At 55.7% G+C, this 57,671-nt stretch carries 46 protein-coding genes, 4 tRNA genes and 1 pseudogene (2 of these 51 cut by a window edge); 39 read left to right on the top strand and 12 right to left on the bottom strand.

Annotated elements, in window-relative coordinates; all coding sequences use genetic code 11:
* Both ilvA and DZE2538_RS18480 read left to right on the top strand, forming a co-directional pair.
* Positions 1–1,189: the 3' portion of a threonine ammonia-lyase, biosynthetic gene (gene ilvA / locus DZE2538_RS18485; protein WP_012886514.1), read on the top strand. 356 nt of this gene lie to the left of the window's left edge; only the last 1,189 of its 1,545 coding nucleotides appear in the window; the start codon falls outside the window, past its left edge; its stop codon occupies positions 1,187–1,189.
* Between the two features lie 110 nt (positions 1,190–1,299).
* Complete coding sequence (locus DZE2538_RS18480) at positions 1,300–2,040, top strand: DUF2461 domain-containing protein (protein WP_038916953.1); 741 nt, start codon at positions 1,300–1,302, stop codon at positions 2,038–2,040.
* A gap of 3 nt (positions 2,041–2,043) precedes the next feature.
* Here the strand turns inward: DZE2538_RS18480 and DZE2538_RS18475 are convergent, their stop codons facing one another.
* Positions 2,044–2,808: a lysozyme inhibitor LprI family protein gene (locus DZE2538_RS18475; RefSeq protein ID WP_050568711.1), complete on the bottom strand. Its 765-nt coding sequence runs from the start codon at positions 2,806–2,808 to the stop codon at positions 2,044–2,046.
* Positions 2,808–3,695: an HTH-type transcriptional activator IlvY gene (gene ilvY / locus DZE2538_RS18470; RefSeq protein WP_038916952.1), complete on the bottom strand. Its 888-nt coding sequence runs from the start codon at positions 3,693–3,695 to the stop codon at positions 2,808–2,810. The genes DZE2538_RS18475 and ilvY overlap by 1 nt, the downstream gene beginning before the upstream one ends.
* Before the next feature lie 163 nt (positions 3,696–3,858).
* On the opposite strand from ilvY, the gene ilvC reads away from it, so the two are divergent.
* Together ilvC and DZE2538_RS18460 are read left to right on the top strand one after the other, a co-directional pair.
* On the top strand, positions 3,859–5,337 hold the full coding sequence (ilvC, locus tag DZE2538_RS18465; protein WP_019845877.1) for a ketol-acid reductoisomerase: 1,479 nt from the start codon (positions 3,859–3,861) through the stop codon (positions 5,335–5,337).
* 107 nt (positions 5,338–5,444) lie between these two features.
* Entirely contained in the window at positions 5,445–5,831 is a 387-nt protein-coding gene (locus DZE2538_RS18460) for a hypothetical protein (protein WP_236616978.1), read from the top strand.
* A 38-nt stretch (positions 5,832–5,869) separates the two neighbouring features.
* On the opposite strand, the gene putP is transcribed toward DZE2538_RS18460, so the two are convergent.
* A complete protein-coding gene (gene putP / locus DZE2538_RS18455) occupies positions 5,870–7,369 on the bottom strand; it encodes a sodium/proline symporter PutP (protein ID WP_038916951.1) in 1,500 nt (499 codons plus the stop codon).
* Between the two features lie 393 nt (positions 7,370–7,762).
* Here putP and putA point away from each other — a divergent pair, with 393 nt between their 5' ends.
* Positions 7,763–11,740 (top strand): trifunctional transcriptional regulator/proline dehydrogenase/L-glutamate gamma-semialdehyde dehydrogenase, encoded by a 3,978-nt coding sequence (gene putA, locus DZE2538_RS18450; protein WP_038916950.1) that lies wholly within the window; start codon positions 7,763–7,765, stop codon positions 11,738–11,740.
* Positions 11,741–12,169: 429 nt separating this feature from the next.
* Here putA and ppiC read toward each other — a convergent pair whose 3' ends face one another.
* Positions 12,170–12,748: a peptidylprolyl isomerase PpiC gene (gene ppiC / locus DZE2538_RS21380; protein WP_268906945.1), complete on the bottom strand. Its 579-nt coding sequence runs from the start codon at positions 12,746–12,748 to the stop codon at positions 12,170–12,172.
* Here ppiC and rep point away from each other — a divergent pair.
* Positions 12,635–14,659 (top strand): DNA helicase Rep, encoded by a 2,025-nt coding sequence (gene rep / locus DZE2538_RS18440; protein ID WP_038917224.1) that lies wholly within the window; start codon positions 12,635–12,637, stop codon positions 14,657–14,659. The two genes, ppiC and rep, sit on opposite strands and share 114 nt — an antisense overlap.
* 86 nt (positions 14,660–14,745) lie before the next feature.
* Here the strand turns inward: rep and DZE2538_RS18435 are convergent, their stop codons facing one another.
* The 3 genes from DZE2538_RS18435 to rhlB all read right to left on the bottom strand — a co-directional run bounded on the left by DZE2538_RS18435 (position 14,746) and on the right by rhlB (position 19,579).
* Positions 14,746–16,560 (bottom strand): glycosyl hydrolase family 28 protein, encoded by a 1,815-nt coding sequence (locus DZE2538_RS18435; protein WP_023640978.1) that lies wholly within the window; start codon positions 16,558–16,560, stop codon positions 14,746–14,748.
* Positions 16,561–16,788: 228 nt separating this feature from the next.
* Positions 16,789–18,285, bottom strand: coding sequence for an exopolyphosphatase (gene ppx / locus DZE2538_RS18430; protein ID WP_019845871.1), 1,497 nt, complete (start codon positions 18,283–18,285; stop codon positions 16,789–16,791).
* Between the two features lie 7 nt (positions 18,286–18,292).
* Entirely contained in the window at positions 18,293–19,579 is a 1,287-nt protein-coding gene (rhlB, locus tag DZE2538_RS18425) for an ATP-dependent RNA helicase RhlB (protein ID WP_038916949.1), read from the bottom strand.
* A gap of 119 nt (positions 19,580–19,698) precedes the next feature.
* Between rhlB and trxA the strand changes: the two genes are divergently transcribed.
* The 24 genes and pseudogenes from trxA (at position 19,699) to DZE2538_RS18305 (ending at position 41,414) form a co-directional block, all read left to right on the top strand.
* Positions 19,699–20,025, top strand: coding sequence for a thioredoxin TrxA (gene trxA, locus DZE2538_RS18420; protein WP_012886502.1), 327 nt, complete (start codon positions 19,699–19,701; stop codon positions 20,023–20,025).
* A gap of 412 nt (positions 20,026–20,437) precedes the next feature.
* Positions 20,438–21,697 (top strand): transcription termination factor Rho, encoded by a 1,260-nt coding sequence (rho, locus tag DZE2538_RS18415; protein ID WP_012886501.1) that lies wholly within the window; start codon positions 20,438–20,440, stop codon positions 21,695–21,697.
* Positions 21,698–21,931: 234 nt separating this feature from the next.
* Complete coding sequence (gene wecA / locus DZE2538_RS18410) at positions 21,932–23,005, top strand: UDP-N-acetylglucosamine--undecaprenyl-phosphate N-acetylglucosaminephosphotransferase (RefSeq protein WP_080638997.1); 1,074 nt, start codon at positions 21,932–21,934, stop codon at positions 23,003–23,005.
* 36 nt (positions 23,006–23,041) lie between these two features.
* Positions 23,042–24,069 (top strand): annotated as a pseudogene (wzzE, locus tag DZE2538_RS18405) (ECA polysaccharide chain length modulation protein).
* A gap of 92 nt (positions 24,070–24,161) precedes the next feature.
* Positions 24,162–25,292, top strand: coding sequence for a non-hydrolyzing UDP-N-acetylglucosamine 2-epimerase (wecB, locus tag DZE2538_RS18400; RefSeq protein WP_038916948.1), 1,131 nt, complete (start codon positions 24,162–24,164; stop codon positions 25,290–25,292).
* Entirely contained in the window at positions 25,289–26,551 is a 1,263-nt protein-coding gene (gene wecC, locus DZE2538_RS18395; RefSeq protein WP_038916947.1) for a UDP-N-acetyl-D-mannosamine dehydrogenase, read from the top strand. Before wecB ends, wecC begins: the two co-directional genes overlap by 4 nt.
* Positions 26,552–26,598: 47 nt before the next feature.
* Positions 26,599–27,303, top strand: coding sequence for a dTDP-4-amino-4,6-dideoxy-D-galactose acyltransferase (rffC, locus tag DZE2538_RS18390; protein ID WP_038916946.1), 705 nt, complete (start codon positions 26,599–26,601; stop codon positions 27,301–27,303).
* 34 nt (positions 27,304–27,337) lie between these two features.
* On the top strand, positions 27,338–28,468 hold the full coding sequence (gene rffA, locus DZE2538_RS18385; RefSeq protein WP_038916945.1) for a dTDP-4-amino-4,6-dideoxygalactose transaminase: 1,131 nt from the start codon (positions 27,338–27,340) through the stop codon (positions 28,466–28,468).
* A complete protein-coding gene (gene wzxE / locus DZE2538_RS18380; RefSeq protein WP_038916944.1) occupies positions 28,468–29,718 on the top strand; it encodes a lipid III flippase WzxE in 1,251 nt (416 codons plus the stop codon). Before rffA ends, wzxE begins: the two co-directional genes overlap by 1 nt.
* Positions 29,715–30,800, top strand: a complete 1,086-nt coding sequence (locus DZE2538_RS18375; protein ID WP_038916943.1) for a TDP-N-acetylfucosamine:lipid II N-acetylfucosaminyltransferase — start codon at positions 29,715–29,717, stop codon at positions 30,798–30,800. The genes wzxE and DZE2538_RS18375 overlap by 4 nt, the downstream gene beginning before the upstream one ends.
* Complete coding sequence (wzyE, locus tag DZE2538_RS18370; protein WP_038916942.1) at positions 30,793–32,115, top strand: ECA oligosaccharide polymerase; 1,323 nt, start codon at positions 30,793–30,795, stop codon at positions 32,113–32,115. Before DZE2538_RS18375 ends, wzyE begins: the two co-directional genes overlap by 8 nt.
* Positions 32,116–32,127: 12 nt before the next feature.
* A complete protein-coding gene (wecG, locus tag DZE2538_RS18365) occupies positions 32,128–32,862 on the top strand; it encodes a lipopolysaccharide N-acetylmannosaminouronosyltransferase (RefSeq protein WP_038916941.1) in 735 nt (244 codons plus the stop codon).
* 289 nt (positions 32,863–33,151) lie between these two features.
* Entirely contained in the window at positions 33,152–34,546 is a 1,395-nt protein-coding gene (gene thrP, locus DZE2538_RS18360) for a bifunctional threonine/serine APC transporter ThrP (protein WP_019845859.1), read from the top strand.
* 147 nt (positions 34,547–34,693) lie between these two features.
* Positions 34,694–34,770 (top strand) — tRNA-Arg (locus tag DZE2538_RS18355).
* A gap of 82 nt (positions 34,771–34,852) precedes the next feature.
* A tRNA-His gene (locus tag DZE2538_RS18350) sits at positions 34,853–34,928 on the top strand.
* 19 nt (positions 34,929–34,947) lie between these two features.
* Positions 34,948–35,033: transfer RNA gene (locus tag DZE2538_RS18345), tRNA-Leu, on the top strand.
* 37 nt (positions 35,034–35,070) lie between these two features.
* A tRNA-Pro gene (locus tag DZE2538_RS18340) sits at positions 35,071–35,147 on the top strand.
* A gap of 151 nt (positions 35,148–35,298) precedes the next feature.
* Positions 35,299–35,637 carry a nuclear transport factor 2 family protein gene (locus DZE2538_RS18335; protein WP_038916940.1) on the top strand — a complete coding sequence of 113 codons (339 nt, stop codon included), beginning with the start codon at positions 35,299–35,301 and terminating at the stop codon, positions 35,635–35,637.
* 341 nt (positions 35,638–35,978) lie between these two features.
* Positions 35,979–37,343: an adenylosuccinate lyase gene (gene purB / locus DZE2538_RS18330; RefSeq protein ID WP_019845857.1), complete on the top strand. Its 1,365-nt coding sequence runs from the start codon at positions 35,979–35,981 to the stop codon at positions 37,341–37,343.
* Between the two features lie 11 nt (positions 37,344–37,354).
* Positions 37,355–37,879, top strand: coding sequence for a GNAT family N-acetyltransferase (locus tag DZE2538_RS18325; protein ID WP_038916939.1), 525 nt, complete (start codon positions 37,355–37,357; stop codon positions 37,877–37,879).
* Positions 37,880–37,892: 13 nt separating this feature from the next.
* The gene (locus DZE2538_RS18320; protein WP_012886484.1) at positions 37,893–38,672 is read left to right on the top strand and encodes an amino acid ABC transporter substrate-binding protein; all 780 of its coding nucleotides are present in this window, start codon (positions 37,893–37,895) and stop codon (positions 38,670–38,672) included.
* A 72-nt stretch (positions 38,673–38,744) separates the two neighbouring features.
* Positions 38,745–39,416, top strand: coding sequence for an amino acid ABC transporter permease (locus DZE2538_RS18315; RefSeq protein WP_019845855.1), 672 nt, complete (start codon positions 38,745–38,747; stop codon positions 39,414–39,416).
* 9 nt (positions 39,417–39,425) lie between these two features.
* Entirely contained in the window at positions 39,426–40,187 is a 762-nt protein-coding gene (locus DZE2538_RS18310; protein WP_016942879.1) for an amino acid ABC transporter ATP-binding protein, read from the top strand.
* Positions 40,188–40,253: 66 nt separating this feature from the next.
* Positions 40,254–41,414, top strand: a complete 1,161-nt coding sequence (locus DZE2538_RS18305) for a M20 peptidase aminoacylase family protein (protein WP_038916938.1) — start codon at positions 40,254–40,256, stop codon at positions 41,412–41,414.
* Positions 41,415–42,123: 709 nt separating this feature from the next.
* Here DZE2538_RS18305 and hemY read toward each other — a convergent pair.
* The 4 genes from hemY to hemC all read right to left on the bottom strand — a co-directional run bounded on the left by hemY (position 42,124) and on the right by hemC (position 46,233).
* Entirely contained in the window at positions 42,124–43,320 is a 1,197-nt protein-coding gene (gene hemY / locus DZE2538_RS18295) for a protoheme IX biogenesis protein HemY (protein WP_019845852.1), read from the bottom strand.
* 2 nt (positions 43,321–43,322) lie between these two features.
* On the bottom strand, positions 43,323–44,450 hold the full coding sequence (hemX, locus tag DZE2538_RS18290) for a uroporphyrinogen-III C-methyltransferase (RefSeq protein ID WP_038916937.1): 1,128 nt from the start codon (positions 44,448–44,450) through the stop codon (positions 43,323–43,325).
* Positions 44,451–44,557: 107 nt separating this feature from the next.
* The gene (hemD, locus tag DZE2538_RS18285) at positions 44,558–45,298 is read right to left on the bottom strand and encodes a uroporphyrinogen-III synthase (protein ID WP_038916936.1); all 741 of its coding nucleotides are present in this window, start codon (positions 45,296–45,298) and stop codon (positions 44,558–44,560) included.
* Positions 45,295–46,233, bottom strand: a complete 939-nt coding sequence (gene hemC / locus DZE2538_RS18280) for a hydroxymethylbilane synthase (protein ID WP_038916935.1) — start codon at positions 46,231–46,233, stop codon at positions 45,295–45,297. The genes hemD and hemC overlap by 4 nt, the downstream gene beginning before the upstream one ends.
* Positions 46,234–46,561: 328 nt before the next feature.
* Between hemC and DZE2538_RS18275 the strand changes: the two genes are divergently transcribed.
* A complete protein-coding gene (locus tag DZE2538_RS18275; protein ID WP_038916934.1) occupies positions 46,562–49,120 on the top strand; it encodes a class I adenylate cyclase in 2,559 nt (852 codons plus the stop codon).
* 105 nt (positions 49,121–49,225) lie between these two features.
* Here the strand turns inward: DZE2538_RS18275 and cyaY are convergent, their stop codons facing one another.
* Positions 49,226–49,546: an iron donor protein CyaY gene (cyaY, locus tag DZE2538_RS18270; protein ID WP_016942886.1), complete on the bottom strand. Its 321-nt coding sequence runs from the start codon at positions 49,544–49,546 to the stop codon at positions 49,226–49,228.
* A gap of 77 nt (positions 49,547–49,623) precedes the next feature.
* Between cyaY and lptM the strand changes: the two genes are divergently transcribed.
* From lptM to DZE2538_RS18230, 8 genes are all read left to right on the top strand, one after another.
* Positions 49,624–49,791 carry an LPS translocon maturation chaperone LptM gene (gene lptM, locus DZE2538_RS18265; protein ID WP_020477063.1) on the top strand — a complete coding sequence of 56 codons (168 nt, stop codon included), beginning with the start codon at positions 49,624–49,626 and terminating at the stop codon, positions 49,789–49,791.
* 88 nt (positions 49,792–49,879) lie between these two features.
* On the top strand, positions 49,880–50,704 hold the full coding sequence (gene dapF / locus DZE2538_RS18260; RefSeq protein WP_016942887.1) for a diaminopimelate epimerase: 825 nt from the start codon (positions 49,880–49,882) through the stop codon (positions 50,702–50,704).
* Positions 50,701–51,402 (top strand): DUF484 domain-containing protein, encoded by a 702-nt coding sequence (locus DZE2538_RS18255; protein WP_019845847.1) that lies wholly within the window; start codon positions 50,701–50,703, stop codon positions 51,400–51,402. Before dapF ends, DZE2538_RS18255 begins: the two co-directional genes overlap by 4 nt.
* Positions 51,399–52,307 carry a tyrosine recombinase XerC gene (xerC, locus tag DZE2538_RS18250; RefSeq protein ID WP_038916933.1) on the top strand — a complete coding sequence of 303 codons (909 nt, stop codon included), beginning with the start codon at positions 51,399–51,401 and terminating at the stop codon, positions 52,305–52,307. Before DZE2538_RS18255 ends, xerC begins: the two co-directional genes overlap by 4 nt.
* Positions 52,307–53,023 (top strand): 5-amino-6-(5-phospho-D-ribitylamino)uracil phosphatase YigB, encoded by a 717-nt coding sequence (yigB, locus tag DZE2538_RS18245; protein WP_038916932.1) that lies wholly within the window; start codon positions 52,307–52,309, stop codon positions 53,021–53,023. The genes xerC and yigB overlap by 1 nt, the downstream gene beginning before the upstream one ends.
* 86 nt (positions 53,024–53,109) lie before the next feature.
* On the top strand, positions 53,110–55,272 hold the full coding sequence (gene uvrD, locus DZE2538_RS18240; RefSeq protein WP_023640959.1) for a DNA helicase II: 2,163 nt from the start codon (positions 53,110–53,112) through the stop codon (positions 55,270–55,272).
* Positions 55,273–55,644: 372 nt separating this feature from the next.
* Entirely contained in the window at positions 55,645–56,595 is a 951-nt protein-coding gene (corA, locus tag DZE2538_RS18235; RefSeq protein WP_019845843.1) for a magnesium/cobalt transporter CorA, read from the top strand.
* Positions 56,596–56,774: 179 nt separating this feature from the next.
* Positions 56,775–57,671: the 5' portion of an AbrB family transcriptional regulator gene (locus DZE2538_RS18230; RefSeq protein WP_038916931.1), read on the top strand. Its footprint extends 162 nt past the window's final position; 897 of the gene's 1,059 nt are visible here — the first part of the coding sequence; the start codon lies at positions 56,775–56,777; its stop codon lies off the right edge, out of view.

The following is a 57,671-nucleotide window of genomic DNA, read 5'->3' as shown; positions in this document are numbered from 1 at the left end:
TGCGGTGCGCGATTTTGGCGGCGAGGTGTTATTGCATGGTGCCAACTTTGATGAGGCCAAAGCCAAAGCCATTGAACTGTCGCAACAGCAGCACATGACCTTTGTGCCGCCGTTTGACCACCCGGCGGTGATTGCCGGGCAGGGAACGCTGGCGATGGAGCTGTTGCAGCAGGATGCCCATCTCGATCGCGTTTTCGTGCCGGTCGGTGGTGGTGGTCTGGCGGCAGGGGTGGCGGTATTGATCAAACAGTTGATGCCGCAGATCCAGGTCATCGGCGTTGAAGCAGAAGATTCCGCCTGCCTGCGGGCGGCGTTGGATGCCGGTCAGCCGGTGGATTTGCCGCGTGTCGGGCTGTTCGCCGAAGGGGTGGCGGTAAAACGCATCGGTAACGAAACCTTCCGCTTGTGCCGGGAGTATCTGGACGATGTAATTACCGTCGACAGCGACGCCATCTGCGCGGCGGTCAAAGACTTGTTCGAGGATGTGCGGGCGATTGCCGAGCCGTCTGGAGCGCTGGCGCTGGCCGGGATGAAAAAATACATCCAGCAGCACAACATCCAGGGCGAACGGCTGGCGCACATTCTGTCCGGCGCTAACGTCAACTTTCACGGGTTGCGTTACGTTTCCGAGCGTTGTGAGCTGGGTGAACAGCGTGAAGCGTTGATGGCGGTGACGATTCCGGAACAGAAAGGCAGCTTCCTGAAGTTCTGTCAGTTGCTTGGCGGGCGCTCTGTCACCGAGTTCAACTACCGTTACGCGGATGCCGACAACGCCTGTATTTTTGTCGGTGTACGGCTGACGCGCGGCAATGCGGAACGTCATGAAATTCTGACGGAATTGCAGGCGGGTGGGTATCAGGTGGTGGATCTGTCTGACGACGAGATGGCGAAGCTGCATGTGCGTTATATGGTCGGTGGCAGGCCATCCAAACCCTTGAAGGAGCGGTTGTACAGCTTCGAATTCCCGGAGTCACCAGGGGCGTTGCTGAAGTTCCTCAATACGCTGGGTACGCACTGGAATATCTCGCTGTTCCATTACCGCAGCCACGGCACCGATTTTGGTCGGGTGCTGGCAGCGTTTGAACGCACGGAACACGACCCGGCATTCGAACAACATCTGCAGGCACTGGGGTATGAGTGCCATGATGAAACGCAGAACCCGGCGTTTCGTTTCTTCCTGCAAGGTTAACACCGGTTAGCCTGATGTCATGCGCCCGACGGTGTTATGCCGCCGGGCGCATTTTATTTTATGACCTGTTGCGGTAGGCTTGACCCTCTATCTGTCAGGGACATCACATCATGGCTACGGGATTCAACGGCTTCTCACCGCAGACGCTGACGTTTTTGCAGCAGGTACGCCAGCAGGACAGCAAAGAATGGTTTGAAGAACACAGGCAGGAGTATAACGATCAGTTGCTGACGCTGTTTCGCGCGCTGGTAGACTCGCTGTCGATCCCTATGTTGCAGATTGACGATCATTTCGAAACCAAACCGGCGGTAGGCAAAACGTTATCCCGCATTCATCGCGACACCCGCTTTTCCCATGATAAATCGCGCTATCGTGACAAGATGTGGTTCACCTTTAAACGCACCCATAAAGATTGGACGGATGCGCCGGTCTATTTTTTCGAGCTAACACCGACCGACTGGAGTTACGGACTGGGGTATTACAGCGCCAGCCGCACCACGATGGAGCTGTTTCGGCAAACGCTGCGTGATAATCCGCAGGGTTTTCTGGAGGTGGCGGCGTGTCTGGGGCGCGAGTTTGAGCTGGTGGGGGAGAGTTATAAACGACCGTTGGTTAAGGAACAGCCCGCAGAACTGGCACACTGGTACAATCGTAAATCGTTTGCGGTGATGACCACTCGCCAGGATCAGGAACCGTTGTTTAGTGGTGAACTGGTGCCGCTGCTGGCGAAAGGCTTTACCCGGCTGGAGCCGCTGTACCATTACCTGATGAAAATTGAGGCGATGAAGAAAGCGGCGGAGCCTGAAAAGGTCAGCCCCGCCTTTTTGGATGAGAAGTGGTTTAGCCGCTGAGGGTTATTTCCCCCGGCCCATCAAATAATCAAACAGGTAGCTTTCACCGGCGGCGTCAAACACGGTGATTTGCAACTGCCGGTTATCCACGCAGGTCAACAGCAGTTTTTTCTGTCCGCCGAAGCTGCTTTCCGTCTGGCCTATGGCCTGAGTATCGGTCATCTGGCGGGCGCTGAGCGTGATGTCATCGAGTTTGGTTGCATAGCGAAAGGCCACCGAGCCATTGCCGGTAATATCACCGTCTTCGGTATTCAGCGTGACGTTGACCAGATGGTATGGCGCTTTCTGGTCATACATCTCTTTGAAGTAATCGCTCAGCTCGTCGTACTCCTGCGCCGGGAGTTGCAGGTAATACTCGTAGCTGTAGTCGCCTTCAAAGCAGCTGTTGTGGCGCGGCCGGGCGATCGGGTCCGGCAGGGTGTGCAGCGTGACGTCGTTGAGGTAGCGCAGGCGACTAAGTTGCTGTTGGTAGCTCTGACGCAGGCACTCTTCATCCCGACAGGTATTCCGGCTGGACAGCCAACTGCGCTGGAACTGCGTCAGGATTTTATCCTGTGCGACACGCTCCGCGTTACCGGTGAGAAATGCGCGCGATTTCTGCCACTCTTTCGCCAGTTCGTCGTCCAACTGACTGAGCGCAGGCGTCTGGCAAATCAACTTCTCCTGCGCCGAACTGGCCTGTTGGCAGGGAAAGCTGGCGGCCAGCGACGGCAGCGCAACGCACCCCACAGCCAGAGGCAGCAGCCATGTAGCGAGCAATCGTTTCATTATTTTTCCTGTAAGGTTTCCCAAAATGCGGCAATCAACGGGGTGCCAAGATGTGTTCTCTGTACGCAGACACCCAGTTCGAATGGTTCCATCGCTTGTGCTTCTAATACGGATACCCGATTACGCACCGGTTCCGGGCTGTTTTCAAGTACCACATCAGGGATCAAGGCGATACCACAGCCTAGAGCCACCATCGACACCATCGCTTCATGGCCGGAGACGGTCGCATAAATAGGTGGATTGGTAATGTGTTGACGACGGAACCAGACATCGATTCTTTTCCTCACCGGGCCGTGCTCTGGCAGGATAAACGGGATTTGCGACCAGTCCGGGTGTGGCTGCAACGCCTGTGTTTGCACCGGGCACGGTAACGCTGGAATGATCAATACCAGCGGCACCTTGCCGATGGGCATGAAATCCACACTGGCTGGCAGCGTTTCTGGCCGGCCGGCAATACCGAGGTCCGCTTCGTTGGAGTGCACTTTATCCAGCGCGTCAGCGGCATCCCCCGTGGTCAGTTTGATTTCCACCAATGGGTGCCTGGCCCGGAAACGGTCGAGGATTGGCGGCAAGTGGCTATACGCAGCGGTGACGGAGCAAAACAGCCGTAGCTCACCGCTGAGCGACTGGCCTTGCTGTTGTAAAATCAGGCGCAGTTGCTGGTATTGCAACAGGGTTTGCTGGGCGAAGGTTTTCAGGTGTTCACCGGCATCGGTCAGGCGCACGGTGCGGTTATCGCGCAGAAACAGCGCCTGACCAATGTCCTCTTCCAGTCGCTGAATCTGGCGCGACAGCGTGGAGGGGCTGATATGCATCGCCTTGGCGGTGCGGCCGAAGTGGCGGCTTTCCACCAGGTGCAAAAAGAGTTTCAGGTCCCGTAAGTCCATGCGCGCTGTGTCTCGTTTTAGTGTTGCAAATCTTGCAATATGACGTTGTTAATATATCAATTTAAGCAATGTATTTCCTGTCATATGATAATGACATTCTGATGGCGGTAGTTATCGCTGTCCCGCACATAAAGCAAACACAATATCAAATGGAGCACGCCTCATGGCCAATTACTTCAATACACTGAACCTGCGTCAGCAGCTGGCGCAATTAGGCAAATGCCGTTTCATGGGCCGTGACGAATTCGCGGATGAAGCCAGCTACCTGAAAGGCAAGAAAGTGGTCATCGTGGGGTGTGGCGCGCAGGGGCTGAACCAAGGGTTGAACATGCGCGATTCCGGTCTGGATATCGCCTATGCACTGCGTGCTGAAGCCATCGCTGAAAAACGTGCTTCATGGCGCAAAGCGACCGAAAACGGCTTTAAAGTCGGCACCTATGAAGAACTGATCCCGCAGGCGGACCTGGTGGTTAACCTGACGCCGGACAAACAGCATTCTGCTGTGGTACAAGCGGTACAGCCGTTGATGAAACAAGGTGCTGCGCTGGGTTATTCCCACGGTTTCAACATCGTTGAAGTGGGCGAGCAGGTTCGTAAAGACCTGACCGTGGTGATGGTGGCACCGAAGTGCCCGGGTACCGAAGTACGCGAAGAGTACAAACGTGGTTTCGGTGTGCCGACGCTTATCGCCGTTCACCCGGAAAATGACCCGAAAGGCGAAGGCATGGCGATCGCCAAGGCGTGGGCGGCTGCGACCGGCGGTCACCGTGCGGGCGTGCTGGAGTCGTCTTTCGTAGCGGAAGTTAAATCTGACCTGATGGGCGAGCAGACGATTCTGTGCGGCATGTTGCAGGCGGGTTCTCTGCTGAGCTTCGACAAGCTGGTTGCTGACGGCGTTGACCCGGCTTACGCGGAAAAACTGATCCAGTTCGGTTGGGAAACCATCACCGAAGCGCTGAAGCAGGGCGGTATTACCCTGATGATGGATCGTCTGTCCAACCCGGCCAAGCTGCGTGCGTTCGCGCTGTCTGAGCAGTTGAAAGGCATTATGGCGCCGTTGTTCCAGAAACACATGGACGACATCATCTCCGGCGCATTCTCCAGCGGCATGATGGCTGACTGGGCTAACGACGATGTGAAACTGCTGACCTGGCGTGAAGAAACCGGTAAAACGGCGTTTGAAAACGCACCGCAGTTTGAAGGTAAAATCGCAGAGCAGGAATACTTCGACAACGGCGTGTTGATGATCGCGATGGTAAAAGCGGGTGTAGAACTGGCATTCGAAACCATGGTCAGCTCGGGTATCATCGAAGAATCTGCTTACTACGAATCACTGCACGAACTGCCGTTGATTGCCAACACCATCGCCCGTAAGCGTCTGTATGAAATGAACGTGGTGATTTCCGATACCGCTGAGTACGGTAACTACCTGTTTGCTAATGCGGCGGTGCCGTTGCTGAAAGGCGCATTCATGGACAGCCTGCAGCCGGGCGATCTGGGCAAACCGGTCGCAGCGACCAGCGTGGACAACGCGCAACTGCGTGACGTGAACGAAGCTATCCGCCACCACCCGATCGAGGTTGTGGGTAAGAAACTGCGTGGCTACATGACCGATATGAAACGTATTGCGGTCGCTGGCTAAGGTCATCGGGACCTTTCCTCCTGAGAGCGGGGCGCAGATTGCGCCCCGTTTTTTTTTTGCACTCAATTCACAACGTAGGGCAGGGATGAGCGATGCAGGACATAAAAATGGCGAAGACGTTCTCTTTATCCTCAAGGGGAGTCGGTATTGCTGTGGTCGGCGTGGCCGTGATGCTGGTGGCCTTTCTCTATGGGGCAGGCGACGATTACACGTTGATACGGCAATACCGGCTTGAAAACAACGTGACGGTGAATTTGCTGGAGCTGGGGAGCGGTGGTGCCATGGCAGGGGATGTCTATCGGTATACCGTCAGCGTGAATGGTGGGGAGGCCAAAGAGGTCCTGAAGACCAATAGCCGTGACGCCGATATCCGTATGCAGGATGGTGTACTGGTGATTAACCTGACTGGCGATGTGTACCGGTTGGATAACCGTGTTCGTCTTCATGACGGCTATGACACACTAAAAACCCGCATTACCGTGACCCACCCGTAATACGGCCCGATGCGCTGGGCCGTATCGTTATCTTAAGGTCAGGCGTCCGCCGGTGCAGACTTAAATACCTGTTCGGCCTTTTGGAAGCGCTCGGTGACGACAGAAGAAGGTGCCCTGCCCAGCAGGCTCACAACCATAATCGCCGCACTGGACAGCAGAAAACCGGGGATGATTTCATACAGATTCAGCCAGCCGTACTGTTTCCAGACGATCACGGTCACGGCACCGACCAGCATGCCTGCCAGCGCACCATTGCGAGTCATGCGCGGCCACAGCAGGGAAATCAGAATGACAGGACCGAAGGCCGCGCCGAAACCGGCCCAGGCGTAGCTGACCAACCCCAGCACGCGGTTTTCCGGGTTCACCGCCAGTGCAATCGCGATGACCGAGACCAGCAGCACCATGGCACGACCGACCCACACCAATTCTCTCTGACTGGCGTTTTTACGCAAAAACGGCTTGTACAAATCTTCGGTGATGGAGCTGGAGCACACCAGCAACTGGCAACTGAGCGTACTCATCACCGCCGCCAGAATCGCGGACAGCAATATGCCAGCAATCCACGGGTTAAACAGCAGACGCGCCAGTTCGATGAAGACGCGCTCACCGTTTTGAGCAACGTTGCCCGCCTGATCAGGGTTACCCGTGAAGTAGGCAATACCGAAGAACCCGACGGTGACGGCACCGGCCAGACAGAGCACCATCCAGGTCATACTGATACGACGGGCATTGCGGATAGTGTGGTGTGAATCGGCGGCCATAAAGCGCGCCAGAATATGTGGCTGGCCGAAATACCCCAGCCCCCACCCCAGCAACGACAGAATCGCGACGGTGTTCAACCCCTTGAACATGTCCAGATTCGCCGGGTTTTTGCTTTCAATGACCGCCAGTGAGGGGGAGATACCGCCAACCGACAGAATGACGATTACCGGCGTCAGGATCAGCGCGAAAATCATCAGGCTGGCCTGCACGGTGTCAGTCCAGCTAACGGCCAGATAGCCGCCGATAAAGGTATAGGCAATGGTCGCCGCCGCACCGGCCCACAACGCGGTGTCGTAGCTCATGCCGAAGGTACTTTCGAACAGACGGGCACCTGCCACAATGCCGGAAGCGCAATAAATGGTGAAAAACACCAGGATCACCAGCGCGGAAATGACCCGCAGCAGTTTGCTTTTATCTTCAAAGCGGTGGCTGAAGTAATCCGGCAGCGTCAGCGCGTTATGGTTAACCTCGGTATGTACCCGCAGGCGTCCGGCGACCCAGGTCCAGTTCAGGTAAGCACCGATGGTCAGGCCAATCGCTATCCAGCTTTCCGAGATACCTGACAAAAAGACGGCCCCCGGCAACCCCATCAGCAGCCAGCCGCTCATGTCGGAGGCCCCGGCAGATAACGCCGTGACCACACTCCCCATACGACGTCCACCCAGAATATAGTCGCCAAAATTGTGGGTGGCGCGATAGGCCATCAGGCCGATCAACACCATCCCGAAGATGTACACCAGAAAGGTCACCAGCAATGGTGTGCTCATCGTCGTCATTAGTTTCTCCATTGTGATGCGAACCGTCAGTCCTGCGCTCCGGTAGGTCGGGCACTGTCCGGCTTGCCGGAACGGATTCGCGATAATAGTTGCTACAGGTTGCACCTTTCAACTGATGGCTGGCTAAAGCGACATGCCAACGTGGCTGGCATTCCCAATACAGCCTGCGATCATTCAGAAGAATGGGCGGCAATAGGGTGAAAAGCGTAGTTTATTAACAAGGTTGCACAAAGTTGCAACATGCCGGATAGTAGCTTTGCTTTCCAACATCACTTTCTTATACCCGTCATACGTTCGGTTGCAGGTACGTTGGCTTTCTTCCTCGCCTTTGGGGCCAACGCGCGCGTTTTGTTCTGCAACTCGATGTATTGAGGGCGCACAACAGGAGCGGATATGGGCACCACGACTATGGGCGTCAAGCTCGATGAGGCCACGCGTGAGCGTCTTAAAGCCGCGGCGCAGCGCATTGATCGCACGCCGCACTGGCTGATTAAACAGGCCATTTTCAGCTATCTCGAACGCCTTGAAAGTGGTGCCGACACGCCTGAAATTCCTCAGCCGGTCGGGCAAGACCCGAGTGAGGCGGCAGAGATTATGCCGCAATCGCCACAAGAAGAAACCCACCAGCCGTTTTTGGACTTCGCCGAGCAGGTGTTGCCGCAGTCGGTACTACGTTCCGCGATCACGGCGGCGTACCGTCGGCCGGAAACAGAGATGATACCGATGTTGCTGGAACAAGCGCGTATGCCAGAGGCGCTGTCGCACGCTGCCAGCACGCTGGCGGCCCGTCTGGCGGCGACGTTACGCCAGCAGAAAAACAGCGGCGGCCGGGCGGGTATGGTACAGAGCCTGTTGCAGGAATTTTCGCTGTCATCGCAGGAAGGCGTGGCGTTGATGTGTCTGGCGGAGGCGCTGTTGCGTATTCCGGATAAACCGACTCGGGACGCACTGATTCGCGACAAAATCAGTACCGGTAACTGGCAGTCACACGTTGGGCGTAGTACCTCGCTGTTCGTCAATGCCGCGGCCTGGGGGCTACTGGTGACCGGCAAACTGGTATCGACCCACAATGAATCTCATCTCTCCGGTGCGTTGAACCGTATCATCGCCAAAAGTGGTGAGCCGCTGGTGCGTAAAGGCGTGGACATGGCGATGCGGTTGATGGGCGAGCAGTTCGTCACCGGGGAAACCATCGCCGAAGCGCTGGCGAATGCCCGCAAGCTGGAGGCGCGAGGTTTCCGCTATTCCTATGACATGCTGGGCGAAGCGGCGATGACCGGTGATGACGCCACGGCGTATCAGGCATCCTATCAGCAGGCTATTCACGCCATTGGTAAAGCCGCCTGCGGGCGTGGTATTTACGAAGGGCCGGGGATTTCCATCAAACTTTCGGCGTTGCACCCGCGCTATAGCCGGGCACAGTACGAGCGCGTGATGGACGAGTTGTACCCGCGCCTGCTGTCGTTAACGCTGTTGGCCCGGCACTACGATATCGGCATTAACATTGATGCCGAAGAAGCGGACAGGCTGGAACTGTCTCTCGACCTGCTCGAACGGTTGTGTTTTGAACCTCAACTGGCGGGGTGGAACGGCATCGGTTTCGTGATTCAGGCTTACCAGAAGCGCTGTCCCTTTGTGATTGATGCGATTATCGACCTGGCGCGTCGTAGCCAGCGACGACTGATGGTGCGGCTGGTGAAAGGCGCTTACTGGGATAGCGAAGTCAAGCGCGCTCAGGTGGATGGGCTGGAAGGCTACCCGGTCTATACCCGCAAGCTGTACACCGATATCTCCTATCTGGCGTGTGCCCGTCGTCTGTTGGCGGTGCCGAACCTGATTTACCCGCAGTTTGCCACCCACAACGCCCATACGCTCAGCGCCATCTACCATCTGGCAGGCAACAATTACTACCCCGGCCAATATGAATTCCAGTGCTTGCACGGCATGGGAGAACCGTTGTATGAGCAGGTGGTGGGTAAGGTGGCGGACGGAAAACTGAATCGCCCATGTCGGATTTACGCCCCGGTTGGCACCCATGAAACCCTGCTGGCCTATCTGGTGCGCCGTTTGCTGGAAAATGGTGCCAATACCTCGTTTGTTAACCGGATTGCCGACCCGTCAGTGGCACTGGAAACACTGGTAGCTGACCCGGTCAGGGAAGCGGAAGTTCTGGCGGTGCGGGATGGGCAGGTTGGGCTGCCGCATCCGCGTATTCCGTTGCCGCGTGCGCTATATGGTAATGGGCGACGTAATGCCAGCGGGCTGGATTTATCCAGCGAGCATCGGCTGGCGTCGCTATCCAGCGCGCTGTTAAGCAGTGCTGCCAGACCCTGGCAGGCGCAGCCGGTGTTGGCTGTCGACGGCGATGTCGGCGGTGAGGCCAGAGCGGTCGTTAACCCGGCTGAACCGCGTGATGTGGTGGGCTACGTGCGTGAGGCGCAGCCCCAGGAGGTCATGCTGGCGCTGGAACAGGCGGCCAGCGCCGGCGATATCTGGTTCGCTACGCCCGCCACCGAACGAGCGGCTATCTTGTCGCGGGCGGCCGACCTGCTGGAAAACCAGCAACAACAGCTGCTGGGATTGCTGGTACGGGAGGCAGGCAAAACGCTGGCGAATGCGGTGGCGGAAGTCCGCGAAGCCGTGGATTTCTTGCGTTATTACGCCGCATTGGTGCGTGAGACATTCAACAATCATGATTACCGCCCACTGGGGCCGGTGGTGTGCATCAGCCCGTGGAATTTTCCGCTCGCTATTTTTACCGGACAGGTGGCAGCGGCGCTGGCGGCGGGTAACAGCGTACTGGCTAAACCGGCGGAGCAGACACCGCTGATTGCGGCACAGGCGGTGCAGATACTGCATGAGGCTGGGGTGCCGGTCGGGGCGCTGCAATTGTTGCCGGGGAATGGCGAAACAGTGGGGGCCGCACTGGTGCGCGACGAGCGGGTGCGCGGGGTCATGTTTACCGGTTCTACTGCTGTCGCTACTCAGTTGCAACGTGTGCTGGCCGGACGGCTCGACCCGCAAGGGCGTACCACGCCGCTCATCGCTGAAACCGGCGGTATCAACGCGATGATTGTTGATTCGTCGGCGCTGACCGAACAGGTGGTTGCGGATGTGATGACATCGGCCTTTGATAGCGCCGGTCAACGTTGTTCGGCGTTGCGACTGCTGTGTGTGCAGGAAGACGTGGCGGAGAAAACGCTGACGATGCTACGCGGGGCGATGGCGGAGTACCGAATGGGGAATCCGGAGCGGTTTTCCACCGATGTCGGGCCACTGATCGATGGCGATGCGAAGCAGCGGATTGGTCACCATATTCATACGATGAGGGCCAAAGGGCGACCAGTGTTTCAGGCTGCCCGGCCGAATAGCCGGGATGAGGCGGAATGGGGACACGGGCATTTCATTGCCCCGACGCTGATTGAGCTGGACAGTGTGGAGGAGTTGCAACAGGAAGTGTTCGGGCCGGTGCTGCATGTTGTGCGCTATTCCCGTCATCAACTGGAGACACTGATTCGGCACATCAACGCGGCCGGTTACGGCCTCACGCTGGGTCTGCATACCCGTATCGATGAAACCATCGCGCGGGTGACGGGGCTGGCGAAGGTGGGCAATCTGTATGTGAACCGCAATATGGTTGGTGCGGTGGTGGGTGTACAGCCGTTTGGCGGCGAGGGATTATCCGGTACCGGACCTAAAGCGGGTGGGCCGCTTTATCTGCACCGGTTGCTGTCGCATCGCCCGGATGATGCCGCGACACAGGTGTTTACCCATCAGGACAACGAGCGCCCGGCCGATTTCACCGCACGTCAGGCACTGCTGGTTGGATTACAGGCGCTCGAAACCTGGGCGCGGCAAACGCAGCGTAACGCGCTGGTGTCCTGCTGCCAGCGTTATGCCGGGCTGACACAGAGTGGCACCATTCGGGTGTTACCCGGCCCGACCGGCGAGCGTAATACCTATACGTTGTTGCCGCGAGAGCAGGTGCTGTGTGTGGCGGATAATGACGATGACGCGCTGGCGCAATTAGCGGCGGTGCTGGCGGTGGGCAGCCGGGCGTTATGGCGTGAAACGCCGGAGCGACAGGCGCTGTATCGACACCTGCCTGAACCGGTACAGGCACGGCTGGCATTTTGCCGTGATGGCATAACGGACGGTAGCCGGTTTGACGCGGTGATTTTCCACGGAGATGCCGACCAGTTGCGTCAGTTTAGCGAGCAGTTAGCGCAACGCGATGGGGCGATTGTTGGTGTGCAGGGGTTGTCCCGTGGAGAAACGGACATTGTGCTGGAACGGTTGCTGATCGAGCGCTCGCTCAGTATCAACACCGCTGCCGCAGGCGGCAACGCCAGCCTGATGACTATAGGTTAATGACACCGGAGGTTGTTATCGGTGATTTATGTCGGAACTGTGGAAGGTTTCGTGCTTGATAACATCGGTTATTCTTTTGCCGCATCATCGCACGCACGACAAGGAGAGGCTCAACGCCGCCTCTCCTTGACCTCTGGCTAATGGCTAAACTATGAACCCTGACGGGTTCACCCTTGCGGGCCAGCGCAAGCGCTGTTCCATTTTGCGTTGCAAAATGGTGCGCCGCTACCGCGGTCCCTTCGGCGTTCGCCTTCGCTGTTCGGACCGCCTGTGACGTGCTCCCAGCACGGCACAGGCTTTCGCGGCATCCATGCCGCTCATCCGGCGAAGTCGCCCACCTCAGCACAGTTTTAATGCCAGAAAGCACTCACCTGTAATGTAAGAGGGGTGTTAACAGCCTAAAAACGAATATCGCCGCCTCTACTCCCGTTAGTTACGGTACAACACCTTGATAATGTGGTAGCCGAACTGGGTTTTGACCGGGCCGAAGGGTTTGAGCAGCTCGCAGGAAAACACCGCCTTGTCGAAGTCCGGAACCATGTCGCCTTTACGGAATTCGCCTAAATCGCCGCCGTTACGCTTTGACGGGCAGGTCGAGTGTTTTTTTGCTAACTGCTGAAAGTCTGCTCCCTTCTCGAGTTGAGCCAGAATGTCGGTGGCCTGTTGTTCGGTATCCACCAGAATGTGCAGTGCTGCCGCGGTATTTGCCATAGTACGCTCCTTGAGCAAAGGGAAAGCCGATGTTACCAGCCACAGCCTAGCACCCCCTTGTGACGAAAGGAAATGCGGCGCGTGTTCCTGTTTGGGGAAGGAGGCCTCGCGCCGGTCCGGACTTTTGCTACAATCCTGTTCTGTTACAATCCCCTTCCGTTTGAACGTCGAGCTCGAAACATCATGCGCATGAATCCCAGCCAACAACACGCCGTTGAATTTGTGACCGGTCCCTGTCTGGTCCTGGCCGGGGCGGGATCCGGCAAAACGCGAGTGATTACCCAAAAAATCGCCCATCTTATCCGGGGTTGCGGCTATCAGGCGCGCCATATTGCGGCGGTGACCTTCACCAATAAAGCGGCTCGGGAGATGAAAGAGCGTGTGGCGCAAACACTGGGGCGTAAGGAAACCCGTGGTTTGCTGATTGCGACCTTCCATACGTTGGGGCTTGAGATCATCAAGCGTGAGTACGCGGCGTTGGGCATGAAGTCTAACTTCTCGCTGTTTGACGATCAGGATCAGCTGGCGCTGTTAAAAGAGCTGACGGAGTTGTGGCTGCAAAACGACAAAGACTTACTGCAACAGCTCGTGTCTGCCTTGTCCAACTGGAAAAACGACCTGATTGACCCCGCACAGGCAGCGGCACTGGCGCGCTCAGAGCGGGACCGGTTGTTTGCGCATTGCTACCGGCTGTATGACGATCATCTGCGGGCCTGCAACGTGTTGGATTTTGATGACCTGATCCTGCTGCCGACGTTACTGCTTAAACGCAATGAAGAGGTGCGTGAACGCTGGCAGAACCGCCTGCGTTATTTGCTGGTGGATGAATATCAGGATACCAACACCAGCCAGTACGAACTGGTGAAGTTGCTGGTAGGCAGTCGGGCGCGCTTTACCGTGGTGGGTGACGACGACCAGTCGATTTACTCCTGGCGCGGTGCTCGCCCGCAAAACTTGTCGCTGTTGCAGCAGGACTTTCCGCAATTGCAGGTTGTCAAGCTAGAGCAGAATTACCGCTCGTCCGGGCGTATTCTCAAGGCTGCCAATATTCTTATCGCCAACAACCCGCACGTGTTCGAAAAGCGACTGTATTCCGAGCTGGGATATGGCGAAGAGCTTAAAATCATCACCGCCAATAACGAAGATCATGAAGCGGAGCGGGTCGTGGGCGAACTGATTGCCCACCACTTTATCCGCAAAACCCAGTATGGCGACTACGCCATTCTCTATCGCGGTAACCACCAGTCCCGGTTGTTCGAAAAAGTGTTGATGCAAAACCGCATCCCTTATCGCATTTCCGGCGGTACGTCGTTTTTCTCTCGCCCGGAGATCAAAGACCTGCTGGCTTACTTACGGGTGCTGACCAACCCGGAAGACGACAGCGCATTCTTGCGTATCGTGAATACCCCTAAGCGTGAAATCGGCCCGGCGACACTGCAAAAGCTCGGCGAGTGGGCCAGGCAGCGCAACCGTAGCCTGTTTAACGCCAGCTTCGATATGGGGCTGAGCCAGACCCTGAGCGGCCGCGGGCTGGAGTCATTGCAGCGTTTCACCCAGTGGATCGGTGACATTGCCCGACTGGCGGAGCAGGAGCCGGTGAAAGCGGTACGTGATTTGATCCACGGACTGGATTACGAAAGCTGGTTGTATGAAACCTCGCCCAGCCCGAAAGCAGCGGAAATGCGCATGAAAAACGTCAATACGCTGTTTACCTGGATGACGGAAATGCTGGAGGGTAGCGATCTGGACGAGCCGATGACGCTGACTCAGGTGGTCACCCGGTTTACCCTGCGCGATATGATGGAACGTAACGAAGCTGAAGAAGAGCTGGATCAGGTGCAACTGATGACGCTGCACGCCTCCAAAGGGCTGGAGTTCCCTTACGTGTATCTGGTCGGCATGGAAGAAGGGGTGTTACCGCACCAGACCAGCATTGATGAAGACAATGTCGACGAGGAACGTCGTCTGGCCTATGTGGGTATTACCCGGGCACAGAAAGAACTGACGTTTACCTTGTGCCGCGAACGCCGACAATACGGTGAGTTGATTCGCCCGGAACCAAGTCGTTTTCTGCTGGAATTGCCGCAGGATGATGTGATGTGGGAAACCGAGCGCAAAGTCGTCAGCCCACAGGAGCGGATGCAGAAAGGGCAGAACCATCTGGCCAATCTGCGCGCCCAACTGGCGAAGGCCAGAGACAAAGACTAACTCGGGAAGAAAGACTAACTCGGGAAGAAAAAACTAGCGCGGGAAGCGATGCCGGGCGCGATGGCCCGGCGTGTTGAGACTGACTATCAGGGCGTGACGGTTTTGCCGTCTACGGTCACGTTTTTCACCGTACCGAATTTCCACGGCGAAGATCCGCTACGCAGGTTGCTGAACGTCAGGTTATTGAACTGGCTATCGCTCAGGTCGCTGATTGACGTCGCGCTTACGCCGCTGAGTTTCATATTGCTGAAAGTAAACTGGCTGTGCCAGATGTCTTTGCTGCTGTCACCGCTGATTTCAATCGATGGGCTTGACCCGGTGCTGTCCTGCACGGTGATGTTTTTGACGGTGAAGTCATAAAAACGTGCAGGTACCGTGGCGGGGGTGTAATCGGTGGTGCCGTTGTTGTCAGCGTAACTTAACGTCACGATAACCACCTGTTTAGCCAGATTTTTCAGCGCACTGTTACGGAAAATAATGCCGTGCGCACCGCCACCGATGGCCGGGGCGCTCTTGGCTCGCAGGCCGATGTCGCTTTGGCTTATCACGTTGTTTTCCGCCAGGACATCGACGATGCCAGCACCGGTATGGCTACCCAGCACGACCGCACCGTGCCCGTGGCGGAAATAGTTATTGAACAACCAGGCGTTTTGCGAAGGTTCTTGCTTCTGTGCAGCCTGACCCATACCGGCGGCGAAGTTGATGCTGTCGTCTCCGGTATCAAATACGCTGTTGAACACCATGATGTTCTGGCTGTTGCCAAATTCGACACCGTCGCCATTGTTGGCATTGAATGTCTGATGGGTGACACCGTTTTCCACCACGTTTTGGCTTTCCAGGAACATCACACCGTGGTTGGCCGGGTTACGGATGGTCACATCGGCGATGTAAGTGTTTTTGACGCCACGCAGGGTGATGAGGCTTGAGCGGCGCTGGCTGTACGCGGTTTTGGTATCCATGCCGGTAGCAGTGGCCGCAGCAACCTGGTTTTTAGCCAGAATACCGTCTTTGCTCACCTTGCTGTTATCACTCTTCACGTACTGCGGCAGGCTGTTGCCCAGTTCATCTTTGGCGTCTGTGCCGCGTTTCCAGCCGTTGCCGTCGATAACACCTTTACCGACGATACGAATGTTTGTGAATGTCCCAACGGCTGAACTGTTTTTGTCGATGGCGTTGATAAGCGAGGCAGGCCGCATCTGGGATGAATAACTGTAAATCTTATAGGCATCCGGGTAATCCGCCGCGTTATCCGAGCCCAACAACGTCGCGCCCTGCAACAGATTCAGGGTCATGTTACTTTTCAACCACAATGCGCCAGTTTTGAAAACGCCAGCCGGGACGTCGATGCGACAGCCGGTTGGGCAGGCATCGATCGCCTTTTGGATAGCGCTGGTATTGAGCGTGGTGCCGTCGCCTTTCGCACCGTACTGAGTAATGTTGATGACCGTCGGCGTGGCGGTGGTGGTGGCGGTGACCGCGTTGCTGTCCGTGGATGTTGTGCCGTCGGCATACACTGCCCGAACGGTGAACTGGTAGTCGGTGTTGGCTTTCAGACCGTCGATTTTGGCGTTTTGTACCACAATGCGGTGATGAAAACTGGCCGTGTCATTTTTGTAAAACGCACTGATGTACGGTTTCGCTGGCGAATTCTTGTCGTTATTTTGGCTGGCGAGTCCAATGAGCTGGCCGTTCTGGTAAATCTGGTAATCGGTGATATTGGAGGTGTCTTCTGGCGCGTCCCACACCAGCACCACGCTGTGATCATCATAAGATAATGTCGGCACCTGTAGCTTTTGCGGGGCTTGAGTGGGACTGGCTATTGCCAGTACCGGGAGACTGAGCAGGCAGGCCGACACCATCGACGCCAGGGTATGGCGCCGGGAAAATGTGAACGTTTTCATCCTTGTTCCTTCATTATGTTTATATCAAAAATGGGTCATGACGTCAGAAGTCGCATTGACGTCAGAGTCGGAAAGTCGTCTTTATTCGATCCAGATACAGCACTGCTTCCAATAAGAAACGGTGTTTTATAAAAATACATCTCGCATTTCTTTTTTCCCCGGAAGCGATCACAAACCTAGTCGAGGGGATAAAAAAAAGGGGTAACCAATTGTTACCCCTTTTTGCTGTCAGACAGCGTGTTCTTCGATGAGAAGTGGCCAGTGCACGTAGCTTTGCCACAGGCTTTCCTGCGACAGCGTTTCGGCTCGCAGAGGATGTTGATCAAGCCAGCCCGCAGGCAGAATAACGCGCAGGCTGTCGCCTTCTACTCGCAGGCGCACTGCTGGTAGCGTATCGTCGCGTCGGCGGCTGGCAAAGATAATCGCCAATCGCAGCAGGCGGCATAACCGCTGTGCCAGCGCAACCGGCAGGGCATTTTGCTGAGTAAGGGGGATAGGGTCGATGGTGTTGCTTTGGTTTTGTAACAGTGTCGCCAGCAATTTTTTCTGTGCCGGTGTAAAACCGGGCAAATCACTGTTGCGAACCAGATAGGCCGCGTGCTGCGGTGCCTGACGGAAATCGACACTCAGGCCGATTTCGTGAATCAGGCAGGCGCTAGCCAGTAATTCCCGACATCGACCATCTAACTGCCAGTCGCGAGCAACCTGCTGCAAAAAATTATCCGCCAGCAGCCTGACCCGTTGCGCCTGTTCGCTATCCAGCAGGTAACGGCGTTGCAGGTTTTTCAGGGTACGATGGCGGATATCCTGCTCAATCGGCAGATGCAACATGCCGTAGACCAGTCCTTCGCGCAACGCACCACCAGCCAACGTCATGGAGTCGATATCCAGTTCCTGAAAGATAGCCAACAGGATAGATAGACCGCTGGGAAACACCAACGCACGCTCAAGCGTAAGGCCTTCAATTTCCAGCTCTTCCAGCTTACTGCACTGGATGGCGCGTTGTTTCAGTTGGCGCAATTTACCGAGGGTGATGTATTCATCCATCCCCTGCGCCACCATGATTTCCTGTAACGCCTGTACGGTGCCGGACGCGCCAACGCAAATTTGCCAGCCCTGCTGGCGCAGAATGTCTTTTACCGGCTGTAACATTTCACGGGCTGCCTGTTCGGCCCGTTCAAAATGCGCCAGGGTCAGATCGCGATCGGTAAAATACCGCTCCAGCCAGGTCACGCAACCCATTGGCAGGCTGAAGAGTTGGGTATGACGGGCACCGGTACCGGTCGCCAGTTCGGTACTGCCGCCGCCGATATCCACCACCAGCCGTTGTTCTGGCCCGCCGGTGGTATGGGCGACGCCCTGATAGATGAGCCGAGCTTCTTCTTCACCGCTGATAACCTGAATCGGCAGGCCCAGAATCAACTGGGCCCGTTCAAGGAATTCATCAGCGTTGGTGGCCAGTCTTAATGTGGCCGTGGCCACGACTCGCACCTGTTGCGGCGGAATGTCCTGCAAGCGTTCGGAGAATAGCGCCAGACATTGCCAGCCGCGCTGCATGGCTTCCGGCGAGAGGCGGTTATTCGCGTCCAGTCCGGCAGCCAGTCTGACTTTCCGTTTTATGCGAGCCAGCGTCTGTACACTGCCTGCCACCTCACGCACCACCAGCATATGAAAGCTGTTGGACCCTAAATCGATTGCGGCATAAAGAGAAGAAGCGCTCAGCATCGGCAACTTAACCCGGTCGTTTTCGATTGTTACGAGGCGCACCGCTACGGCGAGGTGCGCCGGGACGGCGAGGGCCACCACTGGTGCGTGGACGGCTCAGGCGCTTAGGCTCAGGTAATCCGGTCATCAGCGCTTCGCTGCGATATTTGCTCACCGGGATATGATGGCCAATATAGTCTTCAATAGCGGGCAGATTCAGCGCGTATTCTTCACAAGCCAGGCTGATGGACACACCGCTGGCACCCGCACGACCGGTACGGCCGATACGATGAACGTAATCTTCGCAATCGTCGGGCAGGTCGTAGTTGAATACATGGGTGACTGCCGGAATATGCAAGCCGCGTGCCGCCACATCGGTGGCAACCAGAATGTCCAGGTCACCCTGGGTGAATTCTTCCAGAATGCGTAGCCGTTTTTTCTGCGCTACGTCGCCGGTCAGCAGCCCAACACGGTGTCCATCTGCGGCCAAATGGCCCCAAATATCCTCACAACGGTGTTTGGTGTTAGCGAAGATGATGCAGCGATCTGGCCACTCTTCTTCGATCAACGTTTGCAGCAGACGCATCTTTTCTTCGTTGGAAGGGTAGAACAGCTCTTCCTTGATGCGATGACCGGTTTTCTGCTCCGGCTCCACTTCAACGTATTCGGCGTTATTCATCTGTTCAAACGCCAGTTCGCGCACGCGATAGGATAAGGTGGCGGAAAACAGCATGTTCAGACGCTGATTCGTCGGCGGCATGCGGCGGAATAACCAGCGGATATCCTTGATAAAGCCGAGATCGTACATGCGATCGGCTTCGTCCAGCACCACGACCTGGATGGCGCCCATGTGGATATGGTTTTGTTTGGTGTAATCGATTAAACGACCGGTGGTACCGATCAAAATATCGACGCCGTCTTCCAGTACTTTTAGCTGCTTGTCGTAGCCGTCACCACCGTAAGCCAGCCCCAACCGCAGACCTGTCGCTTTCGCCAGCGCTTCAGCATCGGCATGGATCTGCACGGCCAGCTCACGGGTCGGCGCCATAATCAAGGCGCGGGGTTGATTGGTCTGGCGTTCAGCGGGGGCGGGGTGGGTCAGCAAATAATGAAATGTAGACGCCAGAAACGCCAGCGTCTTGCCTGTTCCGGTTTGCGCTTGTCCCGCCACGTCACGGCCCGACAGCGTCAGCGGCAACGCCAGCGCCTGAATGGGCGTGCAGTTATGAAAGCCTTTATTTTCAAGAGCTTCAATAACCTGCGGATGCAGTGCGAAGTCGGAAAACTTCTGTTCGGTTAAGTGTGTTTTGCTCATAGCGTGGTAGAATATCAGTTAACTATTGCTTTACGAAAGCGTATCCAGTGAAATAAAGTCAACCTCATAGTTGGTTAATGCTACACCAACTGGGTAGAGATAATCCTGCGGAGTAAAACATGAGCGATAAAATTATTCATCTGACGGACGACAGCTTCGAGACAGACGTACTGCAGTCTGAACATGTGACACTGGTTGATTTCTGGGCTGACTGGTGTGGTCCTTGTAAAATGATTGCTCCGATTCTGGATGAGATCGCCGACGAGTATGAAGGTAAGCTGACCATCGCCAAGCTCAACATCGATGACAACCCGGCTACCGCACCGAAATACGGTATTCGTGGTATCCCGACGCTGCTGCTGTTTAAAAACGGCGAAGTGGCTGCGACCAAAGTCGGTGCGTTGTCCAAAGGTCAACTGAAAGAGTTCCTGAACGCCAATCTGTAATCCGTCCTACTGGCTTTCCTGGGCGACAGCGGGGTGATGAGATTTTCTCATTCTGACCGCTGGACGCCCACCGGGAAGCGTGCTAGATTCGTCAATACTGCATATCGTACTTACCTTAGTTTAAGCCGTTAGGCTTGAGCCTGAAGTTAGAATCTAAAGTTTTATCCCATGTCAGGTTTGGAAATCATTAATTTTCATCATGTTAGTGTCCAGTCTGGCAATCTGACAGTTTTACATTAATTAGTTTTACGGTGTCTTCGACCTCTTGCCATGTGTGTGCATAGCGTCAGTGCGGTTAAGCCTGAGCAACACAGTGTCTGGTGATTGAAGGCTGTTAAGCGGCATGGATGTTCCTGCCATACCATTCACGTTAATAGTTCGAGATTTACCCCGAGTTTAAGAACCCACCATTATGAATCTTACCGAATTAAAAAATACGCCAGTGTCTGAGTTAATTACTCTTGGCGAAAATATGGGGCTGGAGAATCTGGCTCGCATGCGTAAACAGGATATTATTTTCGCTATCCTCAAGCAGCACGCGAAAAGTGGTGAAGATATCTTTGGCGATGGCGTACTGGAAATATTGCAGGATGGTTTTGGTTTCCTCCGCTCAGCAGACAGTTCCTACCTCGCTGGCCCTGATGATATCTACGTTTCCCCCAGCCAAATCCGACGCTTCAACCTCCGCACTGGCGACACCATTTCCGGTAAGATTCGTCCCCCGAAAGAGGGTGAACGCTATTTCGCGCTGTTGAAGGTCAATGAAGTCAACTACGACAAGCCGGAAAATGCCCGCAGCAAGATCCTGTTTGAGAACCTGACGCCGCTGCACGCTAATTCGCGTCTGCGTATGGAGCGTGGTAACGGTTCTACCGAAGACCTGACCGCCCGTGTGCTGGACCTGGCCTCCCCGATCGGTCGTGGACAGCGTGGTTTGATTGTTGCGCCGCCGAAAGCCGGTAAAACCATGCTGCTGCAAAACATTGCCCAGAGCATCGCTTACAACCACCCGGATTGCGTGCTGATGGTGCTGCTGATTGACGAACGTCCGGAAGAAGTGACGGAAATGCAGCGTCTGGTGAAAGGGGAAGTGGTGGCGTCGACGTTCGACGAACCGGCTTCTCGCCACGTTCAGGTCGCCGAAATGGTGATCGAGAAAGCCAAGCGTCTGGTTGAGCATAAGAAAGACGTGATTATCCTGCTGGACTCTATCACCCGTCTGGCTCGTGCCTACAACACCGTGGTACCGGCATCCGGTAAAGTCCTGACCGGTGGTGTGGACGCTAACGCCCTGCATCGTCCGAAGCGTTTCTTCGGTGCGGCCCGTAACGTTGAAGAGGGCGGTAGCCTGACCATCATCGCTACCGCGCTGATCGACACCGGCTCGAAAATGGACGAAGTGATTTACGAAGAATTTAAGGGCACCGGTAACATGGAACTGCACCTGTCTCGTAAGATTGCGGAGAAGCGTGTGTTCCCGGCGATTGATTACAACCGCTCTGGTACCCGTAAGGAAGAATTGTTGACCACATCTGAAGAGCTGCAGAAGATGTGGATTCTGCGCAAGATTATCCACCCGATGGGGGAAATCGACGCGATGGAGTTCCTGATCAACAAACTGGCGATGACCAAAACCAACGACGAATTCTTCGATATGATGAAACGGTCGTAGTTTTCCCTGTAACGGGTTATGCCACCAAACAAAACGCCACGAATCCGTGGCGTTTTTTGTTGCTGTCTGTTCGGCCCGTCTTGCCTGCTTTCAATCCGGCGGCGCTAATGCGGGCAGAGCGCATCATGTTTTGTTACGTGAACGTGCAGGAACTTTCTGAAAAATTTGGTAAATTAGCCTCGGTTGGCATAATTCGCAGTAGTATCATCAGGCACTGATAAGCGTGAATAAATCATGATGAGTGCTCAATTAGTCGCCGTATTCCTGTGCTCTTTCTTCTCCCTGCTGCTGGCGCGCCATGTAGCGAGAAAAACCGGTCTGGTCGACAGACCAAACCACCGTAAGCGCCATCGTGGCGCGGTGCCACTGGTTGGCGGAATTTCTGTTTACGCCGGTGTCTGCCTGTTGCCGTTCTTCATTCCCGAGTTAATACCCCATTTCCTGATTTACCTGCTGTGTGCGGGGTTGCTGGTGCTGGTTGGCGCACTGGACGATCGCTTTGACATCAGCATTGGTATCCGGGCTACGGCACAGGCGGTTGTCGCCATAATAATGATGGCGCTGGCCGGGCTGATGTTGCTGCGTCTGGGGTATATTCTGGGGCCAGGCTGGGATATCGGTTTGGGGATGATGCGTTACCCCATGACGCTATTGGTGGTATGGACGGCTATCAATGCTTTTAACATGGTGGATGGCATCGATGGTTTGCTGGGCGGGTTGTCTGGCGTGCTGTTTGTCGGCTTGGGCGTTTTATTCTATCTCCATGGCAGCAACGCGCTGGCGTTTTGGAGTTTTGCCATGATTGCCGCCATCTTGCCGTATAGTCTGTTGAACCTTGAATGCCTCGGCCGACGTTATAAGGTTTTTATGGGCGATGCGGGTAGTACCCTGATGGGATTTACCGCCATCTGGTTACTGCTACAAGGGTCTCAGGAACCGGAGAGTGCTATCCGGCCGGTAACGGCATTGTGGGTTATCGCCATTCCACTGATGGATATGGTAGCGATTGTCTATCGCCGGTTGCACAACGGCTCAAATCTGTTTTCGCCGGATCGCCAGCATATCCATCATCTGCTGATGCGTGCCGGATTGACTTCCCGTCAGGCGTGTCTGTTGATTACACTGGCCGCCGCGTTACTGGCGGGTGTGGGGATTACCGGTGAATGGTTGGCGGTTCCCGAGTACATCATGTTCGTGCTGTTTTTGCTGGTATTTGGTGGCTATGGCTACGGCATTAAGCGGGCGTGGCGAGTGGCGCGCGTTGTCCGGCGTATTCAGCGTTACTGGCGCAATCACCGCTATTGTTGATAAACCAAGTATTGATAAACCGAATCGGGAAACACAATGAAACCGGAAAGCTCACCCCAGGCGGTGTCGTTGGATAATGAACTGGATATTCGCCAGCTCTGCCGGGTGTTATGGCAGGGTAAGGTCTGGATTGTCGGCTCAGCGGCGTTATTGGCACTGCTGGCGCTGGTGTATTCCTGGCTGGCTCAACCGGTGTGGCGCGCGACGGCAGTAACGGATAAACCGGCGGTTGCGATGCTATCGACGTTTTTTGAACAGCAGCAGTGGCTGCGTTCGCTGGATGCATCGTCAACAGTCGTGCCGGATGGCAGTACTATCGTGGCAGATGCCTATACCGAGTTTACTCTGCAGGCCGCCGCCTACGACACCCGGCGCGAGTTTTGGCTACAGTCGCCGTATTACCGTGAGCGTCGAAAAGACGACAGCAAGGCAGATGCCGTCCTGCTGGATACACTTATCAATGATATCCAGTTTATACCGCACGATGAGGCTAAAAAAACAACGACACCCTTAAGCTGGCGGCTGACAACCCGCAAGACGCCAGTAACCTGTTGCGGCAATATGTGCAATTTGCCAACCAGCGTGCCGTCAACCATCTGAATCAAAACCTGACGGGAAATTGGGAGGCACGTATCCGGTCTGAGCGTGCCTGGCTGCAACGCGAGGACGCGGTTGCCCAGGTGGCGTATGACCAGGAGCTACGGCGCGTGACGCAGGCACTGGCTATCGCCCGTCAGCAGGGAATCACGCAGCCGAAGCATGATGCGCCCTCCGATTCGGCGTTATTTCTACAAGGCTCGGCCTGGTTGCAGGCGCGTCTGGAGATGTTGAAGGCGAATGGCCCGGCATTCGATGCGGATTACGCACCGCGTCAGGCCGTACTGGCGATGCTGGAGAGCGGCCCGGCGCTAGCTGACAGGTTTCATACTTATCGTTATTTGCATACGCCGCAGGAGCCTGTGCATCGCGACAGTCCACGCCGTGTTCTTCTGCTGCTGATGTGGGGCAGCATTGGGCTGGTGATGGGTGCCGGACTGGCGCTGGCGCGGCGTCGGCGTGATTAAATGTTCTGCGTGTTGATAGCGCGGTGGGCCAGTCACCCCTGTTTTACTGTGGTGGCGAACCGTAACTCGGGCCGGAATAAAGAGAGTCATCAGTGAAAGTTTTGACGGTCTTTGGCACTCGCCCTGAAGCGATAAAGATGGCGCCGATAATACGGGCGATGGCTCAGGATGCCTGCTTTGAATCTTACGTCTGTGTGACGGCGCAGCATCGTGACATGCTGGATCAGGTACTGCGTCTGTTTGAGATTACGCCTGACTATGATCTCAATATTATGCAGCCGGATCAGGGGCTGGTGGAGATTTCCTCTCGTATTCTTGCAGGATTAGGGCCGGTACTGACCCAACTCCAGCCCGACCTGATGCTGGTGCACGGTGATACCACCACAACGCTGATGGCCAGTCTGGCAGGGTTTTATCACCGTATCCCGGTCGCTCATGTCGAGGCCGGGCTGCGTACCGGCACATTGTCTGCTCCATGGCCTGAAGAAGCGAATCGCCTGCTGACGGGTAGCCTGGCGACCTACCACTTTGCGCCGACGGCTAACGCACGGCAGAACCTGCGACGCGAACACGTGCCGTCTTCACGCATCTGGGTGACAGGGAACTCTGTGATTGACGCATTATTCTGGGTACGGGATCGCATCCTCCATGATGCGACGTTGTGTACTCAGTTGCAGGAGAAGTACGCTTTTCTTACGCCGGAGCGAAAAATAGTGCTGGTCACCAGCCATCGGCGAGAGAGCTTTGGTGAGGGGATGGAGCGGATTTGTCATGCGCTGGCGACGCTTGCCCACCATCATTCGGATATCCAGATTGTGTATCCGGTGCACCGTAACCCACATGTGCGGGAGCCGGTCCAGCGGATTCTGGGCGATATCGACAATGTGCATCTGATAACGCCGCAAGACTATTTGCCCTTCGTCTATTTGATGCACCGCGCCTGGCTGATCCTGACCGATTCGGGCGGGATTCAGGAAGAAGCCCCCTCGCTCGGAAAGCCGGTACTGGTAATGCGGGAAACCACGGAGAGACCGGAAGCGTTGGCGGCGGGTACGGTACGGCTGGTGGGAACCGATACCGCGACGATTGTCCGTGAAGTTTCCCGGCTGCTGACAGATGCGTCTGCGTATCAGGCGATGAGCTATGCCCATAACCCTTACGGCGATGGCTTAGCCAGCCAGCGCATTCTTTCTATTTTGAAACAACACCGGGTGACTGCATGAGCTTTAACCGTATCTGTGTGCTGGGGCTGGGATACATCGGCCTGCCGACTGCCGCCGTGTTGGCGGCGCGACAACAGTCTGTTTTTGGCGTGGATGTGAACCCGCACGTGGTGGAGACGGTCAGGCAAGGCCATACTCATATTGCGGAGCCGGGGCTGGCGCAGACGCTGCAACAGGCAGTGGCGCAAGGCTATCTACAGGTTGGCAGTCGTCCGGTGCCAGCGCAGGCGTTTATCATCGCGGTGCCGACACCGCTCAAGGCTGACCATCAACCCGATGTGTCGCTGGTGCAAGCCGCTGCGTTATCGTTGGCACCGGTATTGAAGCCGGGGGATGTGGTGATTCTGGAGTCCACCTCGCCGGTCGGCACCACGGAGCACATGGCCGAGTGGCTGGCGCAGGCACGCCCGGACCTGAGCTTTCCTCAACAGGCCGGAGTTGCGTCGGACATCCGTATTGCTTATTGCCCTGAGCGGGTATTGCCTGGCCGCATTATGGAGGAGTTGCTCAGCCACGAGCGGGTGATTGGTGGTATGACGCCGCGTTGCTCGGCACGAGCCAGCGAGCTGTATCGCCTTTTCCTTGAGGGCGAATGTGTGATGACGGACTCCCGTACCGCAGAGATGTGCAAACTGACGGAAAACAGCTTTCGTGATGTGAATATTGCCTTTGCCAATGAGTTATCGCTGATTTGCGCTGAGCAACAGATCAATGTCTGGGAGCTGATCCGACTGGCTAACCGTCACCCGCGGGTCACTATTTTGCAGCCGGGGCCGGGCGTTGGCGGCCACTGTATCGCGGTTGACCCCTGGTTTATCGTGGCGCAGCACCCACAGCAGGCCCGCCTGATTCGTACTGCGCGTGAAGTGAATGACGACAAACCGCGTTGGGTGGTGGATCAGGTCAAAATCAGGGTGGCGGATGCGCTGGTTCAGGGCGGGAAATCGGCCCGTGATCTGTGTATCGCCTGTCTGGGGCTGGCGTTTAAGCCGGATGTGGAGGACCTTCGCGAGAGCCCTGCACTGGCGATTGCGGAGCAGATTGCACAATGGCATGTCGGCCCAACCTGGGTGGTTGAGCCTTATATCCGGCAGTTACCGCCGGGTTTACAGGGAAAAGCGGCGCTGGTGGATAGCGATCGCGCGCTAAAGGAAGCGGATATGCTGGTGTTACTGGTTGATCACCGGCAGTTCAGGGCAATTGCCCCTGAGCAGGTAGCGCAACGTTGGGTGGTGGACACCAAAGGCGTCTGGCGGTAAAGCGGCGTTGGTGGCCTCTGTTGATTCTGCGTTAACCGGAGTGGCCTATGCCTGTTTGTGCTGAAATTGAACCGCTGGTTTGGGAAAGTGAGTTTTTCCAACGTATCTGTGGGCGCTTAAGTTTCACCGACATTGCACCGCCGTTAGTGCCCGCTGATCTCGATCGCTATGAGCTATGCCAGGCGAAACTGGCGGCAGGTGATTTGCCGACGGCCGATGCCCTGTCAGAACTGGGATTTCGGCTGGCAGAAGGTGAGGTAGATTTCAGTATGCCGGTCGTCCCCGCCGCCCGCGCGGTGTTTGCCGTGGGCGTGCGCGATGCCGACGTCGGTGATATCCCGGCGTTGCGGGCGGCGGCGGCAAAAAGTTTTGTGCTGAGCCGGTTTCGCTCGCCGTGGTATCGACCGGATGACTGCGGGCGTTTTTACGCCCGTTGGGTGGAAAAGGCGGTCTACGGCACCTTTGATGATGCTTGTCTGGTACTGGGGGCGCAGGGCGGGCCGTTACAAGGTTTTGTGACGTTACGCCAGACATCACCCACTGCGGCGCGCATTGGCGTGTTATCCGCCTGTCCTGGCATGACCGGGCAAGGGATTGGCCAGCGATTGATGCAGGTCGCGCGGGTCTGGTGCCAGCAGCGCGGGATTCGTCGGTTGACGGTAGCGACCCAGACCAGCAATCTGGCGGCATTACGGCTCTACCTGCGCAGTGGCGCGCGGGTGGAGAGCACCGCCTACTGGTTTTATCGATGAAGGTTCGACGGATGAAGACCCTGCGGGTGACGAGATGATTCCTTTTAACGCCCCCCCGGTGGTGGGATCGGAACTGGAGTATATGCAGGCGGCGATGCGCAGCGGCAAGCTCAGTGGCGACGGCGCGTTTACCCACCGTTGTCAGCAGTGGCTGGAAGACTACTCCGGCAGTGACAAGGTTCTGTTGACGCCTTCTTGTACCGCGTCGCTGGAAATGGCGGCGTTATTGCTGAATATCCAGCCCGGCGATGAAGTCATCATGCCGAGCTATACCTTCGTTTCCACCGCCAACGCGTTTGTGTTGCGCGGCGCGACCATTGTGTTTGTCGATATCCGACCGGATACCCTCAATCTGGATGAAAACGGCCTTGAAGCGGCGATCACAGCGAAGACACGCGCTATCGTTGTGGTGCATTATGCGGGGGTCGGTTGCGACATGAACGCTATCATGGCGCTGGCGCAGCGGTATGGATTGTTTGTGGTAGAGGATGCCGCGCAGGGCATGATGTCGCACTATCAGGACCGGCCGTTGGGGTCCATCGGCCATATCGGTTGCTTTAGTTTTCATGAAACCAAGAATTACACCGCTGGTGGTGAAGGCGGGGCGACGCTGATTAATGATCCTGAACTGTCGGCACGTGCCGAGATCATCCGTGAGAAAGGCACCAACCGCAGCCAATTCTTTCGTGGTCAGGCGGATAAGTACACCTGGCGCGATATCGGCTCCAGCTATCTGATGGCGGAGATTCAGGCGGCGTACCTGTGGGGGCAGTTGGAGGCAGCACAGCGCATCCATGAGCGGCGTGTGTTGTTATGGCAGCGCTATGCCCATGCGTTCGCGCCGCTGGCGGCATCAGGCCGTGTGACATTGCCGGTGATCCCGCCAGCGTGTCGCCACAACGGCCATCTGTTTTTCCTGCGCCTGCAGGATGAAGCGGAGCGTTCGGCGTTTATCAGCCATATGAAAGCCGCAGACATACTGACGGTATTCCATTACATTCCGTTGCACTCCAGCCCGGCAGGGCGTCAGTTTGGCCGCTTTGTCGGTGACGATCGGCATACGACGCGGGAAAGCGAACGGCTGGTGCGTTTGCCGCTGTTCTACAACTTGTCTGATGCTGATCAGCACACCGTCATTCATGCCGCGCTGAGTTTCTTTTCCTGATGTCACTGGCACGAGCATCGTTGTGGACGGCGGCTTCCACGCTGGTCAAAATCGGCACAGGGCTGGTGATTATCAAACTGCTGGCGGTGACATTTGGCCCGGAAGGTGTCGGGCTTGCCGGTAACTACCGGCAATTGATTACCGTGCTGGGGGTGATAGCGGGCGCGGGGATTGTCAACGGTGTGACCCGTGCGGTGGCTGCCGCGCCGCCAGATCCTGACCGTGCCAGCCCGCTGCTGGGAACGGCGGTATCGCTGTCGATGGGGTTCTCATTGTTGCTGGCGTTGTCGCTGTGGTTGCTGTCTGCGCCATTATCGCGCCTGCTGTTTGGTGATGACGCCTACCAGTCGGTCATTCGTGCACTGGCTTGTTTGCAACTGGGGATCGCGTTGGCCAGCCTGCTGCTGGCGATACTGAAAGGGTATCAGGATGCGCCAGGCAACGCGCTGTCGGTGATAGCGGGTAGTCTGCTGGGAGTGGTCGCCTACGGCATAAGTTTCCGGCTGGGTGCCTATACCGGGGCGTTGGTCGGACTGGCGTTGGTACCTGCATTAGCCTGTTTACCCGCATTGCTGTTGTTACTTCGGCGTACGCCATTACGTTTGCGAGCACTTACTCCATGCTGGTCGTGGCCGCTGGCCGGTCAGTTAACCCGGTTTAGTTTAATGACGCTGGTAACCGCAGTGACGATGCCGGTAGGCTATGTGATGATGCGAAACCTGCTTGCCACCCATTACACCTGGCAGGAGGTCGGGCTATGGCAGGGGATGACGACCATTTCCGATGCCTGGCTGCAGTTTATTACCGCATCCTTTAGCGTTTATCTGTTGCCGACGCTGGCGCGTTTGCAGGATAAACACGCCGTCCGGCATGAGATTCTTCGTACCTTGCGATTTGTACTGCCGGTCGCGGCGTTCGTGGCGGTGGTTATCTGGCTGATGCGTGATGTAGCGATCCACATCCTGTTCTCCGGGGCGTTTGCGACCATGCGTAGCCTGTTTGCATGGCAACTGGCGGGCGATGTTTTGAAAGTGGGTGCTTACGTCTTTGGGTATCTGGTGGTGGCCAGAGCGTCGCTGCGGTTCTATGTACTGGCGGAACTCAGCCAGTTTTTGTTGTTGACCGGATTTGCCCGCTGGCTGATTCCATTGCACGGCGCGCTGGGAGCGGCACAGGCGTATCTGGCAACCTATTCGCTCTATTTTTTGTTGTGTTGCGGCGTTTTCATGCGGTATTGCAGGCGAGCATGACCACACTTATTCATGTTCTGGGGGCGGATATTCCCCACCATAATCACACGGTGCTGCGTTTTTTTAATGATACGCTCGCGCCGTCGTTGCCGTTGCACCAGTCCCGCCGGTTTATGGTGGTGTCGACGAAGGCGCTCTCTGAGTCTGATTACCCCATGTTGCATATCACTCGGTTTTCCAGCCAGAGAGCACTGGCGCGAGCTGTGGTAGCGCAGGCGCGGGCAGATAGCTCCGTCCGTTTCTTTTTTCACGGCCAGTTTAACCCGTGGGTGTGGCTGGCGTTGCTGTTCGGCGCTATCCGCCCGGCGCAAGCCTACTGGCATATCTGGGGGGCGGATATGTATGAAGAGGCGCAGGGCTGGCGTTATCGCTGGTTTTACCGCCTGCGGCGGCTGGCGCAACGGCGGGTCGCTCAGGTGTTCGCCACACGCGGCGATATCGACTATTTTCGACAGCGTTATCCGGCTGCGGCGACGTCACAGCTCTATTTCCCTACCCGGATGGGGATGCACCTGGCGGGAGTGTATGAGAAAGCGCCGGGTACACCGCTGACCATTCTGGTCGGTAATTCTGGTGACCGCAGTAACCGTCATCTGGCGGCGCTTGATGCTATTCATCGCCAGTTTGGCTCACAGGTGCGAGTGATAGTACCGATGGGGTATCCGGCCGGAAATCACCGCTGGATTGAGCAGGTCGAACAGCATGGGGTGGCGCTGTTCGGTGCAGACCGCTGCCGGGTGCTGCGTGAATCACTGGCGTTTGATGAGTATCTGGCGCTACTGAAAACCTGCAGTCTGGGCTACTTTCTGTTTCATCGTCAGCAGGGGATCGGCACCCTGTGTTTGCTCATCCAACTGGGGGTGCCGTTCGTTATCAGCCGTCATAATCCATTTCGGCAGGATTTAGCGGAGCAGCGCCTGCCAGTATTGCTGGATGATGAACCGCTGAGCGAGGCCCGCGTGCGCGAGGCGCGCGAACAGCTAAAACGGGTGGATACCCGGCAGATTGCATTCTTCAGCCCCGGCTATAAACAAGGGTGGCGGCAGGCACTGGCGTTAGCCGCGGGGGACAGCCATGACTGAATGGGCGTTTTTCGGGTTGTGGCTGGTCTGGCTCGGAGGCGGTGGCATGGTGCTCTGGCTCTGTGGGCGAGAGTTCCGCCGCTGGCGCTTTAACTTCAATGTGTTGTTTTCGCTGCTGTACTTACTGACGTTCTATTTTGGCTTTCCGTTGACGGCCGTGCTGGCGTTTCGCTTCGGTGTGGAAACGGCGTCACCGCTGAATTTATTGCAGGCGCAACTGTCCGCGACAGCGTTTTATGCCATTTATTATGTCAGTTATAAAACCCGGTTGTGGCCGGCTTCGCCGGTATCTCGTCCTCTGCCGTTAACCATGACTCGTCTGGAGGTGGGGTTGACCAGTGGGCTGCTGGCGCTGGTCGCGCTATCGACCGCTGCCGTGTTCTTTGCCAACAATGGCCTGCTGCTGTTCAAACTCAGTTCGTATAGCCAGATTTTCTCGCGCGATGTTATCGGCGTCGCCCTGAAACGCTTCTTCTATTTTTTTATTCCCGCCATGCTGATGTGGTATTTCCTGCACCAGACCCGACTGGCCTTGCTGATTTTTCTGTTGGCGACGGTGACATTTGGCGGGCTGACCTACCTGCTGGTGGGGGGAACCCGCGCCAATATCATTATTGCCTTCGCCCTGTTTTTGTTTATCGGCCTGCAACGTGGCTGGATTACGCTGTGGATGCTGATAGCCGCAGGCGGTAGCGGGATAGTGGCGATGTTTTGGCTGGCACTGAAACGCTACGGACTGGATGTGCACGGTGACGAGGCGTTTTACACCTTCTTATATCTGACGCGTGACACCTTCTCACCCTGGGAAAATCTGGCCACATTGTGGCAGCACCTCGACGAGATTACCTTGCAGGGGCTGGCACCCATCGTGCGGGATTTTTATGTTTTTATTCCCACCTGGTTGTGGCCGGAGCGACCGGCACTGGTGTTGAACAGTGCCAACTATTTCACCTGGGAAGTGCTGAATTACCATGCCGGTCTGGCGATATCGCCGACGCTGCTCGGCTCCTTGTTGATCATGGGAGGGCCACTGCTGATCCCGCCAGGTGCCGTCGCCATTGGGCTGCTCATCAAGGGGTTTGACCGTCTTTATCATTACGGAAGGCAGGTGGAGAATCGCTATCTGTCCGCCGTATCGCAGGCATTTTGTTTTGGCGCAGTGTTTAATTTGATTGTGCTGGTGCGTGAGGGCGTTGATGCCTTTGTCTCGCGGTTGGTATTTTTCTGCCTGATTTTTGCCGCCTGCCTGTTCGTTGCCAAGTTGCTGTATTGGCTGTTGCTGCGAGCTGGTGTGGTGGTGAGTCGCCCTGTTTGAAGGAGACGTGGAATGAATGATGTGCCGCACTATGTTATTCGCGGCATCCCGGTGCATGGGTTTCGGGATAAGGCGCAGTGTGTCTCGATTCTGTTTGCGGGTGGTTCGCCGCAGGCAGGCACGCTGATTGCCATTAATGCCGAGAAGGTATTGGCGGCGGATCGTGAGGCGACATTGCGTGAGTTGATGTTGCAGGAAGGGCATTGTAACTATGCTGATGGTATCAGTGTGGTGCGTTCTATTCGCCGTAAGTATCCGCAGGCGCAGGTGGAACGTATCGCTGGTGCCGATCTCTGGGAGGCACTGATGCAGCGTGCCGGTGAGTTGGGAACGCCGGTGTTTTTGCTGGGAGGGAAGCCGTCGGTGCTGGCTGCAACCGAGCGCAAGTTGCGAGAACAGTGGCAGGTTAACATTGTGGGTACGCAGGATGGCTATTTTGCGCCGCAGCAGCGACAGATAGTACTGGAACGTGTGCGTGATAGCGGCGCCCAACTGGTGACGGTAGCACTGGGGTCTCCTCGCCAGGAATTACTGATACGCGATTGCCGCCAGTTATACCCCACAGCCCTCTATATGGGCGTCGGCGGCACTTATGATGTGTTTACCGGTCTGGTCAAACGTGCTCCGCTGGTGTGGCAACGCCATGGCGTGGAGTGGTTGTATCGTTTATTGACGCAGCCCAGTCGCTTTCGCCGTCAGCTCAAGCTGTTGCGCTATCTGGCCTGGCATATCAGCGGTAGACTGTAGACACGACTTATCGCGGTATCAGTCTGGCGTTTTTTGTGAGTCATCCCACTTTTTTCCCAGCTTTATCGTTGCGATCAAGGTCTGGCCGCGCTGTTTATTTCATCATATCTGGGTACAGGAAAGGTAGGAATCCGGTTTGCATTGCGGTATCTTCTCGGCCGTTTTTCCGGTCGGGAGACTGTCGTGCCTTGCCGGGAGCGTGTCGGTATCCCCTTTAAAGCATGGCGGGTATAAAACAATAACGCTTTTGATACCGGCGTAAAAAGGATCTATTGAAGACAGAGGTTATATGGCAAATACAGAAAAACAGGACAAGCTCCACCGTGGGCTGGAAGCGCGACATATCGAGCTTATCGCGCTGGGTGGCACCATCGGTGTGGGGTTGTTCATGGGGGCGGCAAGCGCCCTGAAATGGGCTGGGCCGTCCGTGCTGTTGGCCTATATTGTGGCGGGCGTGTTTGTATTCTTCATCATGCGCTCGATGGGCGAGATGTTGTTTCTGGAACCAGTGACCGGTTCGTTTGCGGTTTATGCGCATAATTATCTGAGTCCGTTTTTCGGCTATCTCACGGCCTGGGGATACTGGTTTATGTGGATGGCGGTGGGGATTTCAGAAATTACCGCCATCGGCGTCTACGTGCAGTACTGGTTCCCGACGTTACCGCAGTGGATACCGGCGATCGGCGCGGTGGCGCTGGTGGCAGCCGCGAATCTGGCGGCGGTGCGGCTGTACGGTGAGCTCGAGTTCTGGTTCTCGATGATCAAGATAACCACCATTGTGGTGATGATTGTGGTGGGTGTCGGGATTATTTTCTTTGGGATAGGCAACCACGGCCAGTCTATCGGATTGACTAATCTGACCGAACACGGCGGCTTCCTGGCTGGCGGCTGGAAAGGCGTGCTGTTTGCGCTCTGTCTGGTGGTGGCGTCCTATCAGGGGGTTGAACTGGTCGGGATTACCGCTGGCGAAGCGCGTAATCCGCAGGTGACGCTGAAACGGGCTATCAATAACATCCTGTGGCGTATCCTGATTTTCTATGTCGGTGCCATTTTCGTGATCGTCACGATTTTCCCGTGGAATGAAATCGGCACATCCGGTAGCCCGTTTGTTCTGACCTTCTCCAAGATTGGCATTACCGCTGCAGCGGGTATTATCAACTTTGTGGTGCTGACTGCGGCGTTGTCTGGTTGCAACAGCGGTATGTATAGCTGTGGGCGTATGCTGTATTCGCTGTCTAACAACCGTCAGCTACCGGCGGCGTTAGGGCGGGTAACCGCAGGTGGTGTGCCTGCTGTTGGGGTGCTGGTGTCGATTCTGTGTCTGGTGGCGGGGTCTGCGCTAAATTACATTATCCCTAACCCGGAAAAAGTGTTCGTGTATGTCTATAGCGCCAGCGTACTGCCGGGTATGATCCCTTGGTTTGTGGTGCTGATTAGCCAGTTGCGTTTCCGTCAGCAGCATCAGGCGGCGATCGCTGGTCACCCGTTTAAGTCTATTTTGTTCCCGTGGGTGAATTACCTGACGATGGCATTCCTTCTCTGTGTGCTGGTTGGGATGTACATTAACGAAGACACGCGGATGTCACTGGTGGTCGGTGGTATTTTCCTGGCGGCGGTCAGTGTGCTGTACGTTGTGTTGGGGCTGGGTAAAAAACAGCCGCAAATGCAGGTGGAAGCGGAGTAATCGCAGCGAACCGCGGGTGGTGACGGTGGATTGAACCGGGTTTTGACCGTAAATGAGCAAAGCATAAGCAAACGCATCATTTCTGTGAAAAAAGCACTGGACAGCCCCCTATTAAATCCGTACTATCCCCACCCGCAACGGCGCTACGCGCCCGTAGCTCAGCTGGATAGAGCGCTGCCCTCCGGAGGCAGAGGTCTCAGGTTCGAATCCTGTCGGGCGCGCCATTAAGTTGGGCGCGGGAGCTGCGGAGGTACTTATTACCCCGTAAATCGAGTACCGGAATACGTAGTAAAGCAGTGGTATATGGTGGCTATAGCTCAGTTGGTAGAGCCCTGGATTGTGATTCCAGTTGTCGTGGGTTCGAGTCCCATTAGCCACCCCAAATTTTAAGTTTGTGACGCGCGAAGGTGGCGGAATTGGTAGACGCGCTAGCTTCAGGTGTTAGTGTCCTCAGGACGTGAGGGTTCAAGTCCCTCTCTTCGCACCACACAAACGAAAATAGCAGTACCGTGTTAGACCATGATCGGCGAGTAGCGCAGCTTGGTAGCGCAACTGGTTTGGGACCAGTGGGTCGGAGGTTCGAATCCTCTCTCGCCGACCATCCTATTCTGAAGAAGCGGCAGTCCAGACGGACTGCCGTTTTTTTTTGCCTGCTGTTCATGCCTTCCTGACGACTTGTTTTTCACATCGGACTGCTGTATTTCTCTATGTGAATTTTTATTCATTAAATTTGCATTTAAATGGAGTTGAGTATGTCAGTGATAGCACCGGTCGAAAAACAGTTTGCCGCTTATAACGCCCATGATTTAACCGCCTTTTCTGCCTGTTTCCATGGGCATTTCCGGGCGTACCGCATGCCATCGGAAAGCCCATCCATGGTAGGCAAAGCGGCACTGGAGGCGTTTTATCGTGATCACCGTTTTAATAACCCCGCGCTGCGTGCTGAACTGGTCTCTCGAACTGTGCTGGGTAATCAGGTTTTTGATCATGAAAAGATTTACGGCCTCGGTCCTGATGCGCTCGAAAGTATCGCCGTGTTTGAAGTGAACGATGGTTTGATTACGACCGCATGGTTCTATTTTGCGTCGTAGCTGTTTTTGTCGTTGTTTTTGTCACCATCCCCCGCACAATCACCCTCCTGGTGTATTTGTGCGGGTGTCATGCCCAGGTTTCAAAACCCATCAATAAAGCGCGCTGAAAAATCGTTATGTCATAACGCGCGCCCGTTCTGCTATCCATTCGCTACCCATCTCGCCGATCTTTTCATTGCGAAGAAAATAATCACCAGAGAAATCATAAAACAATAAAGAATATGTTAGATCGATCACGTATATAGGCGCGAATATCGCCAGTGATATAGTCACAGACAAATAACAGCGTCGTCTCGACCCGCCTCTCTTTCCCCCATTATTACAATGTAAACGAGTGAGTTATGGCATCACATCTGATTGATTTTCTTCTTATTGGAAATAACTTTGGCACACCAGAAATGCGCGCCGTATGGTCAGAGCAAAACCGTCTGACCCGCCAGGTTGACGTGGAAATTGCGTTGGCACTGGCAGAGGGCGAGCTGGGTGTCATTCCGCAGGATGCGGCCGACACCATTGCTGCCCACGCTGACGCCAGCGCCCTGAATATTGAAGAAATAGCCCAGGATGCGGTGCGTATGAAGCACTCCCTGATGCCGACGATCACGGCTATTCAAAAGCAGTGCGGCGAGGCTGGCGAATACATTCATTACGGCGTGACCACACAGGACATCGTGGATACCGCCACCGTGCTGCAATTGCGTCAGGCATTCGACATCGTGGTGCGCGATACCCGTCTGGTCGCTATCGAATTGAAACGGCTGGCGAAGAAACACCAGCATACGTTGATGACCGGCCGTACCCACGGCATGCAGGCCATGCCAACCACCTTCGGCTTCAAGCTGGCGGTATGGCTGGACGAGTTCGTGCGTCACCTGCAGCGCCTGAATGAAATTCGCGATCGGGTACTGGTCGGCAACATTAACGGTGCCATCGGTACCTACGCCTCTTTTGGCGAACTGGGGCCGGAAATTGAGCGCCATACCCTTGCCCGTCTGGGCCTGAATACCCCCAATATTGGCTGGCAGTCTGCCCGCGACCGTTTCTCGGAATACGCGTCAGTGGCGGTACTGATCAGCGGTACGCTCGGTAAAATCGGCAACGAGCTGTACAACCTGATGCGTACCGAAATCAACGAAATCGAAGAGCCTTTCTCCGAAGGGAAGATCGGTTCTACCACCATGCCGCACAAACGCAATCCGGCCGCGCTGGAAGGGCTGGCCAGCCTGACGGCGCCACTGTTTAAGAGTGCGGCGCTGATCCACGAGTCAATGAAAGTGGAACACGAGCGCGATGCCATGAGCTGGCGTGCGGAGTGGATAGCCCTGCCGGAAATCAACATCTACCTGTCGGCACAACTGCAAAACGCGCTCGGTATCCTGCGTGGTATGTCGGTGAATGAAAAGCAGATGCGTGCCAATCTGGATTTGCAAAACGGCCTGCTGCTGTCGGAAAAGGTGATGTTTGAAATCGGCAAACTGCTCGGTAAGCAAACGGCCCATCATTTGGTGTACGAATGCTCTATGGCTGCATTTGAGCAGAACCGTGAATTTAAAGCGTTACTGCTGGAACACCCGGTACTGTCGCAGCACCTGACAGCCGAGACGATCGATATCTGGCTGGACCCGGCGAATTACGTGGGCAGCGCACCGCAGAAAGTGGATGAGGTGATCCAGTACGCCGATAACACCGGCTTGCTGGCCGAATGACGGGAGGTGCCATGAGTACCGTATTTCGTCAGGCGACGCTTGCCGATGATGACGAGTTTCTGGCGTTGGCGTTAGCCGCTTACGCGCCGGTGCGTGAGCTGGGCATCAAGTTTGACGCCGCCTATGCGGACATTGACATGGTGCGCCGCCATCTACGCAGCAACGGCGTGTATGTGATGGAAAAAGACGGTCGTCTGGCGGCGTCCGTCACCCTTCGCTATCCATGGGGGCCGAATCCCGGTCCTTATGGTTTACCGCATATCGGTTGGTTAGCGACTCACCCTGACTTCAAACAGCAAGGGCTGGGTAAACAGATGATGGACTGGCTGGAACAGGCGGTGTTGAAAGATCAGTTAAAAGCGCCTGCCGTAACGTTGGGTACCGCTAAGCAACATCCCTGGTTGCTGGATATGTACCGGAAGTATGGCTTTCAGGAAGTCGGCCAGGCGGATTTAGGGAAAGGACACCTCACGATTTATATGCGAAAAGTCCTGGATCAGGACCTTTATCACCACTGGGAAAAGAAACACTCCTAAGAGGCGTTATCCAATGACAATGAAAAAAATTATCCTCCCTGTTTTGGCCCTGTCGGCTGCTATTTTGGTAGCGGGTTGCGATTCTCAGAACAGTAACGAAAAAGTGCTGCGTATCGGTGCCACCGGGCAGAGTTACCCGAGCTCCTTCAAGCAGGACAATAAGCTGGTGGGGTTTGACGTAGAAGTCGCGGAAACCATCGCTAAAGATCTGAACTACAAAGTGGAGTGGGTGACGGCGGATTTCAGTGGCCTGATGGGGCAACTGGAAGCCAATAAGCTGGACACGATTGCTAACGTGGTGGCGATTACCCCGGCTCGTCAGGATAAGTACAACTTCTCCACGCCTTATAGCTATTACGGCAGCCAGATTGTTACGCACAAAGACAATACCAACATCAATACACTGGATGACCTGAAAGGGAAAACCGTAGCGGGCGTACTGGGCTCCAATCACGTCAACAACCTGAAAAAAGCCTTTGCCGACGGCAGCGTGACGATTCGCACCTATGAAACCCGCGATGGCGCGATGAGCGATGCGCTGGCCAAGCGTGTTGAGGGTTACATCAACTCCCGTCCGATCCTGCTGGCGGAAATCAACAAGCGTAACCTGCCGTTCAAGATGGTGGGTGAGCCGCTGGTGGTCGAGCAGGTTGGCTTCCCGTTCCATAAAGATCAGAACGGTGACGAACTGCGCAAGAAGTTCGATGACGAACTGACCAAAATGCGCAATGACGGCCGCCTGAAAGCCCTGTCGGTTAAATACTTCGGTGAGGACATCACGGCGGGCAAATAACCTCGCTGGCTCACTCAACTTCTGCGACGCCAGTTCGATTGCGGGCTGGCGTTTGCTGTAATGGTATGGCTCATGAATATCGATCTTTCCTACCTGTTGAAGGTATTTCCCCAGGTACTGATGTACTTGCCCACCACGCTGCTACTGGCGGTGGTGTCGATGCTGGTTGCCATCGTGTTGGGACTGGTGCTGGCACTGGTTCGTGAGAGCCGCTTTGTGGTGGTTTCGAAACTGGTGGAGTTTTATATTTCGCTGTTTCGCGGCATCCCGTCGTTAGTTCAGCTGTTCATTATCTATTTCGGCCTGCCACAGCTGTTTCCATCACTGAATGGTTTATCAGCCATGACGGCGGCCATTATCGGATTCAGCCTGAAGAACTCCGCGTACATGGCGGAAATTTTCCGTGCGGCGCTGGCGTCGGTGGATTTCGGTCAAACCGAAGCCGGTCTGTCGGTGGGAATGAACAAAGTACAGATTTACCGCCGTATTGTGCTGCCGCAGGCGATGCTTAATGCGCTACCCGCGACCGGCAACACCTTTATTTCACTGATTAAAGACACCTCGGTGGCCTTTGCGCTTGGTGTGTCGGAGCTGTTTGCCGAAGGTAAGATGATCGCCGCCGAGTCGCTGCGTTTCTTTGAAACCTTCCTGGTGGTGGGGCTGATTTACTGGATGCTCATCGTGGTCTACTCCTGGCTGCAATCTCAGTTGGAGAAAAAGCTCAGCCACTCACGGCAGCGTTAAGGAGCCGATATGATTAGCGTAAAAAACCTGACTAAACGTTTTGGTGACCAGGTGGTACTGGACAATATCAGCCTGGATATCGCCGAGGGCGAAGTGGTCGCGATCATCGGGCCTTCCGGTTCAGGGAAATCCACCCTGCTGCGGTGCCTGAATTTGCTGGAAAAGCCAGAGTCCGGCGTGATTACTATTGGCGAGCAATCGCTGGATACCCGCCGCTATAGCAGCAAGGACGCATATGCGCTCCGGCGTCAGACGGCGATGGTATTCCAGAACTATAACCTGTTCAAAAACAAAACCGCGCTGGAGAACATCACCGAAGCCTTGATCGTGGTGAAGAAGATAGCGAAAAAGCAGGCGGACGAAATAGGGCTGTCACTGCTGGAAATGGTCGGGCTGTTACCACAAGCGCACCAATACCCGGTGACACTCTCTGGCGGTCAGCAGCAGCGAGTGAGTATTGCCCGTGCGTTGGCGGTGGACCCGAAGGCGATTTTGTTTGACGAGCCGACCTCGGCACTTGACCCGGAACGGGTACATGAGGTGTTACAGGTTATCCAGAAACTGGCCGGTCAAAACACTACTATGGTGATCGTGACCCATGAGATGCAGTTCGCCAAAGACGTGGCGGACCGGGTGATCTTTATGGCTGATGGGCATATTGTTGAGCAAGGCCCGGCGGAGAAGGTGATCAGTTTCTCCGATAATCCGCAGACCCGTCGCTTCCTGCGGCAACTCACCACGATTCAGGAACCCTCAGAGTTCGATATCTGATCGATAACCTATTCACCTGCGGGCACGCCCCGTGATGACGGGGCAGAAGAAGAGGAGTCACCCGACATGAAAGAACATGCGCAGCATGCGCCGTTGGCGCAGTTTATTCAGGCGTTTCGGCATGAACTGCATCAGCATCCGGAATTGTCCAATCAAGAGTTTGAAACGACGAAAAAAATTCGTGCTGTACTGGAAAAAGAAGGTATTCGCATCCTTGAGTTGCCGCTAAAAACCGGGCTGGTGGCGGAAGTGGGCGGCCTGCAAGACGGCCCGCTGGTCGTCGTGCGTTCCGATATTGATGCCCTGCCGATTGAGGAAGAGTCCGGCGTTGAGTTCAGCTCAAAAAATGCCGGGGTGATGCACGCCTGTGGACACGATTTTCACTCTTCGGCGGCGCTGGGGGCGGCGATCCTGCTCAAGCGCATTGAGCCGGAACTGAAAGGTACCGTGCGTATTCTGTTTCAGGCTGCGGAAGAAACCGGATTGGGCGCACCGGAAGTCATCGCCGTTGGCGCGCTTGACGGTGCCAGCGCCATTTTTGGCATTCATAACGACCCAACGTTACCGGTCGGCGTGATTGGCGGTAAAGACGGTGCACTGACTGCCGGGGTCGACCGTTTCGAAATCAAGATTGCCGCCAAGGGCTGCCATGCTGCCAAACCGCATGAAGGTAATGATCCGATCATTATTTTGGGGCAGCTGATTTCCGCGGTGCAGACTATCATCAGTCGTACCGTACCGTCAGACAACAATGCGGTGGTGTCGATTACCCAGGTTCACAGCGGCAGCACCTGGAACGTGATTCCTGACACCGCCTATGTGGAAGGCACCGTGCGTACGTTCAGTCAGGCGGCACGTGACTTGATAGAACAACGTTTCCGTCAGATTGTCGCCGGTATCGCCAGCACCTTCGGTGCCGAAATCGAATTTATCTGGCACCCGGGGCCACCATCGGTGGTGAACACAGCGCACTGGGTGGATTTTGCGTTGCAGGTGGCGGATACCGAAGGGTTTGAGGCTCGCCGTGTTGACGCCAGCCCGATCGGTGAGGACTTTGCGTTCTACCAGCAGAAACTGCCGGGCACTTTCATGATGGTCGGGTCAGGTGGCCCCTATGCGCTACACCACCCGAAATTCCGGGTGGATGACCGGGCGCTGTTTCCTACCGCGCACTATCTGTATCAACTGGCGAAGCAGAGTCTGGAACAGTTGTCGCAGACAGCCTGATTCCGTCGTTATTCCCTGATGACAGCGGCCACGGTTACCGTGGCCGTTTTGTTTTCAGTGTTAAACCACCTCCTCGGGAGGTGGTGATTGTTTTTGGGCTATCCCTACCCGGTATAAGTTGTGGTTTTTTAGCGACAGGATGGGGGTAGCGGTGTCGCCAATGAGAGACATTTAACTATCTGAATTTTAAAGAGTATAAAAGTCAGGGTTTATGGTGTCTCTGTTTAGCGACAATGCTGACCCGGAATGCTTGATTTTTCAGCACGTTAATCATTTTGGTCTTCAACGACGTATTGCATTTAATGTTTTATTTATCAATGAGTAATGGTTTTTTATTGGTGAATTTTGAAAAGTTGGCATCATTCATGCTTAATTAGATGTGTAGATGCTCATTCCACCTTCTATGTTTGCTTCGGCTTCATAAACCTGGGAATGACGCAGAGCCATTTACGGTGCCTGACGTCCGGTTATTGATGAAGTGCTGTTTCATCGCGGTTGGACGTAATGTTGAGTGGGGCACCTTAAAGTTGTCTTTCAGACCTGATTTTTATTGCACGCTTGTCGCTGGTCGGCAAGCGTTTTTTTTCGCCATTATTTTGCTAAATCAAGTGGTTATCAGAAAAGTGGGGAAGAAAACCGAGTGGAAGAAAAACAAGTTAAAAAAACAAGTGAAAGAAAACCGGCGCGGGGTCGCACCGGTTTGGATTTTTCAGGCGTCGTGAGAGGTCTGTAACGTCAGTAGCAGGCCGTCGCGCCGCATGCGAGCGGCGTCTTCAGGGCGTTTGAGTCGGTCAAAGGCATCAGCACACCAGGCGTAGTCATAAGCGTCTGGTCGCAGTGCCAGCGCGGCGGAGAAAGCATCGCTGGCTTGTTGCCATTCGCCATGCTTCATCAGCAATTGCCCCAGCGTGCTGTGTAACAGTGCATCGTTATTGTGCTGTTTCAGACGCTGACGCAGTAGTTTCTCCAGCGGCTCCGGTTGACCACTATTGAGCCGGGGGAGCAACTGCACCAGTCGGTAGTCAAACTGCTGCTTCAGCCCGTCAATAATGATGTCCTGTGCGGTCACCGGGTCATCACACACGATCAGGCGTTCAGCCATTGCCACCTGCATCGCCAGTGACTGGCGGGCTTTACGCGGCTGGTTTTTCCACCACTGTTTCAATCCTTCGCTGCCGCCTTCCGACATCGCCTGATCCATCAGACCGATGGTGGCGCGCTGCTGCAATTCATCCAGAGAGGGTTCGTCATGCAGCCGGGTTTTACGCATGGCAGGCAGAATATCCAGCAAGGCGCTGTAGGCGTGGGTACGCAAAAACGCCTGTTCCGCCAGACGCAATACTTCCGGGTGGCGCGGCGCCACTTCCAGCAGACGATCGACGCCATGACGAGCGGCGTGGTCTTCGTTACGGGCCAGTTGAATGCGAACGCGGGTGATATCGACCGGCAACTGGTCGCCGTCGGCGATTTCCGCCGCCCGCTCAAGATACTGGCGGGTACGGAATTCATCGCCGCGTTGCTGGGCAGCTTCTGCCGCCAGCAGGTAATTCACCACCGGTTGTTCGGCGTGATCGGCGTTGCGGGTGAGCAGTTTTTCTACCTGCAGATAGTCGCCTTCGGTCAGTTTCAGCAACGCGGCTTTAGTTTGCTGACGCGCCCGGGTGCGTTTGCGTCCGATAAACCAGCCACGTGTGCGTGCCCCGGTGCGGAATACTCGCCGCAGTAGCCATTCCACCGCCAGAAAGGCCAGCAGAAACAGGACCAGCATAATCACCAACCCGGTGACGCTGGTTTCAATGTTGTAATTGTCGGTTTGGATCAGCACGTAACCCTGATGTCCGGCCAGCATGGGCCCGACCACGATGCCTGCCAGCAGCACCACAAATAGCAGCAGTACCTTCAGCATAATCAGCCCTCCTGTGGGGTGGCGGACGGCTGCGCCAGCAGGTTGCGAACCCGGGTTTGCATCAGTTTATCCAGCAGTGGCTGGCTTTGCAGTTCGTTCGGCACGTCCATCGCCACCGACTGTTGGCTTAGCGCATCCAACTGGTCGAGAAACGCTTTGGTGGTCGGATCGCTTTCGTCAAAGTAGGCGCGCACCCAGGTTGCTGCGGTTTCGAGCGACTGACGGTAGGTTTCGTTCTGATGGCGTGGCACCGCTTGTGCGGCGATCAACAGGCGAGAACGAATATTTTCACGCAGATAGACGTCCTGATTCGGTGCCAGCAGCGGTTCAGCACTGTCGTCACGGCGGCGGATGGTGATGAAATCCGACAGGAAATTGTGCCAGCTCTTGCTCAGGTTTTGCCGCCATTCACTGACCGAGGCCGACAAGGTGGAGTCGTTTTCTTCCATCGGCGCTTCATCGGTATCGGTATCCGCCAGACGCAGGTTATCCACCTGATCGGCCAGTTGGTTCACTTTCAGGATGATGCCGTCGAAATCCACCTGGCTGACACCCGCCAACATGCTGATATCGTGGGTAATGGCGCGTCGAACATCCAGCAAACTCGGATCGTTCATGTCTGCCAGGCTGGCATCCGCGCTTTTCAGTAAAGCACCGGCGGTGGTGACGTCTTTGTCGCTCCACAGTTTACGGCCTGCCTGTTTCACCAGGAAATCAGCCTGCGCCAGCAGCCAGGTTTTCGAGTCACTGTTATCGAGCGTCGCCAGTTTTTCCTGCATTTCCCCGGCTTGCCGCGTCAGTGTCGCCAGCCGTTGTTCATCGACACTTAGGGTTTTCGCCTGTTGGTCCAGCGTCTGCTGCCATTGTTGCTGCGCTTGTGATTGTTGTTTTTGCAGTGCAGCGATCTGGCCTTGTAGTTGGGTGAGCGTGGCGTTTTGGCGGGCCATCTGCTGGTGGGCGTAATAATACACACCGCCGCTGAGTGCCAGCGAGACCACGATGGCGATAGCGCCCAACACCAGACCGTGGCGAGGTGCGCGGGACGCCTTCGGCGGCGTTTTAGGCGAGGAGGGTTCAGACCGTTCGACCACCTCTTCGGAGGGCGCTGAGGAGGTAATGTATTCCGTCATATGAGTACATCCTATGATCAGGGTAATGGTAAGTGTCCGGGGTATTCTTTCGCCGCGTGACGACCGCAGCGTAACAGTCTATTCGATATCACTGCAGCTATTCGGTATCACTGTAGCGCGCGCATCAATGCATCGTTATCCGCGTTATCGGCGATCCGAATATCGCGCCAGCCCAACTCACGGGCCACGTCAGCCAGGCGTTCGCTAACCACCACGACCCGACAATCAACCAGCCAGGTCGTTCGATAATAATCAGGTACCAGGGTATAGAACTGCTGCAACATTTCTCCACTGGTGATGACCAGCGTGTCGATGCCCAGGTGTTGCCAGCGCTGGCACTGTTCCGCGCCGTCGTAGACCACTGGGTTACGTTGATAACATTCGCAGTAACGTACTTGCGCCCCGCGTTGCTGCAATGTGTCGCCCAATAATTCTCTGCCACCATTGCCGCGCAGCAGCAATGCCTGTTTGCCCGTGACCTGCTGTAACGCCGGGGACTGCAACAGGGTCTCACTGGTCGCGCGTTCTGGCGGGTAGTGCACCGCTAAGCCGCTGACGGTATGCAGCGCCAGTCCGGTGGAGCGCCCTACGGCGAAGTAGGTGAGTGACTCGGGCCAGCCCATTCCGGCACGGGAGAGCGCCGGATCGGCGTATTCCACCACTTGCTGCGACAGGGCAAAAACCAAATCGCCGGGGCGTAACGCCTGTAGCATGGCGGGCAATTGCGGCAATTCGCTACCCGGAGAAAATTCAATTAACGGGCTATGGTAGGCTTGCAAGCCAGCCATTCTTAAACGGGCTACCAGCTGCTCACCCGCAGGAGAGGGACGGGTAACCAGAATCGTCATGACGAGGCTCCTCCGTAAACTGATTGCAGAATGTCGCGCGCGCCGCGTTCGAGCAGCTCATCTGCCAGGTCGATACCCAGCGCTTCGGCATCCTGACGCGAGCCACGGCGTTCAGCGTAAATAATGCGACTACCGTCTGGCGCGCCCACCAGTGCCCGCAGGTACAATGTATCATCCTGTAGTTCGGCATAGCTGCCGATAGGCACCTGACATCCCCCTTCCAGCCGGGTGTTCATTGCACGCTCGGCCAGCACCCGTGTGGCGGTATCATCGTGGTTAAGCGGTGCCAGCAGCGCACGGGTACGAGCGTCGTCCAGTCTGCATTCCACACCTACCGCACCCTGACCGACCGCCGGTAACGACTGTTCCGGGCTGAGGGCGGTACGGATACGGTTTTCCAGACCAAGGCGTTTAAGCCCCGCAACGGCCAGAATGATCGCATCGTAGTCGCCGTTATCCAGTTTGGACAAGCGGGTGCCGACGTTGCCACGCAGGTCGCGGACAACCAGATCCGGGCGATGGGCGCGTAACTGGCACTGACGACGCAGGCTGGAGGTACCGACGCAGGCGCCTTCCGGCAGTTCATCCAGCGTGGCATAGTGGTTGGAGACAAAGGCGTCGCGTGGGTCGTCACGCTCGCAAATAGTCACCAGCCCTAACCCTTCGGGAAACTCGATGGGGACATCCTTCATCGAATGCACCGCGATATCGGCACGGTTTTCCAGCAACGCCAGTTCCAGTTCCTTGACGAATAATCCCTTGCCCCCCACTTTGGCCAGTGGTGTATCCAGCAGGACATCGCCGCGGGTGACCATCGGAACCAGTTCTACCCGTAAACCGGGATGACAGGCTTCCAGCCGTTGCTGCACAAAGTGGGCCTGCCATAGTGCCAGCGGGCTCTGTCGGGTGGCGATCCTGAGAATAGTGTCTACCATGCTTAATACCGTATTGATCCTTTTTTTCCATCGTACCATTGAAGGCAAGCCGGTGTCAGTTGCCCGGCCGTCGCAATGACGAGAGGGGGGAGATCGAAAACCCTTGTCGGAGATAGCCGCAAGCGGCAAAAGCGGCGATAATATGTGCAATGCTGAAGCATCAATAAACAAATCCGACTTTCTTTAGTTTCTTTACGCCCTTTCAGCAAGGTGTTAAATTGATCACGTTTCCAGCAATACTCTGCCCACCATTCTTCCAATATCTATCCAGGGCAGTCTGGAGAACAACGGCTTCTTTATAGGCACTGGGATAAGCAGGCGAAACGTCTTGTACTTCTACATCGAGACACTGAAGCAAAGACTGGATGCGATCAACCAATTGCGTGTGGATCGTGCTCTGGAAGCAATGAAACCGGCTTTTAAGCAGGTTTACAGTCTTTTGCCAGTTTTATTACATCATCATCATCCGTTGATGCCTGGCTATCTGGAAGGCAAGGTTCCGCACGGCATTTGTCTTTTTTTCCCCGATGAAAAACAGCAACACTACCTCGATAGCGTCGAGTTACGCTGGGGTGAGTTGTCTGCGCCGGATCGCAAGGGCGAATTGCCGATAACCGGTGTCTATTCGATGGGCAGCACCTCGTCCATCGGGCAGAGTTGCAGTTCCGATCTCGATATTTGGGTGTGCCACCAATCCTGGCTGGATAGCGAAGAGCGCCAGCGGTTACAGCAGAAATGTCTGTTGTTGGAAAAATGGGCGGCAGGTCAGGGGGTGGATGTCAGTTTCTTCCTGATGGATGAAAACCGTTTCCGCCACAACGAGAGCGGTAGCCTGGGTGGCGAAGACTGCGGTTCTACCCAACATATTTTGTTGTTGGATGAGTTTTATCGCACGGCGGTGCGCATGGCGGGCAAGCGCATCCTGTGGAACATGGTGCCAGTAGAAGAAGAGGAGCACTACGACGAGTATGTGCTGTCTTTGTATGCCCGTGGCGCGTTGGCACCCAACGAATGGCTGGATCTCGGCGGCCTGAGCGCACTGTCGGCGGAAGAATACTTTGGCGCCAGCTTGTGGCAGTTGTATAAGAGCATTGATTCGCCTTACAAGGCGGTGCTGAAAACGCTGCTGCTGGAAGCCTACTCCTGGGAATATCCCAATACCCGTTTGCTGTCGAGCGAGATCAAATCGCGTTTGCATAACGGTGAGATCGTGTCTTTCGGGCTGGATCCGTATTGCATGATGCTGGAGCGTGTGACCCAGTATCTGACGGCGATTGATGATCAGACCCGGTTGGACCTGGTGCGTCGCTGTTTCTATCTTAAAGTGTGCGAAAAGCTCTCCCGTGAGCGCGCGTGTACCGCCTGGCGTCGCCAGATCCTGACACAACTGGTGCAGGCATGGGGATGGAGCAATGAGCGGCTGGTGATGTTAGACAACCGGGCGAACTGGAAAATTGGGCAGGTGCGCGAAGCGCACAACGAATTGCTCGATGCCATGATGCAAAGCTATCGCAACCTGATCCGTTTCGCCCGCCGCAACAACCTGAGTGTCAGCGCCAGTCCGCAGGATATCGGGGTACTGACCCGTAAACTGTACGCGGCGTTTGAAGCCTTGCCGGGTAAAGTGACGCTGGTGAACCCGCAGATTTCGCCTGACCTGTCGGAACCGAATCTGACCTTTATTTATGTGCCTGCCGGGCGTGCCAATCGCTCTGGCTGGTATCTGTACAATCAGGCACCGTCAATGGATGCCATCATCAGCCATCGGCCGCTGGAATATAACCGCTATCTCAACAAGCTGGTGGCCTGGGCGTACTTTAACGGCCTGCTGACATCGTCTACGCGTCTGCACATTAAAGGCCATGAACTGTGCGACATCGCCCGGTTGCAGGAACTGGTTTCGGATGTGTCCAGCCATTTCCCGTTGCGGGTAGCGGCACCCACGCCGAAAGCGCTGTATAGCCCGTGTGAAATTCGCCATCTGGCGATTATCGTCAACCTGGAACATGACCCGACGGCGACATTCCGCAATCAGGTGGTGCATTTCGATTTCCGCCAGTTGGATGTCTTTAGCTTCGGTCAGCAGCAGCAATGTCTGGTCGGCAGCATTGACTTGCTGTACCGCAATTCCTGGAATGAAGTGCGAACCCTGCACTTCAGCGGTGAGCAGGCGATGCTGGAAGCGCTGAAAACCATTCTTGGCAAAATGCATCAGGACGCCGCGCTGCCGGAGTCGCTGGAAGTCTTCTGCTATAGCCAGCATTTACGCGGGCTTATCCGTACCCGTGTGCAGCAACTGGTGTCAGAGTGCATTGAACTGCGCTTATCCAGCACGCGTCAGGAGCCGGGCCGTTTCAAGGCGGTCAAAGTCGCGGGCGAAACCTGGGGGTTGTTCTTCGAACGCCTGAGCGTGTCGGCGCAGAAACTGGAAAATGCGGTGGAGTTTTACGGCGCGATCTCCAACAACAAGCTACAAGGGTTGCCGGTTCAGGTTGAGACCAACCATATTCATCTGCCACCGGTGGTGGATGGTGTCGCCAGTGAAGGTATTATCCAGTTCTTCTTTGAAGATCAGTCTGATAATCAGGGTTTCAATATCTATATTTTGGATGAGTCGAACCGGGTGGAAGTCTATCATCACTGTGAAGGCAGCAAAGAAGAGTTGGTGCGCGACGTCAGCCGCTTCTACTCCTCATCGCATGATCGCTTTACCTACGGCTCCAGCTTCATCAATTTCAACCTGCCGCAGTTCTACCAGATTGTTCAGCTGGATGGCCGCACACAGGTGATTCCGTTCCGTAGCAGCGCCTTGTCGCATTTGTGCGTGACGCCGTCATCTGAGGAAAAGAAGAATCTGGTGTTGAACCAGCGCCTGCAGATGCTGTAGTACCACGTGGGCAGTGTCGCGTAGGGCATCGGGGTGAACTGACCGAGCGAATAAAATGGGGCGCAACTGCGCCCCATTTTAGTGTCGGTGACTACCTGCCCGGAGTTAGTCGAAATCAATCGTTTCGCCGCTCTGTTCTGAGCACGCCTGCGCCAGCAACGTCATGAAATCGCTGCCACTGCGGTCGCAAATCCAACGGTTGTTCTGATAATCGAAGTGGTAGCCGCCGCCTTTGGTCGCCAGCCAGACCTGATGCATCGGCTCTTGCCGGTTAATCACAATCTTGCTGCCGTTTTCAAAACTCAGGGTCATCACGCCACCATTGGTTTCGTAATCGATATCCGCATCGCCATCAAACTGATCCAGCGTTTCTTCTACTTTCAGCATCAGCGCGTCGGCCAATTGATGAAACTCGCTATCGTTCATATTCGATTCCTATTGATTTTCATGATCCACCTGCGATTATAGAGAGCATAGGTCTCCGAATGACAGGTTTTAACGAAATGAAAACTTTTTTTCGTCAGGGCGCACTGGCATTGCTGGTGTTGTCGCTGGCTGGTTGTGGTTTAAAAGGCCCACTTTATTTTCCGCCGGAGCAACCAGCACCGGTTAAAAAAACGCAGCAACAAAATACTCAGGCTCCGCAAGCATCATCCGCCCGGCAGCAATAGCCGTCGAGATAGGCAGGGTGATTGAGGATAATCTCACGGGTTGCGACAGTGTGGTTGCCGCGCCCGTTTAACGCAGCGGGGTCAGGAAATGCAGTTCTCCAAAATGCACGGTCTGGGCAATGATTTCATGGTTGTCGATGCCGTGACGCAGAATGTCTACTTTTCACCGGATCTGATCCGTCGCTTATCGGATCGGCATTGCGGAGTGGGGTTCGATCAACTGTTGATCGTCGAACCGCCTTACGATCCTGAGCTGGATTTTCACTATCGCATCTTCAACGCCGATGGCAGTGAAGTGGCGCAGTGCGGTAATGGCGCGCGCTGCTTTGCGCGTTTTGTCCGCCTGAAAGGGTTGACCAGTAAACGTGAGATCAACGTCAGTACGCATAACGGCCGCATGGTACTGTCGGTGACGGAAGATGAACTGGTGCGGGTCAATATGGGCGAACCCAACTTTGAACCGCAACAGGTGCCGTTTCGGGCGACCAAGCCGGAAAAAACCTATATTTTGCGTGCCGCGGAACACACGGTGTTGTGCGGTGTGGTGTCGATGGGTAATCCGCATTGCGTGCTTCAGGTAGATAATGTGGATACCGCGCCAGTGGAGGAACAAGGCCCGTTGCTGGAAAACCATGAGCGTTTTCCTGAGCGTGCCAATGTCGGTTTTATGCAGGTGGTCAATCCCCATCTTATCCGGTTGCGTGTGTTCGAGCGCGGCGCGGGTGAAACGCAAGCCTGTGGCAGCGGTGCTTGTGCCGCTGTGGCGGTCGGCATCCAACAGGGGCTGCTGGCAGCGGATGTCAAAGTCCAACTGCCTGGCGGTGAACTGGACATTCACTGGGACGGCCCCGGTCATCCGTTGTTTATGACTGGCCCGGCAACCCATGTTTATGATGGATTTATTCATCTATGAAAAATGTGGAAGAGCAGGCTGAACGTCAGGCGTTGACTGACGAACTGGTGTTACAGCATCTGCACCAGCACCCTGACTTTTTCATTCGCCACGCCCACCAGGTTGAGAGCCTGCGCGTTCCACACCCGGTGCGGGGCAGCGTCTCGCTGGTGGAGTGGCAACTGGCCCGTCAGCGTAACCGCATCCAGTTTTTGGAAGAGGAGATCGCCTTGCTAATGGAGCAGGCGACCCGCAACGAAGCACTATTCAGTCAGCTGTTAGCGTTGCAGATGGCGCTTTCGACCGCCGATTCGTTGCAGGACCTGCTCGACCGGCTGCACCGTTGGGCGCGCGAACTGGGATTAGTGGGGGCGGCCGTCCGACTGTTTGCCGACCGTTGGCGCATCGGCGCGCCTTCCGACTTTACCCATCTGGCGCTTAACCGGACACTGTTTGAGCCGCTACGCATCCAGCGACTGGGCGAACGGCATCACTATCTTGGCACCCTCAACGGCCCCGAACTGCTGCTCCTGTTACCGCAGGCGCGCCATGTCGGCTCGGTTGCACTGTCGCTGATGGGAAAACAGGGTGACCTGGGGCTGTTGATTTTCAGCAGCCGTGACAGCCACCATTATCAGGACGGCATGGGCACCGAGCTGCTGCAACATCTGGCGACGATCGTGCCAGTATTGCTGGAGCGATGGATTGAACGCCTATGAACCCCGATACCCCCCTGTCAGCCCCGGCAGACGCCTTTTTGCGTTATCTGCGGGTTGAACGTCAACTGAGTCCGCTGACACAACGCAGCTATGCCCATCAGTTACAGGTGATTATCGAGATGCTGTCGGCATTTGGCGTGACGGACTGGTCATCGCTGGATGCGGCGGGAGTCCGTGCCGTAGTTGCCCGCAGCAAACGTGATGGCCTGAATGCGGCCAGTCTGGCGCAACGTTTGTCTGCGTTACGCAGCTTTCTCGACTGGCTGGTAGGCCGTGGCGAGCTCAAGGCCAACCCTGCCCGCGGTGTGCCCGCACCGAAAGGCGGGCGGCATCTGCCCAAAAACATGGATGTGGATGAAATGGACCGCCTGCTGGATATCGATCTCAATGATCCGCTGGCGGTGCGTGACCGCGCCATGTTGGAAGTCATGTACGGTGCCGGGCTGCGTCTGGCTGAGTTGGTTGGGCTGGATTGCGGACACGTCAATCTGGAAAGCGGCGAAATATGGGTGATGGGAAAAGGCAGCAAAGAGCGCAAGCTGCCTATCGGCGCGACGGCGGTAACCTGGTTGACGCACTGGCTGGCTATCCGCGAGATTTATGCGCCAGAGGATGACGCGGTGTTTGTCTCCAGCCTGGGGAGGCGTATTTCTATGCGCAACGTGCAGAAACGTTTTGCCGAATGGGGCGTCAAACAGGGGGTGAACAGCCATGTTCATCCACATAAACTGCGGCATTCATTTGCTACCCATATGCTGGAATCCAGCGGTGACCTGCGCGCTGTGCAGGAATTGTTGGGCCATGCTAACCTCTCCACCACCCAGATCTATACCCATCTGGACTTTCAACATCTGGCATCGGTGTACGATGCCGCGCACCCACGCGCCAAACGAGGTAAATCCTGATGTATTTTTATCGCCCGCTCGATCGGATTGATGCCATGACATTCGATTTGGACGATACCCTGTACGACAATCATGACGTTATCCGGCGTACGGAACAGGAGTCGTTGCGGTTTTTGCAGAACTACCACCCCGGGTTACAGGTGTTCACCAGCGAAGGGTTGCGGCAGTTGCGCCAGGAACTGCTGGCGCAAGAGCCAGAGATTTATCACGATGTGACCCACTGGCGCTGGCGTTCCGTTCATCTGGCGATGACCCGGGTGGGCATGTCGCCAAACGAGGCCAAAACCGGTGCGGATGCGGTCATGGCGGAGTTTGCCCGCTGGCGCAGTGACATCACGGTGCCGCAGGAAACCCACGACACACTACGTGCGCTGGGGCAGCGTTGGCCACTGGTGGCGATCACTAACGGCAATGCCGATCCCCATGCCTGCGGCCTTGGCGACTATTTTCAGTTTATTCTGCGTGCCGGCCCAGATGGCCGCTCCAAACCGTCTCATGATATGTATCAGCTCGCCGCCGGGCGGCTGAATTTACCGTTGCACAACCTGCTACATGTGGGGGATGATCTGACCACCGACGTAGCAGGAGCGATCCGCAGCGGCGTGCAATCCTGCTGGATTAACCTGCGTGACGGCAACCTGATGCAGATTCACGATTCCCGACTGTTGCCGCATGTGGAAATTTTCAGTTTGGCATCGCTGACCACGTTGCTATAATTCTGCTATTTTTACTGTATATATAATCAGTGGAATTTGTCTCCAATCCGGAGGCCGGGTTCCCTTTTGACGGATAACCGACGCCTATGGACGTTTCTGACCTGCTCGACAGTCTGAATGATAAACAGCGTGACGCCGTGGCGGCGCCGCGCAGCAATATGCTGGTACTGGCTGGCGCAGGCAGTGGCAAAACCCGCGTACTGGTGCACCGTATCGCCTGGTTGCTGACGGTGGAGAACTGCTCGCCGTATTCGATCATGGCGGTGACCTTTACCAACAAGGCGGCGGCGGAAATGCGCCACCGTATCGATCAACTGCTCGGCACCAGCCAGGGGGGAATGTGGATCGGTACTTTCCACGGTCTGGCTCATCGCTTACTGCGCGCGCACCATCTGGATGCCGGGTTACCGCAGGATTTCCAGATTCTGGACAGCGAAGATCAGCTGCGGTTGCTCAAGCGACTGATTAAGGCGCTGAATCTGGACGAGAAACAATGGCCACCCCGTCAGGCGATGTGGTACATCAACGGCAAAAAAGACGAAGGCTTACGGCCACAGCATATCGATAGCTACGGCAATCCGGTGGAGCAGACCTGGTTGCGCATCTATCAGGCTTATCAGGAAGCCTGTGATCGTGCCGGGCTGGTGGATTTCGCCGAACTGCTGCTGCGTGCCCATGAGTTGTGGCTCAACAAACCGCATATTCTTCAGCATTATCGCGATCGCTTTAACAACATTCTGGTGGATGAGTTTCAGGATACCAACCGCATCCAGTATGCCTGGATCCGCCTGTTGGCTGGCGATAGCGCCAAAGTGATGATCGTCGGCGACGACGACCAGTCAATCTACGGCTGGCGTGGGGCGCAGGTGGAGAACATCCAGCATTTCCTGCGTGACTTCAACGACGTGGCGACTATCCGTCTGGAACAGAATTACCGTTCCACCGCCAATATTCTGAACGCCGCCAACGCGTTGATTGCCCACAACGGCGATCGACTGGGTAAAAACCTGTGGACCGACGGTATTGAAGGCGAGCCGATTTCGCTCTACTGCGCCTTTAACGAACTGGATGAAGCGCGGTTTGTGGTCAACCGCATCAAGGTGTGGCAGGAAGCGGGCGGTGCGCTCAGCGAATGCGCTATTTTGTACCGCAGTAACGCCCAATCCCGTGTGCTGGAAGAAGCGTTGTTGCAGCAAAGCCTGCCGTACCGGATTTATGGCGGTATGCGATTCTTCGAACGGCAGGAAATCAAGGACGCGTTGTCTTATTTGCGCTTGATGACCAACCGCAACGATGATGCCGCGTTTGAACGCGTGGTTAACACCCCGACGCGCGGTATCGGCGATCGCACCCTGGATGTGGTGCGCCAGACCGCCCGCGACCGTCAGTTGACGCTGTGGCAGGCCACGCGTGCGTTGTTGCAGGAAAAGGTGCTGGCTGGGCGTGCGGCGGCGGCATTACAGCGTTTTCTGGAACTGGTGGATGCGCTTGCCAGCGATACCGCTGACTTACCCTTGCATGTGCAGACCGACCGGGTGATTCGCGACTCCGGCTTGTGGAGCATGTACGAGCAGGAAAAAGGCGAAAAAGGCCAGGCGAGGGTAGAGAACCTGGAAGAGCTAGTGACGGCGACCCGGCAATTCAGCTATCAGGATGAAGATCAGGATTTGCTGCCACTACAGGCCTTTTTGTCTCACGCGGCACTGGAAGCTGGCGAGGGGCAGGCGGATGCCTATCAGGACGCGGTGCAATTGATGACATTGCACTCGGCCAAAGGGTTGGAGTTCCCGCAGGTGTTTGTCGTCGGTATGGAAGAGGGGATGTTCCCCAGCCAGATGTCGCTGGACGAAGGCGGTCGCCTGGAAGAAGAGCGTCGGCTGGCGTATGTCGGCGTGACGCGCGCCATGCAGAAACTGACGCTGACTTACGCTGAAAGCCGCCGGTTATACGGTAAGGAGACCTACCACCGCCCGTCACGCTTTATTGGCGAGTTGCCGCCTGAATGTGTGGAAGAGGTGCGGCTGCGCGCCAGTGTTTCGCGCCCGGTCAATCATCAGCGGCTGGGGACGCCAATCAGCCAGAGCGATACCGGCTATAAGCTGGGGCAGCGGGTGCGCCACGCCAAGTTTGGCGAAGGCACCATTGTTAACGTGGAAGGCAGCGGCGAGCATTGCCGTATCCAGGTCGCCTTTGTGGGTCAGGGTATCAAGTGGCTGGTGGCTGCCTATGCCCGTCTGGAGGCGGTATAGCACCGCCGGGGTATGAGGGCGTACGGGTGTTCAGTCTGTGCTCATCGGATGTGTCGGGTGGACACAGACTAATCATCTGATTGTTTGTTGACAGTCTTTTTCATCTCAGCGTAACATGCGCCCATCATTATTCCCGGAGGACCCACGCCTTGGACACACCCAGTCGATACTGGCTCAATAACCTACTGATTAGGTATAACTTCTAAGGCTATCTTCCCTGTGCTGATAGCCTTTAAGGTTATCAGCGACACCGTTTGTCGCATCGAGTCAGCACCGTCTCACGGCCTGAAACCTGATGGTGACGTTTCCCACCCAGTTTCTGTGTTTCAATCGCGTCTTGTCCCTCTTTGTTACATTTTGGGAGCATGGCTTATGCTGAGCGCATTTAAACTCGATAACTGCCGTTTAACTCGCCTGGAACTGGATGAAAGCGACGACCTGACTACCTCGCTATGGGTGGATTTGGTCGAGCCGGATGCCGAAGAGCGAGAGTACGTGCAGAGTCAGCTGGGACAAAGCCTGGCGACCCGACCGGAACTGGAAGACATCGAAGCATCAGCCCGTTTTTTCGAAGATGAGGATGGGCTGCATATTCACTCCTTTTTCTTTTTTGAAGACACGGACGATCACGCCGGTAACTCCACGGTGGCGTTTACTATTCGTGATGGCCGCCTGTATACGTTGCGTGAGCGCGAGTTGCCTGCTTTCCGTCTTTACCGCATGCGAGCCCGCGCACAAACGCTGGTCGATGGCAACGCGTACGAACTGCTGCTTGATCTGTTTGAAACCAAGATAGAACAACTGGCGGATGAAATTGAAAATATCTACAGCGACCTGGAGTCGCTGAGCCGGGTGATCATGGATGGCCGCCAGGGCGATGAATATGACGACGCGCTGTCGACGCTGGCGGAACTGGAGGATGTGGGCTGGAAAGTGCGCTTGTGTCTGATGGATACCCAGCGGGCGCTCAACTTTTTGGTGCGTCGTGCCCGTCTGCCCAGTGGTCAATTAGAGCAGGCGCGTGAGATTCTGCGAGATATCGAGTCGCTGTTGCCGCATAACGAATCGCTGTTTCAGAAGGTCAACTTCCTGATGCAGGCCGCGATGGGGTTTATCAACATCGAACAGAACCGCATCATCAAAATCTTCTCGGTGGTATCGGTGGTGTTCCTGCCGCCAACACTGGTGGCATCCAGCTATGGTATGAACTTCGAATTCATGCCGGAACTGAAGTGGGCCTACGGCTATCCCGGCGCACTGGTGCTGATGCTGCTGGCCGGTCTGGCTCCTTACCTGTACTTCAAACGCCGTAACTGGCTCTAACGCCTCCCCCCTCTTTTCTTCCGATAGATGACTCGTTGACCGCAAGGCTGACGAGTCTCTGCTGCACTTTGATTGATAATTATTGATAACGGACAGATTTAGCACCGATAGATGCCCGTCACTTGGGCTGGCAGGGTAAAATAACCACTCTTGTTTTGATGCTGTAACAGGTACTGTGCATGGAGAGGTTTTCCGCATCGACACAATGGTTCATGCTGCTGGCAGTATCGTTGGTGTTGGGATTGGGTTTACAGTTTTATCATGTTCCGGCGGCACTGTTGCTCGGGCCGATGTTGGTCGGTGTGGTCATGGGCTTGAACGGTTCGACCATTCGCATCCCCCGTACGTTCTTTTATGCCAGTAATGCCGTGCTGGGCTGTCTGGTCGCGCAAAGTCTCTCCCTGTCTATCCTGACGCCACTGATAAAAGAGTGGCCGTTGGTGGTTTTCATCCTGTTATCAACGCTGATTGCCAGCGGCTTGTCCGGCTGGTTGTTGATGCGTTATAGCGAACTGCCGGGAACGACCGGCACCTGGGGGGCATCACCGGGTGGGGCGTCGGCCATGGTGGCGATGGCGAGTGACTTTGGCGCGGATGTTCGTCTGGTGGCATTCATGCAGTACCTGCGGGTATTGATGGTAACTGCGTCGGCGGCGTTTGTGGCGCGAGCCAGTCTCGGGCCGGGTGCCGAAGCCAATAATGCGTTACTGGTTTGGTTCCCCTCGCTGGACTGGCGCTTCCCCGGTACGCTGGCGATGGCGTTTAGTTGTGCCTGGGTGGGCCGATGGTTGCGTATTCCTTCCGGCCAACTGTTGGTGCCCATGATCGTCGGGTCACTATTACATTCTTCCGGCATCATGACATTGCAAACACCAGAATGGTTACTGGCGGTGGCTTATGCCTTGATTGGCTGGAGCGTTGGGCTGTCATTTACCCGACCAGTGTTTTTGCTGGCGCTGCGAACCCTGCCAAAAATGATGCTTTCGATTATCACGCTCATGCTGTTGTGTGGTGGGATGGCGCTGATGCTGATGCACCTGTTATCGGTGGATATGCTGACTGCCTATCTGGCAACC

The sequence above is a fragment of the Dickeya zeae NCPPB 2538 genome (assembly GCF_000406165.1).
Lineage (GTDB): Bacteria > Pseudomonadota > Gammaproteobacteria > Enterobacterales > Enterobacteriaceae > Dickeya > Dickeya zeae.
The sequence above is the reverse complement of the archived record's forward strand: the minus strand, read 5'-3'. Positions and strand labels throughout refer to the sequence as shown.

Bases quoted from the DNA above. Each gene is read 5' to 3' on its own strand.
- DZE2538_RS18305 (WP_038916938.1), top strand. From the start codon at position 40,254: ATGAAAGAACATGCGCAGCATGCGCCGTTGGCGCAGTTTATTCAGGCG.
- DZE2538_RS18475 (WP_050568711.1), bottom strand. From the start codon at position 2,808: ATGAAACGATTGCTCGCTACATGGCTGCTGCCTCTGGCTGTGGGGTGC.
- rffC (WP_038916946.1), top strand. From the start codon at position 26,599: ATGCCTGTTTGTGCTGAAATTGAACCGCTGGTTTGGGAAAGTGAGTTT.
- wecA (WP_080638997.1), top strand. From the start codon at position 21,932: ATGATGAGTGCTCAATTAGTCGCCGTATTCCTGTGCTCTTTCTTCTCC.
- purB (WP_019845857.1), top strand. From the start codon at position 35,979: ATGGCATCACATCTGATTGATTTTCTTCTTATTGGAAATAACTTTGGC.
- thrP (WP_019845859.1), top strand. From the start codon at position 33,152: ATGGCAAATACAGAAAAACAGGACAAGCTCCACCGTGGGCTGGAAGCG.
- lptM (WP_020477063.1), top strand. From the start codon at position 49,624: ATGAAAACTTTTTTTCGTCAGGGCGCACTGGCATTGCTGGTGTTGTCG.
- wzxE (WP_038916944.1), top strand. From the start codon at position 28,468: ATGTCACTGGCACGAGCATCGTTGTGGACGGCGGCTTCCACGCTGGTC.
- rep (WP_038917224.1), top strand. From the start codon at position 12,635: ATGCGCATGAATCCCAGCCAACAACACGCCGTTGAATTTGTGACCGGT.
- wzyE (WP_038916942.1), top strand. From the start codon at position 30,793: ATGACTGAATGGGCGTTTTTCGGGTTGTGGCTGGTCTGGCTCGGAGGC.
- yigB (WP_038916932.1), top strand. From the start codon at position 52,307: ATGTATTTTTATCGCCCGCTCGATCGGATTGATGCCATGACATTCGAT.
- DZE2538_RS18435 (WP_023640978.1), bottom strand. From the start codon at position 16,560: ATGAAAACGTTCACATTTTCCCGGCGCCATACCCTGGCGTCGATGGTG.
- trxA (WP_012886502.1), top strand. From the start codon at position 19,699: ATGAGCGATAAAATTATTCATCTGACGGACGACAGCTTCGAGACAGAC.
- ilvC (WP_019845877.1), top strand. From the start codon at position 3,859: ATGGCCAATTACTTCAATACACTGAACCTGCGTCAGCAGCTGGCGCAA.
- DZE2538_RS18335 (WP_038916940.1), top strand. From the start codon at position 35,299: ATGTCAGTGATAGCACCGGTCGAAAAACAGTTTGCCGCTTATAACGCC.
- DZE2538_RS18320 (WP_012886484.1), top strand. From the start codon at position 37,893: ATGACAATGAAAAAAATTATCCTCCCTGTTTTGGCCCTGTCGGCTGCT.
- ilvY (WP_038916952.1), bottom strand. From the start codon at position 3,695: ATGGACTTACGGGACCTGAAACTCTTTTTGCACCTGGTGGAAAGCCGC.
- wecC (WP_038916947.1), top strand. From the start codon at position 25,289: ATGAGCTTTAACCGTATCTGTGTGCTGGGGCTGGGATACATCGGCCTG.
- DZE2538_RS18460 (WP_236616978.1), top strand. From the start codon at position 5,445: ATGGCGAAGACGTTCTCTTTATCCTCAAGGGGAGTCGGTATTGCTGTG.
- xerC (WP_038916933.1), top strand. From the start codon at position 51,399: ATGAACCCCGATACCCCCCTGTCAGCCCCGGCAGACGCCTTTTTGCGT.
- DZE2538_RS18375 (WP_038916943.1), top strand. From the start codon at position 29,715: ATGACCACACTTATTCATGTTCTGGGGGCGGATATTCCCCACCATAAT.
- DZE2538_RS18325 (WP_038916939.1), top strand. From the start codon at position 37,355: ATGAGTACCGTATTTCGTCAGGCGACGCTTGCCGATGATGACGAGTTT.
- corA (WP_019845843.1), top strand. From the start codon at position 55,645: ATGCTGAGCGCATTTAAACTCGATAACTGCCGTTTAACTCGCCTGGAA.
- hemX (WP_038916937.1), bottom strand. From the start codon at position 44,450: ATGACGGAATACATTACCTCCTCAGCGCCCTCCGAAGAGGTGGTCGAA.
- hemC (WP_038916935.1), bottom strand. From the start codon at position 46,233: ATGGTAGACACTATTCTCAGGATCGCCACCCGACAGAGCCCGCTGGCA.
- hemY (WP_019845852.1), bottom strand. From the start codon at position 43,320: ATGCTGAAGGTACTGCTGCTATTTGTGGTGCTGCTGGCAGGCATCGTG.
- wecG (WP_038916941.1), top strand. From the start codon at position 32,128: ATGAATGATGTGCCGCACTATGTTATTCGCGGCATCCCGGTGCATGGG.
- ppx (WP_019845871.1), bottom strand. From the start codon at position 18,285: ATGCTGAGCGCTTCTTCTCTTTATGCCGCAATCGATTTAGGGTCCAAC.
- dapF (WP_016942887.1), top strand. From the start codon at position 49,880: ATGCAGTTCTCCAAAATGCACGGTCTGGGCAATGATTTCATGGTTGTC.
- uvrD (WP_023640959.1), top strand. From the start codon at position 53,110: ATGGACGTTTCTGACCTGCTCGACAGTCTGAATGATAAACAGCGTGAC.
- rffA (WP_038916945.1), top strand. From the start codon at position 27,338: ATGATTCCTTTTAACGCCCCCCCGGTGGTGGGATCGGAACTGGAGTAT.
- DZE2538_RS18310 (WP_016942879.1), top strand. From the start codon at position 39,426: ATGATTAGCGTAAAAAACCTGACTAAACGTTTTGGTGACCAGGTGGTA.
- cyaY (WP_016942886.1), bottom strand. From the start codon at position 49,546: ATGAACGATAGCGAGTTTCATCAATTGGCCGACGCGCTGATGCTGAAA.
- DZE2538_RS18255 (WP_019845847.1), top strand. From the start codon at position 50,701: ATGAAAAATGTGGAAGAGCAGGCTGAACGTCAGGCGTTGACTGACGAA.
- hemD (WP_038916936.1), bottom strand. From the start codon at position 45,298: ATGACGATTCTGGTTACCCGTCCCTCTCCTGCGGGTGAGCAGCTGGTA.
- DZE2538_RS18315 (WP_019845855.1), top strand. From the start codon at position 38,745: ATGAATATCGATCTTTCCTACCTGTTGAAGGTATTTCCCCAGGTACTG.
- putP (WP_038916951.1), bottom strand. From the start codon at position 7,369: ATGACGACGATGAGCACACCATTGCTGGTGACCTTTCTGGTGTACATC.
- ppiC (WP_268906945.1), bottom strand. From the start codon at position 12,748: ATGGGCGATTTTTTGGGTAATCACTCGCGTTTTGCCGGATCCCGCCCC.
- rho (WP_012886501.1), top strand. From the start codon at position 20,438: ATGAATCTTACCGAATTAAAAAATACGCCAGTGTCTGAGTTAATTACT.
- rhlB (WP_038916949.1), bottom strand. From the start codon at position 19,579: ATGAGCAAAACACACTTAACCGAACAGAAGTTTTCCGACTTCGCACTG.
- DZE2538_RS18480 (WP_038916953.1), top strand. From the start codon at position 1,300: ATGGCTACGGGATTCAACGGCTTCTCACCGCAGACGCTGACGTTTTTG.
- putA (WP_038916950.1), top strand. From the start codon at position 7,763: ATGGGCACCACGACTATGGGCGTCAAGCTCGATGAGGCCACGCGTGAG.